Source organism: Limnohabitans sp. 15K (assembly GCF_002778285.1).
Lineage (GTDB): Bacteria > Pseudomonadota > Gammaproteobacteria > Burkholderiales > Burkholderiaceae_C > Limnohabitans_A.
Genome location: NZ_NESM01000001.1, coordinates 1,071,140 through 1,127,558, shown reverse-complemented (window position 1 = coordinate 1,127,558; position 56,419 = coordinate 1,071,140). Strand labels below are relative to the sequence as shown.

Here is a 56,419-nt window from a genome sequence, read left to right as displayed (position 1 = left end):
AATTTGATGTCAAAGGGAATATGCTTAGTTTTTAGGCAAAATAAAGAATATTGAGAGACATTCCGTGACAGGCGCAACATCAGCAGATAACACGCTCCACATCTACACCCGTGTGTCTACAACCGCACAGGCTGAGCAGGGCACATCACTTGAATCACAGCGGGACCTAGGGGTCAAGAAAGCTAAAGAGCTTGGATTTGACTTCAAGGTTTGGAACGAAGGTGGTCGCAGCTCCCATCATGAAAACATCGCTGATCGTCCTGAACTGAATGCGCTCTATGTGGCGATGAAGGCAGGGCAGGTCAAGCATCTGTGGGTTTATGACCAGTCTCGCTTGTCACGCAACGACCAAGTCGCTTCTGTCTTTCGGTATGAGTGCAACAAGCAGGGTGTCACGCTGTACACCAAGGATGGGCAGTTTGATCTGTCATCCCCGCAAGACAAGTTTTTGAAGCAATTGCTGGATGCTGTTGCTGAGTTTGACAACGTCACACGAGCTGAGCGAACACGGCTTGGCAAGATGAACCGTGTTCGTTCTGGCAGCTGGCACGGCGGACCTCCACCATTCGGCTACAAGCTCGAAAACAGAAAACTTGTTGTGGTCGATGAAGAAGCCAAGTGGGTCAAGCGTATCTTTCAAGAGATTGTGAAAGGTGGCGCCGCAACGTACATCAAACAAGTCTTGGATTCCAATGGTGTCAGCCCACGCCGCAAGAAAGGCTTGTGGACGATTGGATCAATCAATGCGCTATTGAAAAATACGCACTACTCTGGGCATTACATCTATACAGACAGCAAGTCTGGACAGACGATTGAAGTTCAATGCCCAAGCATCATTGACCAGATCACTTGGAATGCGGCTCAGCACAAGCGTACTAGCGAGGTGCTGAGGCAGTCTCAGAAAAACGCAACGTCAAAACACTTCTATCTTTTGCGTGATTTGATGTTCTGTGGGCATTGTGGTCGACCCATCAGTGGTCGGATCATCAAGTCCCGCGCTGAGTCTTCTTACTACTGTCCCAACAAAGAGCGTGAATGGGTTGAGAAGGGTGGATCAGAATCCCCGTGGAAGCGTGGCATGGGCTGTGGGTTTGCACGTGCCATGAACATTCCCCAGACTGATAAGTTGGTCTGGGAGCTGGTCACATCACTTCATGCGAAGTCGAGCACACTGAAGGAAGAAGTCAAAAATCGGGTGCTCAAAGAGAACGGTATCAAGATCCGCACTGATGCTGAGATCAAAGCGCTTCAAGCCAAAATTCGCAAACTCCAGAAAGATCATTCGAAGATGAATGAAACACTCGGCAATCTTGAGGCGAACAAATTGCTTGGTGCTGTCAGTGATCTCAGCTTTGCTGTCACGCTGGTTCGTATTCGTGAAGCACTAGGTAACATCGAAGCCGAGCTTGCTAATTCACGGCTTGAATTGGCTGGCACAGACGAATCACGGAAGTGGGTGAACTGGGTGAAAGAGTTTGGCGACGAAGTAGAGACGCTGGACGTTTTGACTGATGAGCAGAAGAAGGAGTACATCGGCGGTTTGGTAAAGCGGATCGATGTACGCTATGAAAGCGATAATCGAGAGCACGAATTAACGCTGACAATGCATCTGCCCATCGTCAATGACGGCATCAAAGTTGTACGAGATGGGCAGCAAGCTCGGGAATACGAAGTGACTCCAGGAACAGACACCGTCTCTCTGGTCTGCAAAAAAAAAGACGGTCGAGGATAGAAATTTATGAACACAAAAATTACTCACTACCTGAACCAGTCCGTCACTGTTGAGTAAGTAACGGGCCTGCTAAAGGCGGTCAACAGTTCAAGCCGCCTGAACCCGTCGCGCGTCTGGGACCGGTGTCGAGTCGTGCTGCTTGTTCTGAGCGATTCGGTTCGTTGGTTCACAGACGCCATCGACTTGAGTGATCAAAATGAATTGTCGAAATTTTTTGACAAGAACTCGCTTTGATCACTGCAAATGACGATACGTAATATTCAACGGGTAACTGTGCTTTTTCTGGTTTCCATCCTCACGGCTTGTGGGGGAGTTGCATCCAATGATTTGTCAGCACAATCCATCAAACTCGCCATTCAAAATGAAGCACCCTTGAGCGCTTGCGCCAGCGGAGGTGTTACGGTCAATTCGGGGGTGGATGCCAACCACGACCTCGTTTTGCAAAATACAGAGATCACGGGCACACAATACATATGCAATGGAACGAACGGCATACCCGGTTTAACTGGCTTCAATGGCTTAGCAGGCACAAGCGGTTTGAGTGCACTTGTTGTTGTCGCTGGTGAATTGCCTGGGATAAATTGTTCTACTGGCGGAACTCAAGTGAGTGCAGGGTTCGACTCGAATCAAGACAAAACACTCAATGCATCGGAGGTCACATCCTCAAATTACATATGCAACGGCAACAACGGGAACAACGGTTCCAGCGGCAATTCGGGCTTGAATGGAACGGCTGGACTCAACGGGACAAATGGTGCCACTGGCGCTACAGGAGCAAGCGGGTTAGCCGGTGCGACCGGTGCAACTGGTAATAATGGCGCAGCGGGTGCGACTGGCGCTGCTGGGGCTAACGGTTCAGCAGGTGCTACTGGTGCCACCGGCAATAACGGCGCAGCAGGTTCAACTGGCGCTTCTGGAGCTGCTGGCTCTAACGGCGCAACTGGGGCAAATGGTTTGAAGTCCTTGGTGACCATTGCTACCGAGTTGCCTGGCATTCATTGTTTGACCGGAGGGGTCGTCGCCAAGTCTGGCGTTGACAGCAATTCCAACAATTCACTGGACGCCTTGGAAGTCACTTCTACAACCTACATCTGCAACGGTGAAACAGGTGCAACGGGTGCAGCAGGTGCAGCGGGAGGGACAGGTGCACAGGGCGCAACGGGCGCTACCGGTGCCACCGGACCAGCAGGTGGTGGACTGTCGGCTTACGGTTACATCTATGCACTGATTCGACAAGATGTGGCCATTGATGCGGCCGTGTTGTTTGATGGTCAAAGTGGCTTGGTGAACATCGAAAACAAAGCGGGCTCTTCAGATATAAGCATTTTGGAAAATGGGAATTATCTTGTCAGTTTTTCAGTGTCCGGAACTCAGTCCAATCAGTTTGCCATCTTCGTCAATGGGAGAGTGGTTCCCGGATCCATTTATGGGTCTGGAGCCGGTACACAACAAAACAATGGACAAGTCATTGTGAGGTTGGAAAAAGGCGACACGGTCACCTTGGTCAATTACCATTCCGCCGCTGCAGTGGGCCTGCAAAGTCTCAGCGGAGGAACAGAAGAAAATGTGGTTGCATCGGTCACTCTTCTCAAACTCAACTGATTTGTCAGACAAGGCCTTCACTGAGGTGTGACCTGAGCCACATGCACCCCTGGCCTAAGCCCCTCGTTCCACTTTCCACCCAGCGCCCGTTCAATCTGCGCCGCCAGTTGCAGCAGCAGCCCATCGTTGGCTTGGCGTGCTTGGGCGTGAATGCCCAAAGGCAGGCCGTTTTCTTGCTTGGCCATGGGCAGTGAAATGCCAGGGATGCCGCACAGGTTAGACAGCGGGGTGTAGGCGAAGTTTTGCCAGAGGTTCTCAAACCAGCCGTAAACAGAAGGGTTGCTGCTGATCGTCAGGTATTCGGTCGTGCCCAGCTTGGGCGTGGGCAGCGCAGTGATGGGCGTGAGGATGATGTCCCATTGCTCAAAGAATTCGCCAAAGCCGCGTGAGGTGGTGTTGAACACGGCCTGCATGCGGGCGCGTTCGGCGTAGCTGGTTTTGAGGCCTTCTTCCCAGATCTTGATGTTGATCGGCTCCACCAAATCAGCAGGCGGGCGCTCTAGCCCCATGGGCTTGATCAGGTTGGTGATGGTCTGCGCAAAGTTGCTGATGTAGCAGGTGGTCTGCGCGGCAAACGCGGCTTCCAGGTCCACTTGGGGCAGGGCCCATTCAACGTGGTGGCCCAGACTCTCCAAAAAGCGCCCGGCCTTTTCGAGCTCGGCCACAAAGTGCGGCACGGCCCGGTAGTGGCCCCACTCGTGCGACAAGGCGATGCGCAAGCGCCCCGGGTCGCGTTGAATGAGCTGGCTGTAGGGCTCGGCGGGCGACCAATAGGGCATGAACTCGCCCGGTGCGCCGCCACGGCAATGGTCCACAAACGCGGCGGTGTCGCGCACGGTTCGGCTCTGACACCCCTGCGTCGACACAAAGCCGGTGATGTCGGAAGCGCCAGGTGCGATCGAGAACACGCCACGCGAGGCCTTCAGGCCAATGTTGCCGTTGAAGCCTGCCGGGATTCGGATCGAGCCACCGCCATCGGTGGCGTGCGACAGGGGCAGCACGCCTGCCGCCAGCGCCGCCGCCGTGCCCGCCGACGAGCCGCAGGTGGTGTATTCCAAATTCCAGGGGTTGCGCGTCACGTACACGGCCGGGTTTTCTGCCGAGCTGCACACGCCAAACTCGGGTGTGGTGGTGCGGCCGATCACGTTGAGCCCGGCGTGTTTGATGCGGCTCGCCAGGTAGCTGTCAGCGGTGGCGCGGTTGCCACGCATCAAGAGCGAGCCCATTTCCTGCAAGCGGCCCTTCAGCGTCGGGCCCAGGTCTTTCATCAGGTAGGGCACGCCCGCAAAGGGGCCGCCCGGGTTCATGCCGTCGCGGGTGGGGTCGGTCAGCAGGTCGTCAAACACTTCGACCACGGCGCTGAGCGTCGGGTTGACTTTGGCAATGCCGGCTGCCGCCTGCTGGGCCAGCTCAGTGGGTGTCACATCGCCAAGGCGCACCCGCTCGGCCAGCCCGACCGCATCGTGCTTGGCCCATTCTTCCCAACCCATGACGAGTGACATACCGGTCTGCCTTTGTGTTTGCTGCAATGTGAATAAATTAAAACAGAGTCAAGTTCGCAGGGCTGTCGCTGCCGTGATGCGGTGCAAAGTCTCTATAGTCAGGCCTCGCCTCACCGCCCTTCACCTCACCCTGTTGAACACCCACTTTGAGCCATACGAACGTTCTGAGCCCCATCCATGTGCATTCTTCTGACGTGCACGGCAAAGGTGTGTTCGCGACCCGCCACATCGCCGCAGGCGAGCGGGTGATTGAATACGTGGGGGAGGTCATCACCATGGCCGAGGCGATCCGCCGTCACCCGCACGACGCCAGCAACCCCGACCACACCTTTTACTTTCACTTGGACGATGGCCTGGTGATTGACGCGCTTTATGGCGGGAACGACTCCAAATGGATCAACCATTCTTGCCGACCCAATTGTGTGCCCGACGAGCGAAAAGGGCGCATTTTCATCATGACGCGCAGGCCTGTTTTCAAAGGCGAAGAGCTGACCTTTGACTATGGCTTGTTCAGTGATGAGCCGATGACCGAGGCCTTGAAGGCGCGTTATGTCTGCCGCTGTGGTGCCGCCAAATGCCGGGGCACGATGCTGTCGGACTGAGCGAGGTGCTCAGGCCCTGCACTTCAAAAGCCTTGTCTTTTTTGCTCGCGCAGCATGAACAAGTAAAGGCTTTCTACCTTTTCACGCGCCCAAGGCGTTTTACGTAAAAACTTGAGGCTGGAGCCCACACTGGGGTCGTGGGTGAAGCAACGGATCTGGATGCGTTGACCCAGATCGTCCCAGCCATAGAAATCGGCCAACTGGGTGACGATGGCCTCCAGGGTCAGGCCGTGCAGCGGGTTGCGCGCTTGGGGGTTGTCGGTCGGTGAAAGAGGCATGTGCCGATTTTACGCAGCGCAGGTGGGATCAATGGCGGGGTCAACGCCTAGATCAAACCCAATTCTTGAGCCCTGCTTTGGTTATGGGTTGGGGCTTAGATGGCCAGTGGATGGCATTGACCTGGAAGGAATCTTGCAAATCTAACGGTTATTGAGTAGTCGTTATCACCGATACAGAGGATCGTCATTCAGCGCTGGGCGTCCTATCCTCTAAAGCACAGGGACCCGCGCTTGAATGCTCAAAAAGCGCTCGCGGTCCGTGCCTTCATTGAAAGAAAACCTGATTCATGTGCATCGACCTTGTATTGGCTGACCCTTACCCCATGATGCTCGAAGGGCTGGCCCATGCGTTCCAGGGGGCAAATGACTTTGCGGTCAAGGCATGCGTGACCAACGGCGAGGATGCCTTGCAGGCGGTACAACGTTACCGTCCCCACATTCTGGTGATGGACTTGTCCTTGTCTCGGAGAACGGGTTTGGCTTTGTTGGCCGAGATCAAGACACAAAAATGGCCAACACGTCCCGTGGTGTTCACGGGCGCTCCGATTGGCGATGTGTTGTTGGCCTTGGATCTGGATGTGCAGGGGCTGGTGTCCAAAGACAAAACCAAAGATTTTTTGGCCCGCTGTATCCAGTTCGTCCACGCGGGCGGCAAATGGTTGGACCACGATCTTTCTGACAAGAGCATGGCCCTGCTGCTGGCGCAAAAACGCGAGAAAGCCCAAGCCGCCCAGTTATTGACCCCCCGAGAAATGACGGTGGCCCGCCTGGTGACCGAGGGCTTGCCGAACAAGAGAATCGCCAGCCAACTGTCCATCAGCGAGGGGACGGCCAAGCTGCATTTGCACCACATTTACCAAAAGCTCAGTTGTTCTGGACGGATGTCTTTGCAGCGCTGCATGCAAGAGCAGGGCGTGGCGTGAAGTGAACGGAAAATAGAAAGTAGGCTGTATTTCTCTGTATGTGGGCTAGCGCACACTGAGCGGCCGGGTATCTGCCTAGACTGGGGTCAACAGCATGGCGAAAAAGAGAGGCCCTTAGCAAAGGCGCTAAAAAACTCTATTTGCATGTCACAACAGGCACTGTACTGCAGCGCTACGGAGCCAGCCTCATGTGCATTCGCGTTTTACTTTCCTCTAAACACCAGGTGATTTCTGAAGGCATCGCCGCCATCTTGCGCACCCACCCAGACATGAACGTGGTGGGCGTTTCCAACAATGGCCAGCAGACCCATGCGCTGTGCAACACCGAAGACCCCGATGTGGTGTTGATCGGCACACAAGCCAACGATGCGCAAGGTTTGCAGTTGATGCAGCAAATGGCCCACGAGCAGCCATCCCGGTGCGTGGTCGCTTTTTCCAGCGATTCGGACCGGCACTCGGTCATGGAAATTTTGAATACAGGTGCCAAAGCCTACGTGTCGACCACCAGCAGCATCGACGAATTGATGTCAGCCGTCCGAGCTGCGGCATCAGGGCGTGAGTATTTGTGCCAATCGGCTGCGTCTGAAATGATCGACTGTTTCAGGAAAGTTCGCACAGGCGATGGCCCTGCAAAAAACCTTTTAGGCGGTCGGGAAGAGCAGGTATTGCGCCTGATTGCCGATGGGTATTCGTCCAAAGAGATTGCACGCAACCTCTCGATCGCGCCCAGCACAGTGGAAGTGCACCGCCGCAACATCATGCGCAAAATTGGGATGCACAAGGTGGCCGATTTGACACGTTACGCCATTCGCCACCACATGGTGTCGGTCTAAAAGGCGGGAGCCGTGAGGTCCCAAGCCAAAGATTCGGCCACTTTGATGCCGTCCACTCCCGCCGACAAAATGCCACCCGCATAACTGGCGCCTTCGCCCGCAGGGTAGATGCCTCGGGTGTTGGTGCTTTGGTGGTCCTCGCCACGCGGGATGCGCAGTGGCGATGAGGTGCGTGTTTCCACCCCGGTCATCACCGCATCGTGCATGTCGTAGCCCTTGATCTTGCGGCCGAACACCGGCAGCGCCTCGCGCATGGCGGCCACCGCGTAATCTGGCAACACATCGGCCAAGTCGACCAACTTGACACCCGGTTTGTAGGACGGCAACACGCTGCCCCAAGTGGTGGAGGGGCGCTGCGCCAAAAAGTCACCCACCAATTGGCCTGGCGCTTCGTAGTTGCTGCCGCCCACTTCAAAAGCACGCGTTTCCAGCTGGCGCTGCAGCACGATGCCAGCCAGTGGGTGTGGTGCAGGCGGCTGTTGTGTGGCCAGTTGCTGGGCCTCATTCGCCAGTTGTGCGCCGTCTTCGTCGCCAAACGCGGCTTGCCAAGCGACTGTGTCCAGCGGGTAGTCAGGCGGGTCAATGGCGACCACCATACCGGCATTGGCGTTGCGCTCGTTGCGCGAGTACTGGCTCATGCCGTTGGTCACCACGCGGCCCGGCTCGCTGGTGGCAGCCACCACGGTGCCGCCGGGGCACATGCAAAAGCTGTAGACCGCGCGGCCGTTTTGAGCATGGTGCACCAGCTTGTAATCGGCCGCGCCCAGCAGCGGGTGGCCCGCGTGGCGGCCCCAGCGGGCTTGGTCGATCACGCTTTGGGGGTGCTCAATGCGCACGCCAATCGAAAACGCCTTGGCCTGCATGGCCACGCCGCGGCGGTGCAGCATGACAAAGGTGTCGCGTGAACTGTGGCCCAGGGCCAGCACTGCGTGACGGGTGTGCAGGGTTTGGCTGCGACCTGTGCGCAGGTCTAGGACCTGCAAGCCGGTCAATTGGTGGCCGTTTGCAGCAGGGGACAGCAGCACATCGCTCACCCGTTGCTCAAAGCGGATCTCGCCACCCAAAGCGATGATTTGCTCGCGAATGTGCTCTACCACTTTGACCAGTTTGAAGGTGCCGATGTGCGGGTGGGCGGCATACAAAATATCGACGGGCGCCCCGGCCTTGACAAATTCGTCCATCACCTTGCGGCCCAAATGGCGTGGGTCTTTGATCTGGCTGTACAGCTTGCCGTCAGAGAAGGTGCCTGCGCCGCCTTCGCCAAATTGCACATTGCTCTCGGGGTTGAGCACCTTTTTGCGCCACAGGCCCCAGGTGTCTTTGGTGCGTTCACGCACGGGCTTGCCGCGCTCCAGCACGATGGGTTTGAAGCCCATTTGCGCGAGCGCCAGCGCTGCAAACATACCGCAAGGCCCAAAGCCCACCACCATGGGGCGTTGGCCTTCTTGCTCGCCAAAATGGGCTGGTGCTTGACAGGGCGCGTGCCAAACCATGTTGGGCGTGGGCTGGATGTGCGGGTTGGCCGTGTGCTGCTGCAGCAAGGCGCTTTCGGTGGCGGCATCAGCCAGCGTGAGGTCCACGATGTAGACCGCCAGCAAATCGGCCTTGCGGGCATCGAAGCTGCGTTTGAACACATTCAGCGCGGCAATGCATCCCGCATCAATGCCTAAGGCCTGCGCAGCCAATTGGCGCAGCGCCTGTTCGGGGTGCGGTGTGGGCAGGCGGTCTTCGTCGGTCTCGGACGGCGCATCGGCCGCGCGGCGCAGTTCAACCGGCAGGGCCGAAAGGGGGAGTTTGAGTTCGGAAATTCGGATCATGGACACCTCTGTGGCTTGTGGTTATCAAGCAAGAAGTGCTGATTATCGCTGTGTGCAGCTCAATTGGGCAGGAACCCCTCGACCGACAAATAACGCTCGCCCGTGTCGTAGTTGAAACCCAGCACCGTGGCCCCGACAGGCAATTCGGCCAGTTTTTGGGCAATGGCTGCCAGCGTTGCGCCGGACGAAATGCCCACCAACATGCCTTCTTCACGCGCCGAGCGGCGGGCGTATTCACGGGCCACTTCGGCATCAACTTGGATCACGCCGTCGAGCACGCTGGTGTCCAGGTTTTTCGGGATGAAACCCGCGCCAATGCCCTGGATGGGGTGGGGCGCAGGTGCGCCGCCCGAGATCACGGGCGATGCGGCGGGTTCCACCGCAAACACTTTGAGGTTCGGAAATTGGGCTTTGAGCACGCGGGCCGCGCCGGTCAAGTGGCCGCCTGTGCCCACGCCAGTGATGAGAGCGTCAATGCCCTCAGGAAAATCGGCCAGGATCTCTTGTGCGGTGGTGCGCACATGCACGTCGATGTTGGCGGGGTTTTCAAACTGCTGGGGCATCCAGGCACCAGGGGTGCTGGCCACCAGTTCTTCAGCGCGGGCAATCGCCCCCTTCATGCCTTTTTCGCGGGGCGTCAGGTCAAACGTCGCGCCATACGCCAGCATCAGTCGGCGGCGTTCAATGCTCATGCTGTCGGGCATGACCAGCACCAGCTTGTAGCCCTTGACGGCGGCCACCATGGCCAGGCCAATGCCGGTGTTGCCCGAGGTGGGCTCGATGATGGTGCCGCCAGCTTTCAGTGCGCCGCTTTTTTCGGCGTCTTCCACCATGGCCAGCGCGATGCGGTCTTTGATCGAGCCACCTGGATTGCTTCTCTCGGACTTGATCCACACGTTGGCATGGGCACCAAACAGGCGTTGGATGCGCACATGGGGTGTGTTGCCGATGGTGTCGAGGATGGTGTGGGCTTTCATGAGGGGTTCCTGTTTCGGTGGAGTGTCGGCGCCGCGCCCTCGCGGCGAATGTGGATGGAGTCAAAGCGCATTATCGCGACGAGGGCGTCGCTCCCACAAAAATTCAGGGCTCTATTGCGGTGTGAGTGGATACCTGCAGGCGATAATCACACGGTGAAGCTCGCTAGACCGTCGCTGGTGCAATTTCCGAAAGGAAGCACTGGAGGAACGTCCGGACTGCACAGGACAGCGTAGGAGGCAACGCCTCTCCACCGTGAGGTGAGGATCAGAGCAACAGAGACGAGCCGATTGAGTTCGGGTGAAACGGGCAATCTCTACGCGCAGCAATACCAAGTAGGCCTTCCTGAAGGGGTGCGGTTCGCCGCATGCCTTCTCCCTGTGGTTCCGCGGGGTGAGTTGGCGGGTAGGTAGCATCGAGCCGGGTGGGCGACCCCCGGCCCAGAGTAATGGCGGTCACGCAGCGGGCAACCGCTGTGCACAGAATCCGGCTTATCGGCGAGCTTCACACTTTTTCAGGCCACAAAAAACCCGCCGAAGCGGGTTTTTTGCTTTTGCTTGTAAAGATCAGCCGCGTGCTGTGTTTAATTAACCGCGCGAGGGCATCAAGCTTGCCCCCAAGGCAAACACCGAGTTGGGCGCGGTGATTTTCAAAGTGCTTTTGGGCTTGGCAAACACACCGCGCTTGACGGCTGGGGCGGGTGCAGGCTCGACGGTCACACCCTTGGTGCGCTGCTCGGCCACCAATTGGCGCAGGCTGATCGATTGCAGGTGTGTCAGCATTTTTTCGTTCAGGCTGGCCCACAACTCGCTGTTCATCCAGCCGCCTTCGGCTGCGGCTTCTTCGTCCGAGGGTGCATCTACAGCGCCCACAATGTCGGCCATGCTGATTTTTTCGGCATGGCGCGAGAGCGAATAACCGCCGCCAGGACCACGGGTGCTTTCAACCAAGCCGTGCTGGCGCAGTTTGCTGAACAGCTGTTCCAGATAGGACAGCGAAATTTGGTGGCGCACGCTGATGGCGGCCAGCGACACGGGGCCGCGGTCTTCGCGCAGCGCCACGTCGATCATCGCGGTGACGGCAAATCGGCTTTTGGTGCTCAAACGCATGGTGTGCTCCTTGATTCGTTGGACAAGCCCTCATGAACATTGCCCAAGTCACGTTCTGCGAGGTCGCAAATGTGACTATTCGGTAATTTTCTCAGACTCTTGACACAAATGGGGATTGCCCGTTCCATTTCAAGGGTAAATCCTGTGTGTTTTTGTCGGAAATCAACTAGAACCGTTCGTAACCTTCGAGTTGCCGCCACTGACCGGGCTCAAGAGGTGCCACGCTCAAGCGCCCCACGCGCTGGCGGCGCAGGTCTTGCAGCGGGCATTGTTCGTCCAGCCAGCGGCCCAAATCCAGACCGTCAATGTCTTTGCCAGCGATGCGCAGCACCGTGAGGGTGTCGGTCTGCCGGTTGATGCTGGTGCGAATGCCCGGGCCGTTCAGGGACTTGATCAGACCTTCGGGCACTTCGCCACCCACGGTCGCCATCCACTCTTGCTCCATCGGACTGCGGCGGTCCTCCAAATGGCGCAGCACCGCCACATCGTCCGTGAAAATGCACAGCCCACTGGCGGGTTTGGCCAGAGGCAGGGGCATTTGCATTTTGGCCAGGCGTTCAGGACCCCAAATGCCGGGTTGGGGGGCTTTGAGACCCACGGTATCTTGGAGCCAAGCCAAATTGGCCACCCGGTGGGCCGCCTTAAACAGCACCAAAGTCATGGGGGCCAAGGCGGCCATGGAGACCAAACGGTTGACTTGAACGGCTTGTTCGTCCCGCACGCGCCGGGCTGGGTCGGTGACCACTTTGCCTGCAACTTGCACGCCCCCGGCCACGATCAGGGCTTCGGCTTCGCGGCGCGAGCAGTTTTGCTCAGCGGCTACGCGTTTGGCCAGGCGAATGCCTTCTTCAGAAGAAATCATCAATGCTTTCAAAAAATCTCAAGGCGAATCAAGACAGGGCTTGCTCGCGGATGTGGTCCACATGCGCTTGCAAAGAGCGGGCCGCCACGGGCCAGAGGCGTGAAGGCACGTCGTCGTAGGCTTTTTCCACCCACTCTTGCAGGCTGCCTTGGGGAAGTGCCTGCATGGCGGCGGCGATTTTGGCCTCGCGTTTGAGGCGGTGCGCTTTCAGGTGCGTGATGGCCTGGTGGGCAAAGCCCAGCACATGACCGTGCGCGGGCAAGATGAATTCGATGCCACCGGCCTCGCAGGCTGCAGCTAATTTGTCCAGCGATTCCAAATAGTCACCCATGTGGCCATCGGGCGGGTCGATCACGGTGGTGCTGCCGTTGAGCACATGGTCGCCCGAGAACAGCAGGCCGTCTTCTTCGAGCACCAGACACAGGTGATTGGCCGCGTGTCCAGGCGTGTGCACCACACGCAGGGTGTGGGTGATTTCGCCATCCACGCCAATGCCTTGCAGCACCAGTTTTTCGCCATCGGCCAGTTCGCGCTCGGGGGTGAAGCGGCTGTTCACACGGGCGGTGGGGCGTGAGGAGAGGCCCAGTATGGGCGGCTTGTGGGTACACAGCGCCTGCAGCGGGGCCGCGCCAGGTGAATGGTCTGGGTGCGAGTGGGTGCACACAATCGCCTTGATTTGCCCACCCGCCGCACGCCACAGGCGCTGCAGGTGGTCGTTGTCGGCCGGGCCGGGGTCGATGGCGATGTAGCCGGTGTTCGGGTCGCCCACCAAATAGCTGTTGGTGCCGGGGCCGGTCATCACGCCGGGGTTGGGGGCGGTGAGGCGCTGCACGTTTTGGAGCAGGGGCACCGGCTGGTCGGTTTGCCAGTCCAGGTGGTGGTGAATTTGCCCGTCGGGTGTGACCAAGGCCAGCTCGCCAAATGGGGCTTCGTGCTCCATGTAGCGCGCTTCGTTGCCCGCCAGCCAGCCCGCACGGGGGCAGCTGGTCCACAGCGGTTCATCGTTCACCGCGCAGGCTTGCAGCACGTCGTCGACTTTGGCAAATGCTTTGAGGCGCTCCAGTGTGCGAACGGTGGGGAAGACCATGAAAAACTGGCCCTCTGCGTGGCGGGTCAGCGCATCGGCTGGGCGCACCCAGAGGGGTTCAAATTGCTCGGTTTCGTCGGCCACCGGGGTCTGGCCTTCGGGCATGCGGGCGACCAGAAAGGGCACGTCAAAGCGGCGCGGCAAGTCGCGGTCAGTGATCCAGTGGGCCAATACAAAAACCTGGTCGGCGGCGAGTGTCAGGCCTCGGGCTTGGCATTGGCTTGCAAACGGTGCTTTTCGGTCGATGGCCGCGATGTCGCTCTGATCGGCCCAGCGCCCATCGGCATGGCGGGCCAACAAAATGCCCAGCTCCTCAAAGCTCTCACGGATGGCTGCGATGGCTTGGGTCAGGTGCAGATCGCTTTGTGTGGTGCGACGCTTGGCCATGGTGTGGGCTTGGGTGTCGGCGGCATCAATGCCCCCGCCCGGGAACACATAAGCCCCAGGTGCAAAGCTGGCCGTCATCGAGCGACGTGTCATCAAGACTTCGATCCCGTCGGGTCCATCGCGCAGCAGCAGCACGGTGGCGGCTGGGCGCAGCGGGGCGGGTTCGCGTTGGAGGTGAAGGAGTTGAGATTGGCGTGCCATGGCCCATTATCTGTTGACTTTTCGGCTGACTGCTTGCCCTGGTGGGTGTGGGCTCGAGGCGATAATCCAGGCCATGCACATTCGCTTTACCAAGATGCAAGGGGCAGGCAACGATTTTGTCGTGCTCGACGAGACGCAGGGCCGTTTGGGCCTGAACGCGGCCCAGTACCGTTTTCTGGCCGACCGCCACTTTGGCGTGGGCGCCGATCAGATTTTGACGGTGCGCCCCTCGCCCGCGATGGGGCTGGATTTTGAATACGTGATCCACAACGCCGACGGCGGCGAGGTGGAGCACTGCGGCAACGGGGCCCGTTGTTTTGTGCGCTACGTGCGCGACAAGGGCCTGACCGACAAAACCACGGTGCGCGTGAAGGTGCAGCAAGGCGAGATCGATCTCACCATGAACCCCGATGGCCGCGTGACGGTGAACATGGGCGCGCCCATTTTTGATTGGGAGCGTGTGCCCTTCAACCCCATTGGCCTCATCAGTGACCAGGTCAACGGCTGGCCCGTGTTCGATTTGGCGCTGGGCGAGTTGGGCATGGCCCCTTCCATCGCACGCGTGGGCGTGGTCTCCATGGGCAACCCGCATGCCGTGCAGCGGGTGGACAACGTGGACACTTTCCCGGTGTTGGCCCAAGGTCCAAGGATTGAAAACCACCCGGCTTTCCCCAAGCGCGTGAACGCGGGCTTTATGCAGATTGTCTCGCGCAGCCAAATCAAATTGCGGGTTTTCGAGCGGGGCACGGGCGAAACCCTGGCTTGCGGCACGGGTGCGTGTGCAGCCGTGGTCGCCGGCATCCGCCAAGGCTGGCTGGACCCCCTTGTGGATGTCCAAACCCACGGCGGCACCCTCACCATTGAGTGGGCAGGACAGCCCGATAGCCCCGTGATGATGACGGGGCCCGCCACTTCTGTGTTTGAGGGCAGCATCGATGTGCCTGACTCACTTTGACCTTTTGAATTTCTGGAGCCTCCCATGACGAAGCCTGAACCCATGAGCCCGATCACCGAAGACGACATCGCCGATTATTTGGTGAACACACCGGACTTTTTTGAGCGCCACGCCTCGCTGTTGGCCACCGTGCAACTGACCCACCCCCAAAGTCACCGCACCGTGGGCTTGCAGGAGCGTCAAGCGCAAATGCTGCGCGACAAAATCAAGGGCCTGGAGCACCGCATCATGGACATGATGCGGCACGGCAACGAAAACATGGTGCTGACCGACAAGCTGCACCGCTGGTCGTGCGAGTTGCTCGTCACACCCCACGACCAATTGGCCGATTTGGCGGTGGACAACATCCGTGATCTGTTTCAGGTGCCGCAAGTGGCTTTGCGTTTGTGGTCGCTGCAGGGCGAGCACGCTCAGGCGGCGTATGCGCAGGGTGTGACCGAAGCGGTGCAAGTGTTGGCCACTTCATTGGACACGCCTTATGTGGGGCCGAACTCGGGTTATGAAGCCGTGCAGTGGTTGGCTGAACCCACGCAGGCGGCTTCTTTGGCGCTGCTCGCTTTGCGCCCGGCACCGGGTCAAGCTGCTTTTGGCCTGTTGGTGCTGGCCTCGCCTGACGCCCAGCGCTTCAACAGCCAAATGGGCACCGACCTGCTGGAGCGTCTGGCCGAGTTGGCGGGTGCAGCTTTGTCGGTGTTGCAAAAGCCGCAGGCTTGAACGGTGTCGGACGCGGCCATGGCGGACGCGGCGGCCACCGACCCGCTGGTGTCCCGGTATCTGGACCATGTGCGCTTTGAAAAGCGCTTGGCCGAACGCACCTGCACCCTGTACCAACTGGATTTGACGCGCCTGGCCGAGATGGCGGCGGCAACTCAAGTGCCCTTGTTGCAGGTGCAAAGCGGCCATGTGCGCCGCTGGGTGGCCCAGATGCACAGCGCCGGGCGCAGTGGGCGCGGCATTGCACTCATCTTGTCGGGCTGGCGCGGGTTTTACGCCTGGCTGGGGCGCGAGGGCCTGATCCCGCTCAACCCGGTGGCCGACGTGCGGGCCCCGCGTGTGGCCAAGCCCTTGCCCAAGGCGCTGGGCGTGGACGAAGCGGTGCAGTTGGCCGAGCACGAAGAGGACAACGACGACCCCTGGCTCGAAGCCCGAGACACGGCCATGGTCGAACTCCTTTACGGCTGCGGCCTGCGCATTGCCGAGTTGACCGGGCTGGACGTGGTGGCCAGCACCGACGCCAGTCGGGCAGGGCGCGGCTGGATCGACCTGCAAAACGCCGAGGTGCAGGTGCAGGGCAAAGGCAGCAAGCGCCGCACCGTGCCTTTGGGGCGGGCGGCCATCGAGGCGCTGAACCACTGGCTGGCCGTGCGCCCGCAATTGACGGGCATGTTGATGCAGCCCGTCAAAGGGGCATCTCCTTTGGCGCTGGCACTGTTTCCCGGGCGGCACGGCACGCGCCTGACGCCTCGCGGTGTGGCGCAGCGCCTCAAGCGCCGCAGCCTGCTGGCGGGTCTGGCCACCCCGGTGCACCCGCACATGCTGCGTCACTCGTTTGCCAGCCATGTGCTGCAGTCCAGCGGCGATCTGCGGGCGGTGCAAGAGTTGCTGGGCCACGCCAACATCAGCACCACCCAGGTTTACACGCGGCTGGATTTTCAGCACCTGGCCAAAACCTACGACGCAGCCCACCCCCGCGCCAAGCGCAAATGAAGCCCGCTTTGTCCCACTGGGCAGCGTTGTAAGGCCATGACCGCCGCGCACGCTTGGCGCTTGAATTCGTCGCTACACTCCCCAACTCGTGCTTTTTTGACCTGCAACGGAACCGTGCCATGTCCCTGATCCCCACCACCATCCTGACCGGCTTTTTGGGCTCGGGCAAAACCACCCTGCTCAAACGCGTGCTGACCGAGGCCCACGGCCAAAAGATCGCGGTGATCGAGAACGAGTTTGGTGAGGAAAACATCGACAACGACATCCTGGTGTCAGAAACCGATGAGCAGATCATCCAGATGAGCAATGGCTGCATCTGCTGCACCATCCGCGAAGACCTGCGCGTGACCTTGCAGCTCTTGGCCGCCAAGCGCCGCAAGGGCTTGCTGGACTTTGACCGCATCGTGATCGAGACCACGGGCTTGGCCGATCCCGGCCCGGTGGCACAGACTTTTTTCATGGACGACGAGATCGCCGAGACTTATTTGCTCGATTCCATCCTGACCCTGGTGGACGCCAAGCATGCGGCCCAGCAATTGAACGACCGCCAGGAAGCACGTCGCCAAGTCGGCTTTGCCGACCAGATTTTCATCAGCAAGGCCGATTTGGTCTCGGCCGAAGAACTCGACGCCTTGCTGCACCGCCTGAAACACATGAACCCGCGTGCCCCACAAAAAGTGGTGCATTTCGGTGAAGTGGCACTGTCTGAGGTGTTCGATCTGAAGGGCTTCAACCTGAACGCCAAGCTCGACATCGACCCGGACTTTCTCAAAGAGGACGACCATGATCATGTGCACGGCGAGCATTGCGACCACCCGTCACACCAACACGAGCAGGCCCATGACCACGAACATGGTGAGCATTGTGACCACCCTTCGCACCAACACGACGCGGCTCAAGGTCAGGGGCACCACCATCACCACGATGACGATGTGAAAAGCTTTGTTTTCCGCTCGGACAAAGCGTTTGATCCGGCCAAGCTGGAAGACTTTTTGGGCGCCATCGTCAACATTTACGGCCCCCGCATGCTGCGTTACAAAGGCGTGTTAAACATGCGCGGCACCGAGCGCAAGGTGATTTTCCAGGGCGTGCACCAGCTCATGGGCAGCGATTTGGGCCCCATGTGGGCCGATGGCGAGGTCAAAACGAGCAAGATGGTGTTCATTGGCATCGATTTGCCCAAAGACATCTTGTTGCAAGGCTTGGAACAGTGCTTGGTGTGACTTGGCACAGTCAACTCGACCTTTAATCTTGGCCGGGTCATTTTTGAACCGTTCTTATCGTTACAATCGCCCGCCTGAAGCCTCCCCCTTTTTGGGGAGGCTGTTGAACCCCATACAGTTTTAAAGGGGTTGAACTGCAAATCAACAGGTTTTTCCATCGAATGCTGCAGGGTGGCAAAAGGTGTGGGCCTGATTTTTCACACGGCTAGGAGACAAGACGTGACGACCCCGAAGAAAAAAGTGGCGGCCCCTGTGAAAACCACGTCGGCCAAAGCGGCACCCGCCAAAAAAGGGGTGCAAGCCAAACCGGCAGCCCCGGTTAAAAGTGAGGCCAAAGCCAAAACGCCAACCAAAGCGGTTGTGAAAGCGCCGGCCAAGGCTGTGACCAAAACGGTTGCAAAAGCGCCTGTCAAAGCGCCGGCTAAAACCTCGGCCAAGGCTTCCTCCAAACCGGTTGTGAAGGCCAAGGCCGCACCTGCCCCAGTCAAAACCAAAGCTGCCACACCTGTCGCCCCCAAAGCGCCTGTGACAGCCTCCAAGCCAACCGCTGCCCCCAAGGCAAAAGTGGCACCCGCAAAATCGTCTCCTCAGGCGATTCCAGTACCTAAAGCGAAATCTATGACAGTTCAAAAAGTGGCGACGACGACTCCCCCGGTCGCCCCAGTGGTCGAGGCGGTGGCCTCAGTGGCGGCTCCGGCAGCGCCCGAGCAATTGGTCCGTGCCACACGCCCTTCTGCACGTTTGGCCCAAATCACGGTGCCCTCTTTGCCCCCTGCAGTGGCTTCGACGGCCGCTAAATCCAGTTTCATGCCGACCACGCCCGTGTTGGCCGTTTCTGCGCCTTTTGCACCGATCAAAAAAGACCCCAAGCTGGCCAACAACTGGAAAAACAAGCCTGTAGAAGACTTGACCGATGCCGAAATCTTGGCCATGTCGGACGATGAGTACATGAACAGCGTGCAGATGGCCTACTTTCGCCGCAAGCTGTCCATCTTGAAGCAGGAGATCTTGTACAGCGCGGGTGCGACCACCGAGCATTTGCGTGAAGACACCGTGGTGGTGCCAGACCCGGCAGACCGCGCCACGATCGAGGAAGAGCACGCTCTGGAGCTGCGCACCCGCGACCGTGAGCGCAAGTTGCTCAAGAAGATCGAGCAATCCATTGTGTTGATCGATGGCGGAGAATACGGCTACTGCGATGAGACGGGCGAACCCATTGGTGTGGGCCGCTTGTTGGCACGTCCTACCGCGACCCTGTCCCTCGAAGCGCAGCAGCGCCGAGAGTTGAAGCAAAAAATGTTTGGTGATTGATCCACGCCTGCTTTGTGACAGCCGTAAAAAAACCCCTCTCGAGGGGTTTTTTTACGGCCAGAGACCCGGCAAGGTTTTGAAAAAATGCTTTTGGGTTTGATGCATTTGTTATTTTTCATTTTTTTTGATCCTTCACAGCTTACTTTCACTGCCTCTCGTAAGTGCCTAATTTACAAAGAAATTCTCCGCCTGGTTGGCTTCAATTCCAGCGCTAAGCCATTGATTTCATTGAAAAAAATGATCTAAACCCGTTGAGTTGGAGTGAATTCCTGATACAGTGCAAAAAAGTGCAATTAAGTGGGGGAAAGTGTTTCCACTGGTGCATTTCAACTGGAAAAGGTCTTCGCTGTGTTTCAAGGCGCTTCATCGCTGAGTCTGGATGCCAAAGGGCGGTTGTCTGTACCGACCCGGCATCGTGACGTCCTGAGCGCGACAGCCCAAGGCCAGCTGACCATCACCAAGCACCCGCATGGCTGCCTGATGGTGTTCCCCCGCCCCGAGTGGGAAAAGTTCCGCGAACGCATCGCCGCCTTGCCCATGTCGGCCCAATGGTGGAAGCGGATCTTTTTGGGCAACGCCATGGATGTCGAGATGGATGGTACCGGCCGTGTCTTGATCTCCCCAGAGTTGCGCCAAGCCGCAGGCATTTCCAAAGACACCATGCTTTTGGGCATGGGCAACCACTTTGAGTTGTGGGACAAAACCACCTACGACGCGCAAGAAGCGCAGGCCATGCAGGGCGACATGCCCGATGTGTTCAAGGACTTCTCGTTCTGAACGCCATGAGCACCTCTGCACTGACCCACATCACGGTCCTTTTGAATGAGGCCGTTGACGAATTACTGCAGGCTTCGGCCGGTGCTGACGGCCGCTATGTGGATGCCACATTCGGTCGAGGCGGACACTCCCGCTTGATTTTGTCGCGTTTGTCCGCGCAAGGCCGTTTGCAGGCTTTTGACAAAGACCTCGAGGCGATTGCAGAGGCTGGGCGCATCGCAGACAGCCGTTTCTCGATTCGCCATGAAGGCTTTTCGAACCTGGGTGAACTGCCTCCTGGCAGTGTCGACGGCGTCTTGATGGACCTGGGCATCAGCTCCCCCCAAATTGACAGCCCCGAGAGGGGTTTTTCTTTTCGTTTTGACGGCCCACTGGACATGCGCATGGACACCACGCGCGGACAAAGTGTGGCCGATTGGCTGGCCACTGCAGAGGTGGATCAAATCACGGAGGTGATACGTGACTATGGCGAAGAACGGTTTGCTTTTCAGATTGCAAAGGCGCTTGTGGCTCGCCGACAAGAGCGGGGCCCAATTTCAACCACCACCGATTTGGCCCAGCTCGTGGCTGACACGGTCAAAACTCGCGAGCCGGGCCAGAACCCTGCAACGCGGACATTTCAGGCTTTTCGGATTTTCATCAACGCAGAGCTTGCGGAGCTCGAACAAGCGTTAGAAGCCAGTCTGCAGGTCTTGGCCCCAGGCGGGCGTTTGGTGGTGATCAGCTTCCATTCGCTGGAAGACCGCATCGTCAAGCAATTCATGGCCAAGCACTCCAAAGAGGTGGTGGACCGCCGCGTGCCTTTTGCCGCGCCAGTGGCCATGCGCTTGAAGACCCATGGCCGCATTCGTCCCAGCGAAACGGAAGTGCGCGGCAACCCCCGTTCGCGCAGCGCCATCATGCGCATGGCTGAGCGCACCGAGGTGCCGGCATGACCCGCTTGAGCCTCTTTTTATTGATGGCTGTCTTGGCCAGTGCACTGGTGTTGGTGCATAGCCAATATGAAACGCGCCGTTTGTTCATGGCGCTGGAGTCGGCCAACAAAGAAGCCAAACGCCTGGAGGTGGACCACGACCGCCTGCAGGTCGAGCGACGCGCCCAGGCCACGCCTTTGCGTGTCGAGCAAATCGCACGGCAGCAATTGCAAATGCGCCCGGCTTCGCCTGGCATTACCCAATACGTGAGCAAGCCTGGTGCTGCCAATGCTGTGCAGGAGGCGCGTCCGTGAGCCGCAGCGTCCAGCTTTCTTCGAGCCCTTTGCTGGCCAGCAAAACGCCCGTCTGGCGCAGCAAGTTCATTGTGGCGGCCATTGCACTGGGTTTTACAGGTTTGATTGCCCGTGCTGCTTACGTTCAGGTCTATGCCAACGACTTTTTTCTGCGTCAAGGTGAAGTGCGTTTTGCCCGCACCCTGACCTTGCCTGCCAACCGGGGGCGTGTGCTCGACCGCAATGGCATGTTGTTGGCCTCTAGCGTCCCTGCGCCCAGCATTTGGGCCAACCCGGAAGACATCGACCGTGATCCCGCCAAGCTGCGTGAACTGGCCCGCTTGCTCGACATGTCAACCGCCGAGTTGGAAAAAAAACTCAAGGACGATGAAAAAACCTTTGTCTGGCTGCGCAGGCAGCTGGATGAGCCGGTGGTCAAGCAAATTTTGGCGCTGGGCATCAAGGGCGTGTACGACATCAAGGAGTACAAGCGTTTGTACCCTGAGGGCGAGGCGGCTGCGCACATTGTGGGCTTCACCAACGTAGAAGATCAGGGCCAAGAAGGCGTGGAGTTGGTGTTCCAAAAGCAGCTGTCCGGCAAGCCCGGCTCACGCCGTGTGATCAAGGACCGCTTGGGGCGTGTGGTTGAAGACGTGGGCGAGACCGTGCCGCCTGTGGATGGCGAAGACTTGCAGTTGAGCATCGACAGCAAGGTCCAGTTTTTTGCTTACCAAAAGTTGCGCGAAGCGGTGCTGGAGCACAAAGCCAAGGCGGGCAGTGTGGTCGTGCTCGACGCCCAATCTGGCGAGGTTTTGGCATTGGCCAATTACCCCAGTTACTCGCCCGACAAACGGGTCAACCTGAGTGGCGAGCAGCTGCGCAACCGCGCGTTGACCGACACCTTTGAGCCCGGCTCCACCATGAAGCCCTTTGCGGTGGGGCTGGCTTTGGAAAAAGGCCTGGTCAAGCCCGAGACGCCCATTCAGACGGCCCCAGGCCGCATCACCATCACCGGCTCGACCATCTCCGATGCCCACCCGCACGGCGTGTTGACGGTGAATGAAGTGATTCAGAAGTCGAGCAACGTGGGCACCGTGAAGATGGCCATGCAGTTGCAACCCCGCGAAATGTGGGAAATGTTTGCACAAGTGGGCTTTGGGCAAAAGCCCCAGCTGCCTTTTCCGGGTGTGGTCAGTGGGCGCCTGCGTCCTTACAAAACTTGGCGTCCGATTGAGCAAGCGACCATGAGTTACGGTTACGGCATTTCGGGCAGTTTGTTCCAAGTGGCTCGGGCTTACACCGTGTTTGCACGCGATGGTGAGGTGGTTCCGGCCACGCTCATGAAGACCGAGCAGCAGGTGCAAGGCGTGCGGGTGTTCAGTGTCGAAAACGCCAAAGCCATGCGCAAGATGCTGCAGATGGCCGCCGGCCCGGGTGGTACCGCGCCCAAAGCCCAGACCATGGGTTATTCGGTGGGTGGCAAAACAGGCACGGCCCACAAACAAGAAGGCAAAGGCTACGCCGGTAAAAAGTACCGGGGCTTCTTTGTCGGTATGGCGCCCATTGAGGCGCCGCGCATCGTGGTGGCGGTGATGATCGACGAGCCCAGCAATGGGCGGTATTTTGGTGGTGATGTCGCTGCGCCTGTGTTCAGTCAGACGGTGCAGCAAACCTTGCGCATGATGGGTGTACAGCCTGACATGGCGGTCAAGCCCCAGACCGTGGCCAAGTCGGTCGAGGAGTCGTTCTGATGCAGATGCTGCACAACGCCCCCGAAGCTGCCCGCTGGTTGCGCACGCGCGTGACCGGCGAGTTGCGCACCGACAGCCGTTTGGTGCAAGCAGGCGACGGCTTCATCGCTTGGCCAGGCGCTGCCACCGACGGTCGGCGTTATTTGGCGCAAGCTCTGGCACAAGGGGCTGCTGCTTGTCTGATGGAGTCAGCAGGGCATGAACCTTGGCTGCAGGTCTTGCAGGCCGATGCCTCCCATGCAGAAGCGCCACAAAAGTTGGCGGCCATGACCGAGCTCAAAGCGCAAACGGGCTGGGTCGCAGATGCTTATTACGAACAGCCCAGCCAAGCATTGAACGTGCTGGCGGTGACCGGTACCAACGGCAAAACCTCGACCGCTTGGTGGTTGGCGCAGGCGTTGTCTTCGCCTGAATTGCAACAAACCTGTGGTCTGGTGGGCACCTTGGGCGTGGGCCAGTTGCCTCACTTGGTGAGCACCGGCATGACGACCCCAGACCCCGTCTTGTTGCAGCGGCAATTTCGCGCCTTCGACGATGCGGGTGTGACCCACTGCGCCATTGAAGCTTCATCCATCGGTTTGGCAGAGCACCGTTTGGATGGCACGCAAATTCGCGTGGCCGTGTTCACCAACTTCACCCAAGACCACCTCGATTACCACGGCGACATGGCCTGTTATTGGTCGGCCAAAGCAGCCTTGTTTGGCTGGACGGGTTTGCAGGCCGCGGTGATCAATGTGGATGACGCCCAAGGGGCCTTGCTGGCCAAGGAGCTACAGGGCGCTTCGTTGGACATCTGGACCTGTTCGAAAGGCTTGAATGCCCATTCGCCCGCGCGTTTGCACGCTCGTGCACTGCCCAGTGCCGATGGCTTGGCGTTTGAGGTGATCGAGGGCGCGCAAGTGCAGACATTGCACACGGGCCTGATGGGCGATTACAACATCGACAACCTGTTGGGCGTGATCGGCAGTTTGCGTGCCTTGGGTTTTGATTTGGCTCAGGCTGTGCGCGCTTGTGCGCACCTGACCGCTGTACCGGGCCGCATGCAACGCGTGAGCGCTGAAGTGGGTGACATGACCTCACCCTCACCCCATGGCGATCAGAATTTGCCTTTGGTGGTGGTGGACTACGCCCACACGCCCGATGCCATCTCGCACGCATTGGCAGCGCTGCGCTCGCAGGCGACGCAGCGTGGTGGTCGTTTGTGGTGCGTGTTGGGTTGTGGTGGCGACCGTGATGCCAGCAAACGCCCTTTGATGGCAGCCGCTGCCGAGGCCGCAGCCGACCAAGTGGTGTTGACCAGCGACAACCCCCGTTCAGAATCGCCAGAGGCCATTTTGGCGGCCATGTCGCAAGGCCTGACGCAAGCGCACCAGGCGCTCGTCGAGACCGATCGTGCCGTGGCCATTGCCAGGGTGGTGGCCCAAGCAGCAGCGCAAGACGTGGTCTTGGTGGCTGGGAAAGGCCATGAAACCACGCAAGAAATTCAAGGCGTGCGCCATCCATTTTCGGATGTGGCGCAGGTCCGCATGGCTTTGCAGCAACGCGCTGCCCAAGGCCAAGGGGCGAACGCATGACCATCAAGACCACCATGCATTTGAAACTCGACTTGGCCTTGAGTTGGCTCAGCCAGGGGCGTGGTGTCCATGTTCAAGGTGTGGTGGCCGATCGCGTGCACACCGACAGCCGCAGCTTGTTGCCGGGCGACTTGTTTGTCGCTTTGCGTGGCGAGCGGTTTGACGGCAACCAGTTCATCGCCCAGGCCAAAGCCCAGGGTGCCGTCGCTGTGGTGTGTGAGGCCTCTGGCGAGGCCGCGGCTGCTGCGCATGGTTTGCCCGCTCTGGTGGTGCCCGATGCGCGCATCGCTTTGGGCGAATTGGCAGCAGGCTGGCGTGCGCAGTTCGATGTGCCCGTCATCGCCGTCACGGGCAGCAATGGCAAAACCACCGTGACGCAAATGATTGCGAGCATCTTGCGCGCCCATGCCGGTGACGATGCCTTGTCCACCGAGGGTAATCTCAACAACGACATTGGTGTGCCGTTGACCTTGTTCAACCTGCGTGCCCACCACCGCATCGCTGTGGTCGAGCTGGGCATGAACCACCCTGGTGAAATCGCTTACTTGTCCCAATTGGCCCAGCCAACCGTGGCCTTGGTCAACAACGCACAGCGCGAACACCAAGAGTTCATGGGGACGGTCGAGGCCGTGGCCCTCGAAAACGGTGCCGTGTTGCAAGCCTTGCCCGATTCAGGTGTGGCGGTTTTTCCATCTGACGATGACTTCACCGCTGTCTGGCAGGCCATGAGTGTGCAACGTGCACAGCGCACATTTGCCATGACCGGCGATGCCGCGGGACAGCCCGGCGATGTGCGTGCAGCCGTCGTGGTTTGGCAATCGGGCGCTTGGCAGTTCACCCTCAAAACACCTGAAGGCACAGCCCCGGTGCATTTGCACATTGCAGGTCGTCACAACGTGAAAAACGCCTTGGCCGCCAGTGCGTGTGCGCTGGCCGCTGGGGTGTCTTTGTCTGCTGTGGCGCAAGGCCTGATGGCTTTTGAGCCCGTTAAAGGCCGCTCGCGTGCCCTGGTGTTGCATGCTACGGGTGGTGACATCACTTTGGTGGACGACACCTACAACGCCAACCCCGATTCGGTGCGTGCCGCCATTGATGTGCTGGCCGAATTGCCTTCACCGCGTTTGTTGGTGTTGGGTGACATGGGTGAAGTGGGCAACCAAGGCCCAGAGTTCCATGCCGAAGTGGGTTCCTATGCCGCCGAAAGCGGCATCCAGGCGCTCTACACCCTGGGCGACTTGAGCGTGCACGCAGCCCAAGCTTTTGGTGCATCCCGTCATTTCGCCGACATGGACAGTTTGCTGGCTGTTGCCCAAGCCCAGGTGGGTCAATTTCAAAGTGTGGTCGTCAAAGGCTCGCGCTTCATGAAGATGGAACGCGTGGTGCAAGCCCTGCTGTCAGCAGGCGAAGACAAGAAAAACAACAACAAAAAAGGGGAGGCCCATGCTGCTTAGTCTGGCCCAGTGGTTGCAAAGTCTGTCGCCCGAGTGGGGCTTTTTGCGCGTTTTCCAATACATCACCTTCCGTGCCGTGATGGCCGCGATGACGGCGCTCTTGATCGGCTTGGCCGCAGGCCCCTTTGTGATCCGCCGTTTGACCTCACTCAAGATCGGCCAGCCGATCCGGGGCTACGGCATGGAGTCGCATTTGTCCAAAAGTGGGACACCCACCATGGGCGGCGTGCTCATTTTGTTGTCGATCGCGATCTCCACCTTGCTGTGGTTTGACCTGTCCAACCGTTTTGTCTGGATCGTACTGATCGTGACCCTGGGCTTTGGGGCCATTGGCTGGGTTGATGACTGGCGCAAAGTGGTCAACAAAGACCCTGAGGGCATGCGCTCACGCGAGAAGTATTTCTGGCAATCCGTGATTGGTTTGTTGGCCGCGCTTTATTTGGTGTTCAGCATTTCTGAAGTCTCCAACGCCAGGGTGCTGGACTTGTTCGGTCAGTGGGTGTTGTCGGGTTTTGACGTGAATTTACCGCCCAAGGCAGGCTTGCAAGTGCCTTTCTTCAAGGAAATCAACTACCCCTTGGGTGTGTTGGGCTTTGTGGTCTTGACTTACCTGGTCATTGTGGGTTCGAGCAACGCGGTCAACCTGACCGATGGGCTGGACGGTTTGGCCATCATGCCGGTGGTGATGGTGGGTTCGGCACTGGGCGTGTTTGCCTACGTGACGGGCAGCTCGGTGTATTCCAAATACCTGTTTTTCCCGCACATTCCTGGCTCTGGCGAATTGATGATTTTTTGCGCCGCCATGGCCGGTGCTGGCCTGGCGTTCTTGTGGTTCAACACCCACCCGGCGCAAGTGTTCATGGGCGATGTCGGCGCCTTGGCTTTGGGGGCCGCATTGGGCACGATCGCGGTCATTGTGCGCGCTGAGATCGTGTTGGCCATCATGGGTGGCATCTTTGTGGTCGAGGCCCTGTCGGTCATGGCCCAGGTGACCTACTTCAAGTACACCAAGAAGAAATACGGCGAAGGTCGTCGTATTCTGAAGATGGCCCCTTTGCACCACCACTTTGAGAAAAGTGGATGGAAAGAAACACAAGTGGTGGTCCGTTTCTGGATCATCACCATGTTGCTGTGTTTGGTCGGCTTGTCGACCCTGAAGCTGAGGTAAGCCATGCAGCTCCAAGGTCAACACGTTCTGATTCTCGGTTTGGGTGCTTCGGGCCTGGCGATGGCCCGTTGGTGCGCGCACGCTGGGGCCGACGTGACGGTGGCCGATACCCGTGATACGCCTCCCCAATTAAGAGTCTTGCAGTCCGAATGGCCTGAGGTGCGCTTTGTGTCGGGCCCATTTTCAGCCGATTTGGTCGAGGGCACTTCGGTGCGTGCCGTGTTCCGCAGCCCTGGCCTGAGCCCAGACACAGTGGCCCCTGTGGTCGATGCGGCCAAAGCCATGGGCTTGTGGCAAGGTGGCGAACTGAGCTTGTTTGCTGCAGGCCTGCAGGACCTGAAAACCCAATGGGGCTATGCCCCGCAGGTGCTGGCCATCACGGGCACCAATGGCAAAACCACGGTGACTTCGCTGACAGGACAATTGGTGGCGCGTGCCGGGAAAACTGTCAAGGTCGCAGGCAACATCGGCCCCACCTTGCTCGACACCTTGACCGAGGCCTTGGCGGAGGCTGAAGTACAGGTCAAGTTGCAGGAAGAAAATCAGGAAAAAAATCAGAAAGACAGCCAAGACGAACCAGCCGTGGCTGAGCTGGCAGCCGTGCAAGAGACAGAACAGACGCCCGTTTTGGTCACTGTTGTGCCAGAGCCTTTGGACGATGATGAGCCATCCACACCTGTGATGGCCTCTGTGGCGCAGGTGCTTGTGCACCCCATGGCACAAGCCTTGCCACAGGTCTGGGTTTTGGAGTTGTCCAGCTTTCAACTCGACAGCAGTGAGGGCTTTGAGCCTACAGCCGCCACGGTGCTCAACTTGTCGCAAGACCACCTCGATTGGCACGGCAACATGGCGGCGTATGGCCAAGCCAAAGCCCGCATTTTTGGTGAGCAAGCCTTGATGGTGCTGAACCGCGATGACACACAAGTCATGAACATGCGGCCAGCGCCCATCAAGGTGAAATTGCAAAAACCGATTGAACGTGCTTGTTTGACCTTTGGCGGCGACATGCCCCAACGCCCCGGCGATTTCGGCATCGAGGTGACCCACGGCATGACGTGGCTGGTACGCGCTTTGGAGGCCGATGAAACACGTCGCCGCCGCAAAGATGAAGCCGAAGAATTGCACTTTCAGCGGCTCATCCCTGCTGACGCTTTGCGCATTCGCGGCCGCCACAACGCGGTCAACGCCCTCGCCTCCTTGGCCTTGGCCAGCAGCGCCGGTTGCGCACTCGGCCCCATGTTGTATGGCCTGCGCGAATACCGCGGGGAGCCACATCGCGTCGAACCTGTGGCCATCGTGGGCGAAGTGGAATATTTCGACGACAGCAAAGGCACCAATGTGGGTGCCACCGTGGCTGCTTTGCAAGGCTTGGGTGCAGAGCGCCGTGTGGTGGTGATTTTGGGTGGCGATGGCAAGGGCCAAGACTTCGCACCCCTGGCCGACCCAGTGAAGCGCTTCACACGCGCCGTGGTGTTGATCGGCCGAGACGCGCCCAGCATCCGCTCGGTGTTGGAGGACGCAGGCGTGCCCCTGCACGACGCCCAAGACATGGCCGATGCCGTGGCGCAAGCAGCCCGCTTGGCGCAAAGTGGCGACGCGGTGTTGATGTCGCCTGCTTGCGCCAGCTTTGACATGTTTGACAACTATGGCCATCGGGCCGAGGTGTTTTGCCAGGCGGTGGCCGTGCTGGCCGAAGCTGCAGGTGTGGCCATGGAGGGTGCGCTGTGAACGACGCGCTCAACTTCTCGCAACGTCTTCAAGCGGGTTTAACCCGCATGGGACACATGCTGTCAGGCGAAGGGTGGCGCACCGCCCAATCCGGCCATGGCAGCTTGCCGGTCAATTTGGGTGCTTATGACGCCAACCGGCAAGGCATGGGTGCCGCAGCCCGTTTGCAAAGCATCGACCAAGCCTTGGTGTGGGTGGTGGTGGCCTTGATGATGTGGGGCATGGTCATGGTGTATTCCGCGTCGATTGCCATGCCGGACAACCCCCGTTTTTCGCGTTATGCCCAAACCCATTTCCTGACCCGGCATGTGATCTCGATGGCCGTGGGCGGCATCATGGCCTTGCTGGCCTTCCAAGTGCCCACAGAGACATGGGAAAAACTGGCCCGGCCTTTGTTTGTGGCGTCGCTTGTGATGTTGGCTTTGGTTCTGATCCCCTTCATTGGCAAAGGGGTCAATGGTGCGCGGCGCTGGATTTCCTTTGGCATCATGAACTTCCAACCGTCTGAGTTGGCCAAATTCGCCACCATCATTTATGCGGCCGATTACATGGTGCGCAAGATGGACGTCAAAGAGCGTTTCTTCCGTGCGGTATTGCCCATGGGTGCTGCCGTGGCGCTGGCCGGTGTGTTTTTGTTGGCTGAGCCCGACATGGGTGCGTTCATGGTGATCGCGATCATCGCCATGGGCATTTTGTTTTTGGGTGGCGTGAACGCCCGCATGTTCTTTTTGATCTTTGCCGTCTTGGTGGGGGCCTTCGTGGCGATGATTGCGGCTTCGCCATGGCGGCGTGACCGCATTTTTGCCTACCTCGATCCTTTCAGCGCCGAACATGCTTTGGGCAAGGGTTACCAGTTGTCGCACTCCTTGATCGCCATTGGCCGTGGCGAGGTCTGGGGTGTGGGTTTGGGTGGCAGTGTGGAGAAGTTGCACTGGTTGCCTGAGGCGCACACCGACTTTTTGTTGGCGGTGATCGGCGAAGAATTCGGTTTGGTCGGTGTGACTTTGGTAATCTGTCTGTTTTTGTGGCTCAGCCGCCGCATCATGGTGATCGGTCGCCAAGCCATCGCTTTGGACAAAGTTTTTTCTGGCTTGGTCGCCCAAGGCGTGGGCATTTGGATCGGTTTCCAAGCATTCATCAACATGGGCGTGAACCTGGGCGCTTTGCCGACCAAAGGCTTGACCCTGCCTTTGATGAGCTACGGTGGCTCGGCCATCATGATGAATTTGATCGCCATTGCGGTGGTGCTGCGCATCGATGCCGAAAACAAACAGATGATGCGCGGAGGTCGGTCATGAGCACCAAATGCGCACTGGTCATGGCGGGCGGCACAGGGGGGCACATCTTCCCAGGCTTGGCGGTGGCCGAAGCTTTGCGTGAGGCCGGTTGGCGCGTGCACTGGTTGGGTGCGCCAAACAGCATGGAAAGCCAGCTGGTACCACCGCGTGGGTTCACCTTCGAGGCCGTGTCCTTTGGGGGCGTGCGTGGCAAAGGCTTGAAAACACTGCTGGTCTTGCCTTTGAAACTGCTGCGCGCCTTTTGGCAGAGTTGGCAAGTGGTGCGGCGTGTTCAACCCGACGTGGTTTTGGGTTTGGGGGGGTACATCACCTTCCCCGGCGGCATGATGGCCACCCTTTACGGCAAACCCGTGGTCTTGCACGAACAAAACTCGGTGGCCGGAATGGCCAACAAAGTGCTGTCCCAAGTGGCAGACCGGGTGTTCACCGCCTTTCCGGGTGTCTTCAAGCAAGGCCATTGGGTGGGCAATCCCCTGCGCCGAGCCTTCACCGAGCAAGCGGCTCCGGCAGAACGGTTTGCAGGTCGCACGGGTCCTTTGCGCGTGCTGGTGGTGGGGGGCAGTTTGGGTGCCAAAGCCTTGAATGACACGGTGCCCCAAGCCCTGGCCTTGATGCCCTTGGCGTCACGCCCGGTGGTGGTTCACCAAAGTGGCGCCACACAGATTGACGCCCTGCGTGCGAACTATCAAGCAGCGGGTGTGCAGGCCGAAATGACCCCTTTCATCGACGACACGGCCACCGCTTTTGCGCAAGCCGATCTGGTGATTTGCCGGGCGGGTGCCAGCACCGTGACCGAATTGGCTGCGGTGGGTGTGGCCGCCCTTTACGTGCCGTTTCCTTTTGCGGTGGACGACCACCAAAGCACCAACGCACAGTTTTTGGTGACGCAGGGCGGGGGCTGGCTCATGCCGCAAGCAGATCTGTCAGCCCAAGCGCTGGCTGACTTTTTGGCGGGCCTGACACGCGAGCGCTTGCTCGCTGCTGCCGAAAAGGCAAACGCTCAGAAAAAAACAAATGCGACTCGGGAGGTCGTGATGGCTTGTGAGGAGTTGGCTGCATGAAACACGCCATCCGAAAAATTCACTTCATTGGTGTCGGCGGCTCGGGCATGAGCGGCATTGCCGAAGTCTTGCTCAACTTGGGTTACCAAATTTCGGGTTCCGACTTGTCTGACAGCGCCACGCTGCGGCGTTTGGCTGCTTTGGGCATCGTCACCCATGTGGGACATTCGGCCGATAACGTGAAAGCAGCCGATGCGGTGGTCACCTCGACTGCCGTGAAATCGGACAACCCAGAGGTGATCGCGGCCCGTGAGCGCCACATCCCCATCGTGCCCCGCGCCGTGATGCTGGCCGAGTTGATGCGCATGAAGCAAGGTGTGGCGATTGCGGGCACCCACGGTAAAACGACGACCACCAGCTTGGTGGCCAGTGTGCTGGCCGAGGCCGGGTTGGACCCGACGTTTGTGATTGGCGGTCGCTTGAACAGCGCGGGTGCCAACGCCAAGTTGGGCACGGGCGATTACATCGTGGTCGAGGCCGATGAGTCAGACGCGTCGTTCTTGAACCTGCTGCCGGTGATGGCGGTTGTGACCAACATCGACGCAGACCACATGGAAACCTATGGCCATGACTTGGGCAAACTCAAGGGCGCATTTGTCGAGTTTCTGCACCGCATGCCTTTCTACGGCACGGCCATCGTGTGCGCGGACGATCCGGGTGTGCAGTCCATTCTGAACGACATTGCCAGGCCCGTGACCACTTACGGTTTGAACGAAGGTGCACAAGTGCGGGCCGTCGATGTGCAAGCCGCACAAGGCCAAATGCGTTTCACCGTGCAACGCCGCAACGGCGTGACCCTGCCTGATTTGCCTTTGGTGCTGAATTTGCCTGGCCACCACAATGTGCTCAATGCTTTGGCCGCGGTGGCCGTGGCGGTGGAGTTGGGTGTGGAAGACGCCGCGGTGCAACGTGCCTTGGCCAACTTCAAAGGCGTGGGACGCCGCTTTCAGCGTTATGGTGAAGTGACTGTGCCAGGCGGTGCAGGCCAATTCACGGTGATTGACGATTACGGTCATCACCCAGTTGAAATGGCCGCCACTTTGGCCGCGGCCCGTGGGGCGTTTCCAGGCCGCCGTTTGGTCTTGGCCTTTCAGCCGCACCGCTACAGCCGCACCCGCGATTGCTTTGAAGATTTTGTAAAAGTGATTGGCCAAGGCTGCGACAGCGTCTTGTTGGCCGAGGTGTATGCCGCAGGCGAAGCCCCGATCGTGGCCGCCGATGGCCGTTCGCTGGCACGCGCACTTCGGGTAGCGGGCAAGGTGGAGCCGATTTTTGTCGATGCGATCAGCGACATGCCACAAGCGGTGCTCAGCAATGCACGCGACGGCGATGTGCTCATTTGCATGGGCGCCGGCTCCATCGGGGCTGTACCTGCCCAAGTGGTTGAACTGGGGGGTGCCGCATGAGTGCCTTGCATCTGGGCAAAGTGGCCGTCCTCATGGGCGGGCAATCGGCCGAGCGCGAAGTGTCTTTGATGTCGGGGCAGGGCGTTTTGCAGGCTTTGCGCACTGGGGACGTCGACGCACACGCGTTCGACCCAGCCGATCGTGATTTGGGTGATTTGAAGCGCGAGGGCTTTGATCGGTGTTTCATTGCCTTGCATGGCCGTTATGGCGAAGACGGCACCGTGCAAGGGGCTTTGGAGCTCATGGGCCTGCCTTACACCGGCTCGGGTGTGATGGCCTCCAGCATCGCCATGGACAAAACCATGACCAAGCGGGTATGGCTTGCAGAAGGCTTGCCCACACCCCGCTACGAGTTGGTGCGCCGTGAACATTTGGGTGGTGTGTCCTTGGACGCCTTGGTGGCGAAATTGGGATTGCCCATGATCGTGAAACCGGCCCGCGAAGGCTCGTCGATTGGCGTGACCAAGGTCCTTCAACTGCAAGACTTGCCTGCCGCCTTGGCCGCAGCGGCCCTCTGCGATGCAGACATTCTGTGCGAGCAATGCATCGTGGGCGACGAGGTGACTTGCCCTGTGTTGGGTGAGGGCGACGCAGCCCGAGCCCTGCCGGTCATTCGGATCGTGGCCCCCGAAGGCAACTACGACTACCAAAACAAGTACTTCACCAACGACACGCAATACCTGGTACCCAGTGGCTTGCCTGCTGGCGAAGAAGCCGCCATCGAGGCGCTGGTCGTGAAGGCCTACCAAGTTTTGGGTTGCCGGGGCTGGGGGCGCATTGACGTGATGATCGATGCGGCCACGCGTCAGCCCTATTTGCTGGAAATCAACACCTCGCCCGGCATGACCGGTCACTCCTTGGTGCCCATGTCGGCCAAAGCCGCAGGCATCAGCTACGAAGACTTGTGCTGCCAGTTGTTGGCTTCGGCCACGCTGGACCATGTGCAGGAGGCTCAAGGGTGAAATCCACCATGCCGTTGCCGCTGGACATTCGACTCATGAACATGGCTGCTGCCTCCTTGTTTGTGGTGTTCGTTTTGCTGCTGCTGGGCGGCACGGCTTGGTGGTTGTTGCGCCATCCTGTCTTCGCGATTCAGGCCATCACCGTGCAAGGTGAAGTCACACGCAACAACGCCATCACTTTGCGGGCCAATGTGGTGCCGCAATTGCAAGGCAATTTTTTCACCATCGATTTGAACCAGACCAAATTGGCTTTTGAAGCCGTGCCCTGGGTCAGAGGCGCGGTGGTGCACCGAGATTTCCCCAACCGTTTGCGCACGGTGTTGGTCGAACATGAACCCATGGCTTTGTGGGGCGACGAGAGTGCCAACAAGATGGTGAACCAGCAAAGCCGCGTGTTCGAGGCCAATGTGGAGGATGTCGACATTGACAAGCTCCCACGCTTGAAGGGCCCCGATGCCCAGTCTGCGGCGGTGGTGCAGATGTACCGTCATTTGCTGCCCATTTTTGGCGCGGTGGACATGGGCATCGACCAGTTGGAGTTGACGCCTCGGGGCAGTTGGCGCGTGTTGACCGACCGTGGCGCTTTGTTGGAGTTGGGCCGGGGAACCGAAGCAGAAATGACAGCGCAGTTGCAGGTATTTTTCAAGACGCTTTCGCAAGTGACGGCCCGTTATGGTCGGACACCTAACGCGTTGGCGGGTGCAGATTTGCGACACAAAGACGGTTATGCCTTGCGCTTGCGGGGTGTCACCACGCTGGACACAGATGGCAAGAAAAAGCTTTGAGTGATCAGAGCAAAAGAATGAAACGGAAACGGTGATTCAAATGGCAAAAGAGTACAAAGATCTGGTGGTGGGCTTGGACATTGGCACCTCCAAAGTCATGGCGGTGGTGGCCGAGGTGATGCCCGATGGCGAACTCAAAATCGCCGGTCTGGGCATCGCACCTGGCAACGGACTCAAACGGGGCGTGGTGGTCAACATCGACGCCACGGTGCAAAGCATCCAGCAGGCTTTGAAAGAAGCCGAGTTGATGGCCGATTGCAAAATCACCCGCGTCAATGTCGGCATCACCGGCAGCCACATCCGGGGCATCAACTCCAGCGGCATGGTCGCCATCAAGGACAAGGAAGTCACCCAGGCCGATCTGGCCCGTGTGATGGAAACGGCCCGCGCCATCAACATCTCGACCGATCAGCGTTTGCTGCTCGTGGCGCCGCAAGAGTTCGTGATCGACGGCCAAGAAGTCAAAGAACCCATCGGGATGAGCGGCATGCGCCTCGAAGCCAAGGTGCACATCGTGACCGGGGCACAAAGTGCGGCCGAAAACATCATCAAGTGCGTGCGCCGTTGCGGCTTGGAGGTTGACCAACTGTTGCTCAACCCTCAGTCGTCCAGCTTGGCGGTGCTGTCCGAAGACGAGCGCGAACTGGGTGTGGTGTGTGTGGACATTGGTGCGGGCACGACCGACGTGGCCATTTTTGCCAATGGCTCGATTCGCCACACTGCCGTCATCCCGATCGCAGGTGACCTGATCACCAGCGACATCGCCATGGCATTGCGCACCCCCACCAAGGATGCCGAAGACATCAAGGTGGAAAGCGGTTATGCCAAACAACTGTTGGCCGATCCAGACGCGCAAGTGGAAGTGCCCGGTTTGGGCGACCGTGGCCCACGCATGCTCAGCCGCCAAGCTTTGGCGGGTGTGATCGAGCCGCGCATCGAAGAGATCTTCTCGCTGGTGCACCAAGTCATCCGCGAGTCGGGTTACGAAGAAGTGCTGTCGTCCGGCATCGTGCTCACTGGCGGCAGTGCGGTCATGCCCGGCATGGTCGAGTTGGGCGAAGACATCTTCCTTAAGCCTGTTCGCCGTGGCTTGCCCAAATATTCGGGTGGTTTGGCCGATATGGTCAGCCAGCCCCGCGCTGCAACGGTGATGGGCCTTTTGGAAGAAGCCCGCATGGCCCGTCTGCGGGGATACAAAGTGACGCAAAAGAAGAGTTCGGTGAACAACGCTTTTGGGCGCTTCAAAGACTTCATCGTGGGGAACTTCTGATGAATTGGCAAAAAAGATATCTGGCCAGGGGCAGTCCACCGACTTCACGACCGTGTCGATGTTGACACCCCTTTTCCCCCAAAATGAATTTAGATAAAAAACCTCGGCAACTGCAAACAAATTTAGGAGTATCACCATGACCATCGAAATGATCCAGACAGAAGAATTCAACCAAGGCACGCAAATCAAAGTGATCGGTGTCGGCGGTGGCGGCGGCAACGCCGTGGAGCACATGATCGAGCGCCAAGTTCAAGGCGTTGAATTCGTCTGCGCCAACACCGACGCGCAGGCATTGGCCCGCAGCGCAGCGCACCGATTCATCCAGCTGGGTCAAACCGGTCTGGGCGCTGGCAGCAAGCCAGAAAAAGGCCGTGAAGCCGCCGAAAGCGCCGAAGCCGACATCCGCGCCGCCATCGAAGGCGCACACATGTTGTTCATCACCGCCGGCATGGGCGGCGGCACGGGCACGGGCGCAGCGCCTGTGATTGCGCGCATTGCCAAAGAAATGGGCATTCTGACGGTGGGTGTGGTGACCAAGCCGTTCGAGTTTGAAGGCGGCCGCCGCATGTCCAATGCTGACCTGGGTATGCAGGAACTCGAAGCCAACGTGGATTCGCTGATCGTGGTGTTGAACGAAAAGCTGTTGGAATTGCCCGGTGGCGAAGACATGACCCAAGACGAGGCTTTTGCCCACGCCAACGACGTGCTGAAAAACGCCGTGGGTGGCATTGCCGAGATCATCAATGTGCCCGGCCATGTGAACGTCGACTTTGAAGACGTGCGCACGGTGATGGGCGAGCCTGGCAAAGCCATGATGGGCACCGCCGCTGCCAGCGGCCCAGACCGCGCCCGCATCGCAGCCGAGCAAGCCGTGGCTTGCCCGCTGCTTGAAGGCGTTGACCTGTCGGGTGCCAAGGGCGTGCTGGTGTTGATCAGCGCTGCCAAGGGTTCGCTGAAATTGTCCGAGTCCAAGCAAGCGATGAACACCATCCGTGCTTACGCCTCTGAAAACGCCCATGTGATTTACGGTACGGCCTACGACGAAAGCCTCGGCGACGAGATCCGCGTGACGGTGGTCGCCACTGGTTTGTCCAAAGCCGGTGCACGCCGCACCGCGCCTCCGCTGCAGGTGCTGCGCACCGGCACCGACAACGTGCCTTTCACCATGGGTGGTCAGGATGCGGTTGCTACCGCCGGTAACGCTGCCGCTCCGATGAACAACAGCGGTTTGAATGTGCCCGCTTACTGGCGCAGCAACCGCACGCATGCGGCAGCGCGTGTGGACGGCATGGCCAACGCAGGCATGGACGACATCGAGATCCCTGCGTTCTTGCGCAAGCAAGCCGACTGATCTGCTGATCTGACGGTTATTTCTGGTGCTTTGGGGTCAGACGGGTGAAGGCCTGTCTGGCCCCTTTTTGTGTGTGGCCATGACCGGTTGGGTCACTGAAGAGGGCCGTTGACGTTTGGCCGTCTCGGCGTGTCCCCCGGTGCCGTCGGGCTCGTCGTCGCTTCGCGCCTCAATATCGCCCGCCAGCACCGGGCAACCCACCGAGACTGCGTACCTGTCGTGGCGGTCCTTGTTGACTGCACGCCTAATCCTTTCCCACACTCCCAAATCTCTCGCCAACTAAAATACACGCATGCTCGCTCAACGCACCCTCAAAACCTTGACCAAAGCCGTCGGCGTGGGTTTGCACAGCGGTCAGCGCGTCGAGCTGACCCTGCGCCCCGCAGCGCCGGATACCGGCATTGTGTTTCGCCGGATCGACCTGGCCGAGCCGGTGGACATTCCGGTCAACGCCGAGGCGGTGACCGACACCCGTTTGGCTTCTACCATCTCCGCGGGCCAAGCCAAAGTGCTGACGGTCGAGCACCTGATGTCGGCTTGTGCGGGTTTGGGGATTGACAACTTGTACGTGGACATCACGGCCGAAGAGGTGCCCATCCTGGATGGTTCAGCCTCATCTTTTGTGTTTTTGCTACAAAGCGCGGGCGTGGTGGAGCAGTCTGTGCCCAAGCGTTTTGTGCGCGTGCTCAAACCTGTTGAGGTGTCGGAAGGTGAGGGCGAGAACATCAAGTGGGCGCGTTTGACGCCTTACCACGGCTACAAGCTGAGCTTTGAGATCGATTTTCGGCACCCCGCGGTGGATTCGACCGGGCAGCAGGTGGTGTTTGACATGTCGGACGGCGTGTATGCCCGCGACATCGCCCGCGCCCGCACCTTTGGCTTCACCAAAGACGTGGAGATGCTGCGGGCCAATGGCTTGGCTTTAGGTGGCGGCTTGGACAACGCCATCGTGATGGACGATTACAAAGTCTTGAACACCGATGGTCTTCGATACGACGACGAGTTCGTCAAACACAAGATTCTCGACGCCATGGGCGATTTGTACATTCTGGGCAAACCGCTGTTGGCCGCTTACAGCGCGTTCCGCTCGGGCCACGCCATGAACAACCGCTTGCTGCGCGAGTTGTTGTCCCAGCCCGATGCCTACGAGGTGGTGACTTTCGAGAAGGCCGCGCAAGCGCCCCGCGGCTTTGCCGCCCTGCAACCGGCTTGGTGATGCCGCGCACCACACACCTGCTGTACCTGCACGGTTTTCGGTCTTCGCCCGGTTCGGTCAAGGCCCGCAAAATGGCCGACATCGTGCAACAACAGTACCCGGGCGTGACTTGGTGTTGCCCCCAATTGCCCGCATCTCCCCAGCAGGCCATGGCCTTGTTGCAATCTGGCGCAGCCCATTGGCCGCTTGATCGCATCGCCATCGTCGGCTCTTCTTTGGGGGGCTTTTACGCCGCGTGGCTCGCGCGTGATTGGGGCTGCCCTGCGGTCCTGCTCAACCCGGCGGTGCACCCGGCGCGGGATTTGGCCCAGCACATTGGCGAACACCCGGCCTGGCACGACCCTTCGCAAAAAGTCTTTTTTGATGCGTCGTTTGTGCAAGAGCTGCTCGAGTTGGAGGCGCAGCCTCCAACCCCAAGCCCAGAAGCCCGAACCCTGGCGGTGATCGCCCAAGGTGATGAGGTACTCGATTGGCGAGAAATGCTGGCCCGCCACGGTGGCGGTCAAGTGCGCTTGATCGAGGGCAGCGACCACGCCCTGAGTGATTTCGACCTGTACCTGCCCGAAATACTGGAATTTCTTCGCTTGGCCTGATGGGCTGAGCCTTTCAGCGCGGCGGGGCGTGGGAAAATCACCCGATGTACGCATTATTTGAAGAAGCCGGTAAATTCATGGCCGGTCGCATCTTGTCCGAAGCCGAGGCGTCCGCGCAGGTCGAGCTCGATTCGGGCAAGCGGGTCAAAGTCAAAGCCGCAGCCCTGCTGCTCAAATTTGACAAACCCACCCCAGCCGCTTTGTTGGCCGAGGCCACAGCACTCAGCCAAAGCATCGAGCTGGAGCTGGCTTACGAATTCGCACCCGAGGAAGAATTTGGCTTTGCCGATTTGGCGCAAGACTATTTCAACTCGGCCAGCACGTTGCAGCAAGTCGCTGCCTTGCTGCGCCTGCACGAAGCCCCACATTACTTCCGTCGCGCCGGCAAAGGGCGTTTTCGAAAAGCGCCGGCCGAGATCGTGCAGCAGGCTCTTTTGGCCATCGAGAAAAAGAAACAGGTTCAGGCCCAAATCGAGGCGTGGTCGGCCGAATTGGTGGCGGGCACTTGCCCCGTGCCGATTCGCGAGCAACTGTACAAAATCCTGTTCCGTCCTGACAAAAACACCCCCGAGTACAAGGCTGTGGTCGAGGCCAGCAAGGCCAGCCAAAGGGCGCCTTTGGACTTGCTGCAAAACGCCGGGGCCATCGCTTCGGCTTGGGATTTCCATTGGCAGCGTTTCTTGTTCGATCTGTTCCCCAAAGGCACGGGCTTTCCGGCTTTGCAGGCGCCGGCCATCTTGAACGACTTGCCACTGGCCCCGGTGCAAGCCTTTTCGATTGACGATTCACACACCACCGAAATCGACGATGCCTTGTCGCTGCAAGGCCTGGGCAGCGGCACCGTCACGGTGGGCATCCACATCGCCGCGCCCGGCTTGGCACTCACGCCAGGCAGCGCCATCGACCAACTGGGCCGTACCCGTTTGTCCACCGTTTACATGCCCGGCTACAAAATCACCATGCTGCCCGACAGCGTGGTGCAGGCCTACACCCTGATCGAGGGGCGCGACTGCCCGGCGGTGTCGCTTTACGTCACCTTCAGCGAAGACACTTTGGAAGTGCAAAGTGCCGTCACCCGTTTGGAGCGGGTGCCGATTTTGGTCAACTTGCGCCATGACCAGCTGGACGATCGCATCACACGCGAGTGGTTGGAAGGCGAAGACGGCAGCGACCATGCCGATGTGCCCGTGAGCCGCGCGACGCTAGGGTTCTTCTGGCGTTTGGCGCAAACCCTCAAGGCCCGCCGTGAAGTGGTGCGGGGCAAACCCGAAAACTTCAACCGTCCCGATTACAGCTTCAAGCTCGAACGTGAAAGCAACGAAGCCCCGCCCACGGGCGAAGAGACCGTGGTCATTGGCACCCGCAAACGGGGTGCGCCGCTCGACTTGATGGTGGCCGAGGCCATGATTTTGGCCAACAGCACTTGGGGCCAATGGATGGCCCAACTGGGTGTGCCCGGCATTTACCGCAGCCAAGCCAGCATGGCGCCCGGTGTGAAGGTGCGCATGGGCACCAAGGCGCTGCCGCACGCCGGCATTGGCGTGCCCAGCTACGCCTGGAGCACATCGCCCTTGCGCCGTTACACCGACTTGGTCAACCAGTGGCAAATCATCGCGTGTGCTCAGCATGGCGCGACCGCTGCCTTGGCCGCGCCCTTCAAGCCCAAAGACGCCGAGTTGTTTTCCATCATCAGTGGCTTTGATGCGGCTTATAGCGCCTACAACAGCGTGCAGTCGAGCATGGAACGTTACTGGACACTGCGCCATGTGCAGCAGCAAGGCATTGAAGAGATCGAAGCCAGTTTGGTCAAGGAGATGGGTGGCGGCAGCTGGTTGGTGCGGGCCGACACCTTGCCCTTGATGTTCAGTGTGATGGGCGCACAAGGCCTGATGCGCGGTGCGCGGGTGCGCGTCAAACTGGGTGAGGTGGACCTGATGGCACTCGATGTGCACGGTACGGTGACCGCGCACTTGGATGCCCCGAGCGATGCGGATGCTGTGGCCGCTGATGCGGAAAGCCAAGAGGCCGATGACGACGAGGTCATGGCCGCAGGGCCGCTCACCATCGCCCTTGATTTGTCCGACAGCACACAAAGCGATGGGTCTTGAGGGCGCTTTGTCACCTTTTGGGCTGAAGCAGGCGCTTCAACGCCACACGCTGGTCTGGACCTTGGTCTTTTCCTTAGGGGTGCATGTCGCTTTGATCGCTTGGCGTTTTGCCGACCCCGAGGGCTTTCAGCGGGTTTTTGAAGACACCGCTTTGGAGGTGGTGTTGGTCAATGCCCGCAGTGACACACCGCCTGAGCGTGCACAGGCCATCGCCCAAGTTGATTTGGCAGGGGGCGGTTCAGTGCCGGGCCAGCAACGCGCCAGCTCCCCTTTGCCCCCTTCGGCGGTCCAGGAGCCGGGCACCGACATCGGGGCCATGCAACGTCAAATCGAAGCGCTCAAACTGCAACAAATGCGCTTGCTCACCCAGCTCAAGCAGGAACTGTCCGCCCTGAGCACAGACCCTTCCGGCGAAACCGCCGATGCCCCCGAACGCCAAGCCCGGCAAGAGCGACAGCAGCAATTGGCCCGCCAGTTGGCCCAAATTGAGCCCCAACTCCAGAAAGCCCAAGCCGGTCCGCGCAAACGTTTCATCGGCCCCGCCACTAGGCAAGCGGTCTATGCGCTTTATTACGACAAGCTGAGGCGCACCATTGAGACCCGTGGCACGCTCAATTTTCCGCAGGTGGGTGGGCAAAAGCTGTATGGGCAGTTGACCATGGTGATCACCGTGGACGCGCGCGGGCGCTTGCTTCAAACCGAGGTGGCCAAACCCTCCGGGCAGCCTTTGCTGGACCAGCGGGCGGTGGCGATTGTGCGCAGTGCTGCGCCTTTTGATGGGTTCAGCGCTAACATGCGGCGGCAGGCCGACCAAATTGTGGTGGTCACCCGTTTTCAGTTTTCCAAAGAGGGTACGCTGGACATGCGCATGTTGACCCCAGGCGAGCGCAACCCTGAGGGGCGAAGCAGCCCTTGAAACCCAGAAACAAAGGATGTTGATGCGTGCTTTTGGCCGTTGGTGTGTGCTGGTCTTGTTGGCGGGATTGTGCTTGCAGTTGTTCTTTGCCTTGCGCATCGCCAGCATGGCCGTGTTGGCACCGCAATCCACCAGTTTTGAGCGCTCGCAGATCTGGCAAATTGTGTCCCGACAAGGCCAGTTGCCTTGGCGGCAAGAATGGGTTGATTTGCCCAGCATCTCGCCCAAATTGCAGCGGGCGGTGATCGCTTCAGAGGACGGCTTGTTTGCGCAGCACGGCGGCGTGTGGTGGGAGTCTTTGGAAAAAGCTTGGGAGAAAAACGCCAAAGCCAAAGCCCTGGCCGAGCAACGCGCCCAGCGCCGCCCGGATGGCAAAACCCCACCTGTGAAAATTGTGGGGGGCTCCACCATCACCCAGCAGTTGGCCAAGAACCTGTTTTTGTCGGGCGAACGCACCTTGCTGCGCAAGGGGCAAGAAATGCTGATCACCTTGGCCTTGGAGACTTGCCTGTCCAAACGGCGAATTTTGGAGATTTACCTCAACAGCGTCGAATGGGGGGAGGGTGTTTTTGGGGCTGAAGCGGCGGCGCAACACTATTTCAAAAAGAATGCGGCCCGTTTGAACGACTGGGAGGCGGCGCGTTTGGCCGTCATGCTGCCACGCCCCCGGTATTTTGAGCAGCGGGCCCAATCGGCCTACTTGGCCAGCCAGGCCGAAAAGATCGTGGCCCGCATGGGCGATGTGGTGTTGCCATGAGTTCATTGACCACGGCCACGCCCCAAACTGTGCGCATCCTGGGCATTGATCCGGGTCTGCAGACCACGGGCTTTGGTGTGCTGGACATGACCGGCTCGCGCCTGCAATACGTGGCCAGCGGCGTGATCGAGACCACCCGGGGCGACATGGGTAACTTGCCTGCCCGCTTGAAGGTGATTTACGACGGTATCCGCGAAATCAATGCCCGCTACCAACCCGATGTGGCCTCGGTCGAGATTGTTTTTGTCAACGTCAACCCGCAAGCGACGCTGCTCTTGGGGCAGGCCCGGGGCTGTTGTGTGACGGCGCTGGTGTCTTGCGACTTGCCTGTGGCCGAGTACACCGCCTTGCAGATGAAACAGTCGGTGACCGGCTCCGGTCGTGCCGCGAAGTCGCAAGTCCAAGAGATGGTCAAGCGTTTGCTGCAATTGCCCGTGGTGCCGCGTCAAGATGCGGCCGATGCTTTGGGCATGGCCATCACCCACGCACATGCCAGCCCGTCCATGAACAAACTGGCTGCACAAGGCGTCCTCAACCGCAAAACCCACGGCATGTTCCGCAGCGGACGAAGCCATTGATGCGCTGTCACCGCCGCGGGCTCTAACGCGCCCTGAGATAATCCCACCATGGGTCCCGTCATTCAAACACCGACGCTGCTGCAGCGCATGCGGCATCTGCTCAAGGGCTTCGACGGCCCTTTGGCCTTTGCCGTGTTCATGCTCGCTTGCGCGGGTTTGCTGATCATGTTTTCGTCCGGCTACGACCACGGTACCCGTTTTGTAGACCATGGCCGCAACATGTTGTTGGCTGCCTTCATCATGTTTGTGGTGGCCCAAGTGCCGCCTCAAAAGCTCGTGGCTTGGGCGGTTCCGATCTACACCGTTGGGGTCATTTTGCTGGTGGCGGTGGCGATTTTTGGCGTCACCAAAAAAGGGGCCAGACGCTGGATCAACTTGGGTGTGGTGATTCAGCCCAGCGAAATCTTGAAGATTGCACTGCCCTTGATGTTGGCCGCCTGGTTTCAAAAGCGCGAAGGGCAACTCAGGCCCTTTGACTTTGCCGTGGCGTTGCTGATTTTGGGCATCCCGGTGGGCTTGATCATGAAACAACCCGATTTGGGCACGGCCTTGCTGGTGTTGGCGGCTGGATTGGCGGTGATTTTCTTTGCCGGCCTCAAGTGGCGCTGGATTTTGCCGCCCATCTTTTTGGCCCTGGTGGGCATCGTGGTGCTGGTGCTCATGGAGCCCACCTTGTGCCAACCCGATGTGGATTGGCGCGTGTTGCACGAATACCAACGCCAAAGGGTGTGCACCTTGCTGGACCCCGCGCGTGACCCGCTGGGCAAGGGTTTTCACATCATCCAGGGCATGATCGCCATCGGCTCGGGCGGCTTTTGGGGCAAAGGGTTTATGCAAGGCACCCAAACCCACCTTGAATTCATTCCCGAGCGGACCACCGACTTTATTTTTGCCGCCTACGGCGAAGAGTTTGGATTTGTCGGCGGCTTGTTCCTGATCTTCTGGTTTTTCTTTTTGGTCTACCGGGCTTTGGTCATTGCAAGCAACGCGCCCACCCTCTTCAGCCGCTTGTTGGCGGGCAGCATGGCCATGATTTTCTTCACCTACGCCTTTGTGAACATGGGCATGGTCAGCGGCATTTTGCCGGTGGTGGGGGTGCCCTTGCCCTTCGTCAGCTACGGGGGGACCGCCATGGTCACCTTGGGCCTGGCCTTGGGCATCTTGATGTCGATCGCCCGTTCCAAGCAATGGGTACAAACATGAACAAGTCTGTGTCAGTGGCGGTGGTCGGGGCCGGCAACATGGGTGGCGGCATGTTGGCCCGTTTGCGCATTTTGGGCTGGTCGGTGGGAGTGCATGACAAGGACCCGCAGGCCCAAGCGCAGGCGGTTGCTTTGGGCGCTGTGCCCTTTGACTCGGCCATGCAAGCGGCGCAATCGCTTGCGCCCCATGGGGTGCTTTTGCTGGCCGTGGTCGATGCCGCCCAAACCGACGCCGTGCTGTGGGGAAATGGCGGCCAAGGTGTGGAGGGCGGTGCAGGTCCGCATTTGCAGCCAGGCCAAGCCGTGTTGCTGTGCCCGACCTTAGGACCCGACACCGTGCAGTTGCAAGCCGAGCGGCTGGCGCAGCGCGGTGTGGATTGCATTGACGCCCCCATGTCTGGCGGCCCTGTGAGGGCCCGCGACGGCAGCATGAGCTTGATGGTGGCCTGTTCGGAAGCCGCCTGGCAGCGGCACCAGCATTTGTTGAATGCCTTGAGTGGGCAGGTTTTTCGGGTGGGCACAAGGGCAGGCGATGGTGCCCGCACCAAGTTGGTCAACAACTTGTTGGCTGCGGTGAATTTGGCGGGGGCAGCAGAGGCCATGGCCTTGGCCGAGCGTTTGGGTTTGGACCCGGCGGCCACTTTGTCGGTGGTAGAGGCTTCCAGCGGACAAAGCTGGATCGGCTCAGACCGGATGCGCAGGGCTTTGGCGGGTGACTTTGAGCCTCGCGCGCACGTCAGCCTGTTGGCCAAAGACACGGGTTTGGCATTGCAGGCGGCCGAGGCCGTGGCTTTTGAGCCCGCTTTGGGCCGTTTGGCGCGAGATGTGTTTGCACAGGCCATGGCAGAGGGTTTGCAAGCCCAAGACGACGCGGCCCTCCTCAAATGGACGCGCCAAGCGCGCAGCTGAAACCGCTGGTGTGTTTTGGCCACTGTCCAAATCGGGCAAGGGTCTTGAAGCCTGCCTACAATGTGACCATGATTTCACGCGAACCCACCATCGAACGCTTGGCCACGGCCCGGTCCCTCTTGCTCGAACCCTTTGGTTTGGACGAAACCCACCTGAGCCGGGCGCTGTCCGCCATTCAGGCCCACCAAGTTGACGACGCTGACCTGTATTTTCAGTACACCCGCTCAGAGGGCTGGAGCCTGGAAGAAGGCATCGTGAAGACTGGCAGTTTCAGCATCGACCAAGGCGTGGGCGTGCGGGCCGTGTCGGGTGAGAAAACCGCCTTTGCCTACTCGGACGACATCTCTGAAGCCTCCTTGATGGACGCGGCCATGACAGTGCGCACCATCGCGCAGGCGACTCAAAACAAGCGCATCAAGGTGCCTGCCCGCAAAATTTCGGCCAGCCGCTCGCTTTATCCCTCACTCGACCCGATGTCCACTTTGGACAGCACGGCCAAAGTCAATTTGCTGGGCCGCGTCGAGACCATCGCCCGCGCCAAAGACCCGCGTGTGGTTCAGGTCATGGCCGGATTGGCCACCGAGTACGACGTGGTGATGGTCGCGCGTGCCGACGGCACCTTAGCGGCCGATGTGCGCCCCTTGATTCGTTTGTCGGTCACGGTGATCGCTGAGCAAAATGGCCGCCGTGAGGTGGGCAGTGCGGGCGGCGGTGGTCGCTTTGGCCTGGCCTATTTTGACGACGGCATGGTCGAGAGCTATGTGCAAGAAGCGGTGTCGGCCGCGCTCATCAACCTCGAAGCCCGTCCTGCGCCCGCAGGCGAGATGACGGTGGTGCTGGGCAATGGCTGGCCCGGCGTGCTCTTGCACGAGGCTGTGGGCCACGGCCTGGAAGGCGACTTCAACCGCAAGGGCTCGAGTGCCTTCAGTGGCCGCATCGGCCAGCGCGTAGCGGCCAAGGGCGTCACGGTGCTGGACGACGGCACCATGGCCGACCGCCGTGGCTCGCTGAATGTGGATGACGAAGGCCACGCCAGCCAAAAGAACGTGCTGATCGAAGACGGCATCTTGCGCGGCTACATTCAGGATTCGATGAACGCCCGCCTCATGGGCGTCAAACCCACGGGCAACGGCCGCCGCGAGAGCTATGCGCATGTGCCCATGCCGCGCATGACCAACACCTACATGCTGGGTGGCGACAAGAGCGCCGAAGAAATCGTGGCCAGCATCAAGAAGGGCCTGTACGCCACCAACTTTGCGGGCGGCCAGGTCGACATTACCAGTGGCAAATTCGTGTTCTCGGCCAGTCAGGCGTACTGGGTGGAAAACGGCAAGATCCAATACCCCGTCAAGGGCGCGACCCTGATTGGCAGCGGCCCCGAGTCGCTCAAGAAGATCAGCATGATCGGCAACGACATGAAGCTGGACTCTGGGGTGGGCACCTGCGGCAAGGAAGGCCAGAGCGTGCCGGTGGGCGTGGGTCAACCCACGCTGCGCATCGACGGCCTGACCGTTGGGGGCACGGCCTGAACCTTTTGGATTGGGGCTGCGGGTTTGTCCCCGGTGCGCCCTGTCAGGAACTGTCAACAAGCTGTGCTACATTGAACCCATGTCTTTGCGCTTTGCCTTTTACTTTTTTTATTTTGGATTCTCAGTCCCCGGCGGACGAGAGGCGAGCGCATAAGCACCCGAACATCTCGATACAAACCGCCGGAGCCCCAAAGCCCGGCGGTTTTTTTATGTTTTTTTAAATCCAAGGAGTCCACGATGAATGCCAAAACCACTGCCCCAGAGAGCTGGTATCCCAATGCTGCCGATCGAACAGGCCAGACCGACGACGAACGCATCAAGGACATCACCGTGCTTCCGCCCCCAGAACATTTGATTCGCTTCTTTCCGATTGCCGGCACGGCAACGGAAACACTGATCGCCCAAACCCGCCAATCGATCGCCAAGATCGTGCACGGCAAGGACGACCGCTTGCTGGTCATCATCGGCCCTTGCTCGATTCATGACCCCGCTGCGGCCCTCGATTACGCCCGCCGCCTGAAGCCACTGCGCGACCAATACGCGGACACGCTGGAAATTGTGATGCGTGTGTACTTCGAAAAACCCCGAACCACTGTGGGCTGGAAAGGCCTGATCAACGACCCTTACCTGGATGAAAGCTTTCGCATCGACGAAGGTCTGCGCATCGCACGCCAGCTGCTGATCGAGATCAACCGCCAGGGCCTGCCCGCAGGCAGCGAGTTTTTGGACGTGATTTCGCCCCAATACATCGGCGACCTGATCAGTTGGGGAGCGATTGGCGCACGGACCACCGAAAGCCAAGTGCACCGCGAGCTGGCCTCGGGCTTGTCAGCGCCCATCGGTTTCAAGAACGGCACGGATGGCAACATCAAGATCGCGACCGACGCGATCCAGGCGGCCGCCCGTGGCCACCACTTTTTGTCGGTGCACAAAAACGGCCAGGTCGCCATCGTCCAGACCCAAGGCAACAAGGACTGCCACGTGATTCTGCGCGGTGGCAAAGCCCCCAACTATGACGCCGAGAGTGTGGCCGCGGCCTGCAAAGAACTGGAAGCCGCCAAGCTGCCCGCCACCTTGATGGTGGACTGCAGCCACGCCAACAGCAGCAAAAAGCACGAACGCCAGATCGACGTGGCCAAAGACATTGCCGCCCAAATCAGCGGTGGTTCACGCCAAGTGTTCGGCATCATGGTCGAGAGCCATTTGGTGGACGGCGCCCAGAAGTTCACGCCAGGACAGCACGATGTGGCAAAACTGACCTACGGCCAGAGCATCACGGACGCTTGTATCGGATGGGACGACAGCGAAGGCGTGTTGCAGGTGCTGTCGGATGCGGTGAAGGCGCGCCGCGCCCTCAGCCGTTGATGGCGGCCAACAATTTGGCGTGAATCCCGCCAAAGCCGCCATTGCTCATGCACAGCAGGTGATCACCCGGTTGAACTTGCGCCAAAACCTGCGCAATCACCTCGTCAATGTTGGCACCCACTTGCGCTTTGGTGCCCATGGGCGCAAGCGCGGTGGCGGCATCCCAGTCCAACCCACCTGAGTGGCAAAAGGCCAGATCGGCTTCTTCGAGGCTCCAAGGCAACTGCGCCTTCATAGTGCCCAGCTTCATGGTGTTGCTGCGCGGCTCAAAAATGGCCAAGATGCGCGCCTTGCCCACTTGGCGGCGCAGGCCGTTGACGGTGGTGCGGATCGCGGTGGGGTGGTGGGCAAAGTCGTCGTAGACGGTGATGCCGTTCACCCTGCCGCGCACTTCCATGCGGCGTTTCACGTTCTCAAAGGTGGCCAAGGCATTGGCGGCCGCGGCGGGTGCCACGCCCACATGCTCGGCGGCGGCGATAGCGGCCAAGGCGTTGAGCTGGTTGTGCACGCCGCCAATGGCCCACTGCAATTCGGCCACGGGCTTTCCGGCTTGCAGCACTTTGAAGTGTGAGGGCTCGCCTTCGGCGACAAAGTCACTGACGGTGCTGCCAAAGCTGCGCACTTCGCTCCAACAGCCTTGACCCAACACGCGGGTGAGGCTCTCTTCCAGTCCGTTGACGACCACGCGGCCCGAGCCGGGTACAGTGCGCACCAGGTGGTGGAACTGCCGCTCAATGGCAGCCAAGTCGTCAAAGATGTCGGCGTGGTCGAATTCCAGGTTGTTCAGGATCGCTGTTCGTGGGCGGTAATGCACGAACTTGCTGCGCTTGTCAAAAAAAGCCGTGTCGTATTCGTCGGCTTCGATCACGAAATACTTTCCACCACCCAGCCGGGCCGACACACCAAAGTTGAGCGGCACGCCCCCGACCAGAAAGCCCGGTTGCAAACCGGCTTGCTCCAGCACCCAAGCCAGCATCGAGGTGGTGGTGGTTTTGCCGTGTGTTCCTGCCACGGCCAGAACATGGCGACCTTGCAAGACGTGTTCAGACAGCCATTGGGGGCCGCTGGTGTAGGGCGTGCCAGAGTCCAAAATGGCTTCCATCAAGGGGAACTTGGGGCTGCCGTCGGCCAAACGCGCACGGCTGACCACATTGCCGATCACATACATGTCGGGCTTCAATGCCATCTGATCGGTGCCAAATCCCTCGATCAGATCAATCCCCAAAGCCCGCAGTTGGTCGCTCATGGGGGGGTAAACGCCCGCATCGCAGCCGGTGACCCGGTGCCCGGCTTCGCGGGCCAACGCGGCCAAGCCGCCCATGAAGGTGCCACAAATGCCCAAGATATGTATATGCATGGGGTGAGATTTTAGAGGGGCGCAGAAGCCGTTTTTTGCAGCATGGGCCTCAGGTGTTTTCAGGGGTCCGGCACAATCGTTCACCATGAACAATCTTGCGCTTGAAATTGCTGCCACGGCTGCTCGCTTGGTGGTTGAAGAAGGTTTGTCCTTTGGTCCAGCCAAACACCGCGCCCTCAAAGAGCTGGGCTTGCCCGCTCGAACCGCCTTGCCCACCAATGACGTGGTGGAGAGTGAGGTGCGTGACTACATCGACTTGTTTTGCGCCGACACACAGCCAGGTGAATTGCGGGCCTTGCGCGAATTGGCGCAGCTGTGGATGCAGCGCTTGGCCGAATTTCGCCCGCATTTGGGGGGTGCGGTTTGGCAAGGTTGGGCCACCCGCCTGTGTGATGTGGACTTGGCTTTGTTCTGCGACGATCCCAAATCGGCCGAAATCGCCCTGATCAACCAGAACCAGCACTATGAAGTCCAAACCGTGCGCGGCCTGCACGGGGACGATGTCGATGTGCTGAGTTTGCACAGTTTTTGCCAGCCTTTGAACGAGGATGTGGGCGTGCACCTGCGCATTTACGACTTGGACGATTTGCGCGGTGCGCTTTTGCCCGATACCCAAGGCCGTTCGCCACGAGGCGATTTGGCGGCCCTTGAGCGTTTGCTGGCGGCATGAAAGACAATCTCAATATGAACAATCCAAGCTCTGGCGCTTCTCGGCGCAATTTGGTTTTAGGGGTGGGCGCTGCAGCGGCCGTGGCGGGTGTGGGCATGGCCTTGCGGCGTTTTGAGCCCCAGGCGGTGGCCAAAGCCGAAAGCCACCCGGTTTGGGATCAACAATTTGAGACCCCTGCAGGCACAGGTCTGACGATGGGCAGTTTCAAGGGCAAGCCATTGCTGCTCAACTTTTGGGCGACGTGGTGCCCACCTTGCATCGAAGAGTTGCCCATGATCCAAGCCTTCTGGCGTGAAAATGCTGCCAACGGTCATCAAGTGGTGGCCTTGGCCATTGACCAGCCCAGTGTTGTTCGCCGATTTTTAGAGCGGCAACCCTTGGGCTTTCCGGTGGGTTTGGCCGGTTTGGAGGGGACGAATTTGGCCAAGTCGCTGGGCAATGCCGCCGGCGGCTTGCCGTTTACGGTGTTTTTCAAGGCAGATGGCAGCATTTGGCGTCAAAAGATGGGGCAACTGACGCTGGACGATTTGTTGCAATGGCGTACTGCCACGGCTTGAAGGCATTGGCCACTTCAAGGGTGCTGGATCAGCGCTGTGGGGGTGTGGTGCACCCTTAAAAAGTCGTGCCATGTGACTTCGGTGGGGACGCGTAAAGTCAATTTTGGGGGTGTTTGCTGAAATTTGGTGTAAATTAGCCGCATTACATGTGCTCTAAGCCTCGGAGGATTTATGGATTTGCGCAAACTCAAAACACTGATTGACTTGGTGTCCGATTCGAACGTTTCGGAACTGGAAATCACCGAAGCCGAAGGCAAAGTTCGCATTGTCAAAAGCATGGGTGTTGCCGCGCCGGTGGTGATGCAGCAAGCTGCTCCTGTGGCGATGGTCGCCTCACCCGTGCCCGCAGCGGTGGTGTCTGATGTGCCCGCCGCGCCTGTGGTGCCCGCTGGGCATGCCGTCAAATCCCCCATGGTGGGCACCTTCTACCGTTCGTCCAGCCCGGGTGCTGCGCCTTTCATCCAAATTGGCTCGGTCGTCAAAGAGGGCGTCACCTTGTGCATCATCGAAGCGATGAAGATCCTCAACGAGATCGAGTCCGACAAGGCCGGAACCGTGACACAGATCTTGTGTGAAAACGGTCAGGCCGTGGAATACGGTCAGCCTTTGTTCATCGTCGAATAAGCCAACGGGGATTTCATGTTCAAGAAAATCCTGGTGGCCAACCGCGGTGAGATCGCTTTGCGTATCCAACGTGCGTGCCGAGAGTTGGGCATCAAAGCCGTGATGGTTTACTCCGAGGCCGATAAAGAAGCCAAATACGTGAAATTGGCCGAAGAAGCCGTGTGTATCGGTCCTGCGGCCTCGTCGCTCAGCTACCTCAACATGCCGGCCATCATTTCGGCAGCCGAGGTGACCGACGCCGAAGCCATTCACCCCGGTTATGGCTTTTTGAGTGAAAACGCCGACTTTGCCGAGCGCGTCGAAAAAAGCGGTTTTCAGTTCATCGGTCCGACCCCAGAGTCGATCCGCATCATGGGTGACAAGGTCTCGGCCAAGCAAGCCATGATTCGAGCGGGTGTGCCTTGTGTTCCCGGTTCTGAGGGTGAGTTGCCCGACGACCCGGTTCAGATTCGCCGCATTGCAAAATCGGTGGGTTACCCCGTGATCATCAAGGCCGCGGGCGGTGGTGGTGGTCGCGGCATGCGTGTGGTGCACACCGAAGCCGCTTTGGTCAATGCGGTGCAAATGACCAAAGCCGAAGCCGGCGCTGCCTTTGGCAATCCTGCGGTCTACATGGAAAAATTCCTGCAGAACCCGCGCCACATCGAGATCCAGATTCTGGCCGACAAGTTCAAGAACGCGGTCTATCTGGGGGAGCGCGATTGTTCGATGCAACGCCGTCACCAAAAAGTGATCGAAGAAGCGCCGGCACCCGGCATCCCCCGCAAACTGATCGAAAAGATTGGCGAGCGCTGCGTGGCCGCTTGCAAAAAAATCGGTTACCGCGGTGCGGGCACCTTTGAATTCTTGTTTGAAAACGGTGAGTTTTATTTCATCGAAATGAACACCCGCGTCCAGGTGGAGCACCCGGTGACCGAATGGGTCACAGGCGTCGACATCGTCAAAACCCAGATCATGGTGGCGGCAGGCGAAAGACTGCCCTTCACCCAGCGGCAAATTCAAATTCGAGGCCATGCCATCGAGTGCCGCATCAACGCCGAAGACCCGTTCAAATTCACGCCTTCGCCCGGTCGTGTCACGTCGTGGCACATGCCCGGGGGGCCTGGTGTGCGTGTGGACTCGCATGTGTACAACAACTATTTTGTGCCACCGAATTACGACTCGATGATCGGCAAATTGATTGTGCATGGGGACACCCGCGAGCAGGCCTTGGCCCGCATGCAAACGGCCTTGAACGAGACCGTGATCGAGGGCATCAACACCAATGTGCCTTTGCACCGTGAGTTGATGGTGGACGCCAAGTTCATGCAAGGCGGCACCAACATCCATTATCTGGAACACTGGCTGAGCCAGCACAAGCGTTAAACCCCTATGTTTGAACTGAGCTTGCTGTGTCCCGAAGACCGGGTTGACCTTCTGAGCGATGCGCTCGACGCCTTGGATGCTTTGAGTGTCTCGGTGGAAGATGCCGATGCACAAACACCTGCTGAGCAAGCCTTGTTTGGTGAGCCCGGCATGCCGCCGCCCAAAGACGGTTGGCAGCGTTCGCGCATGGTCGCTTTGTTTGCCCAAGAGGCCCAAGCCCAAGAAGCGGTCGCCTTGTTGTCCGCGCAAGACTTCTTTGAGGGTTGCCAAATACTGGGTGTGCAAGTGCTGGCTGACCAGGATTGGGTGCGTTTGACCCAGTCGCAGTTCGCCCCAGTTGAGATCACCCCTGATTTTTGGATTGTGCCCACTTGGCATGAGCCGCCTGCGCAAGCGCGGCAAATCATCCGACTGGACCCCGGTTTGGCTTTTGGTACCGGCACACACCCCACCACACGCATGTGCTTGCGTTGGATTGCGCGGCATGGGGTCCAAGACCAGCGGGTGTTGGACTACGGATGTGGCTCGGGCATTTTGGCCATTGGGGCTGCCAAGTATGGTGCCACGCAAATCGATGCGGTGGACATTGACGATGCGGCCGTGACCTCCACCGAGTTGAACGCACAAGCCAACAACGTGCGTTTGCAAGCCGGTCTGCCCGACAAAGCGCAAGGCCTGTACCAAACGGTTTTGGCCAACATTTTGGCCACACCACTCAAGGTTTTGGCCCCCCTGCTGTGCGCCCATGTGGCGCCCACCGGGTCCTTGGTGCTGGCCGGCATTTTGGAGCGACAGGCCGACGAACTCAAGGCCGCTTATGCGCCTTGGCTTGCACTTGAAGTGGCTGACAGCGAAGATGGCTGGATTTTGATGACCTCCACATCGCCAGTGGCTTCGTCCATTTCGTCCTGATCATTGGCAACCCCCCTTTGATGTGGGCCACTGCACCATGACTTGGATAACCCGCTGCCCCGTTTGCGCTGTGACTTACAGGGTGGTGCCTGATCAGCTGAAAGTGGCGCAAGGCTGGTTGCGATGTGGGCAATGCCAAGAGGTCTTTGACAGCAAAGGTTTGGTCGTGGATTGGCCATTGGAGTCTCACAAAACCGAGCCCATCGCTGAACCTGAAGTTCCTGCAGACCGCTTGGACATTGACGATTTTCTCAAGCAAGAAGACAAGTCCGCGCTGCAAACTCCGGTGTCTGCTTTTGAAGAAGCCTTGTCGACCTTCAAACCCTTGCCTTTGATGCCGACCACGACGGCGGCTGCGCCCGAAGTCTTTGGGGTTCCCTTGGGTGCCTTGATCGCACACGATCAAGTCCCTGAGGATCAGGCGCCAGCTTTGCCACCCTCTGCACCGCCTTGGTGGCCGAAGGTCTTGGTTTTGAGTTTGGTACTGATGCTTGCATTGCAATGGATGGTGGCTGGGCGTTACCTGTTGGTCGCGGCTGAGCCGGCTTTGGCTCAGCCATTGCAGATCTTCTGTCGCCTGATGGGCTGCGAGATGGAGCCACCGCCTGTGCGCAACGGGGTTGTGATTGAGAGCTCCAGCATGACGCCACAAGAGGGGGGTCTGTTGCTGCTCTGGTCGGTGCGCAATGTGACCACCCAGGCTTTAGAAATGCCCGCATTGGAGTTGACGTGGCTGGATGCGCAGGACAAATCCCTGGTTCGTCGGGTTTTGCGGCCTACTGAACAAGCTGCGCCTTCTGCTTTGGCCGCAGGTCAAATTTGGAGTGGCCAGTTGCAACTGCTGCCCGCTGAAGGCTTGCAACCATTGGGTTACCGACTGGTGAGCTTTTACCCCTGATTTTTGAGGTACCAACCCGGTACCGAGCTGAGCAACTTGCACAAAAAAGCCCAACACTGTTGCCAGTGTTGGGCTTTGCGCTACGTGCGTCGAACGATGTTGAATCAGGGCTTGGCGGCCGAAGGAAACGGCCACGCAGCTTGGGGATTCAGCGTTGTTTGTGCAGCGGGGGCAGCGGGTGCTTTGGATGCCTTCTTTGCAGCAGGCTTTTTGGCTGGAGCTGCTTTTTTAGCTGGAGCGGCTTTTTTGGCTGCTGGCTTTTTAGCGGCTGCTGCTTTAGGAGCGGCTTTTTTAGCTGGAGCTGCTTTTTTAGCTGGAGCGGCTTTTTTGGCTGCTGGCTTTTTAACGGCTACTTTTTTAGCTGCTGGCTTTTTGGCTGCAACAGCTTTTTTGGCTGGAGCGGCTTTTTTAGCAGCAGGCTTCTTGGCTGCAGCTACTTTTTTAGCGACAGGTTTCTTGGCCGCGACGGCCTTCTTTGCGGGAGCAGCTTTTTTTGCCGCTACTTTTTTTGCAGTTGCCATGATTTTCTCCTTGATCAAGTTGAGAACTCAACGGAAAGGGAACGCTTGGTGCTTGTTGGATTGCACAAAGCGATCCATGGTGCTGAGGAAGCCCTCAACACCATGAACGCGGGAAAGCCACAACTCACAATACCCGAAGGCATTGCAAACTGTGGCTTGAAGAGGGGTTGCATTGAAGGGGTGTTCAGAAGATCAGTCCCAGGACAAAGCCCCGCCAGTTTGGTACTCGATGACCCGGGTTTCAAAGAAATTGCGTTCTTTCTTCAGGTCAATCATTTCGCTCATCCAGGGGAAAGGATTTTCTTCGTTGGGGAAGAGGGCCTCTAAACCAATCTGGGTGGCACGGCGGTTGGCGATGTAACGCAAATAGCCTTTGAACATGGACGCATTCATGCCCAGCACGCCACGCGGCATGGTGTCTTCGGCATAACGGTATTCCAACTCCACGGCGTGCAGGAAGAGTTCTTTGATTTCTGCTTTGAATTCGGCGGTCCACAACTGGGGGTTTTCGTGCTTGATCGTGTTGATCATGTCAATGCCGAAGTTGCAGTGCATGGATTCGTCGCGCAGGATGTACTGGTACTGCTCAGCGGCACCGGTCATCTTGTTTTGACGGCCCAGGGCCAAAATTTGTGTGAAGCCGACGTAGAAGAAAAGACCTTCCATCAAGCAAGCAAACACGATCAAGGACTTGAGCAGCGTTTGATCGGCTTCGAGCGTGCCTGTCTTGAAGTTGGGCTCCATGATCACGTTGATGAACGGGATCAGGAACTCGTCCTTGTCACGGATGGATTTGACTTCGTTGTAGGCGTTGAAAATCTCACTCTCGTCCAAGCCCAATGACTCTGTGATGTATTGGTAAGCGTGGGTGTGGATCGCTTCTTCGAAGGCTTGGCGCAACAAAAACTGACGGCACTCGGGTGCCGTGATGTGGCGGTAAGTGCCCAAGGTGATGTTGTTGGCCGCCAAAGAGTCTGCGGTCACAAAGAAGCCCAAGTTGCGCTTGACCATCCGGCGCTCATCTTCGGTCAGACCGTTGGGGTCTTTCCACAAGGCAATGTCACGGGTCATGTTGACTTCTTGCGGCATCCAGTGGTTGGCGCAAGTGGCGAGGTATTTTTCCCAAGCCCATTTGTACTTGAATGGCACCAGTTGGTTGACGTCGGTCTGGCCATTGATGATGCGTTTGTCTGCCGCATTCATGCGACGGGGAGCGGCTGTAGCTGATGCGGCAGCCGGCGCTGCGGTGGCATCAGCGCCAGTGAATGAAGGCATCACTGAAGGTGATGCGGGTTTGACTTGATCGTCCCAGGACAACATAAAAAATTCCAGTTCTCAAATTATGAAAGCAAGCGTGAGAAATTCAAAGAAACGATGCACTATTTCGATGTGTAAACACACGAAGTGTTGTGCAATTGCATCGCACTTGGCTTGTCACAGCAAAGTG

General features: G+C 59.0%; 52 protein-coding genes and 1 other RNA gene. 42 read left to right on the top strand and 11 right to left on the bottom strand.

Going from position 1 to position 56,419, the window contains the following annotated elements:
- The first annotated feature begins 112 nt into the window (after window positions 1-112).
- Window positions 113-1,732: a recombinase family protein gene (locus B9Z40_RS05325; RefSeq protein ID WP_233204793.1), complete on the top strand. Its 1,620-nt coding sequence runs from the start codon at window positions 113-115 to the stop codon at window positions 1,730-1,732.
- 243 nt (window positions 1,733-1,975) lie between these two features.
- Window positions 1,976-3,334, top strand: coding sequence for a collagen-like protein (locus B9Z40_RS05320; protein WP_100172210.1), 1,359 nt, complete (start codon window positions 1,976-1,978; stop codon window positions 3,332-3,334).
- Between the two features lie 17 nt (window positions 3,335-3,351).
- Here B9Z40_RS05320 and B9Z40_RS05315 read toward each other — a convergent pair whose 3' ends face one another.
- Window positions 3,352-4,836 (bottom strand): amidase, encoded by a 1,485-nt coding sequence (locus B9Z40_RS05315; RefSeq protein ID WP_100172209.1) that lies wholly within the window; start codon window positions 4,834-4,836, stop codon window positions 3,352-3,354.
- Window positions 4,837-4,982: 146 nt separating this feature from the next.
- On the opposite strand from B9Z40_RS05315, the gene B9Z40_RS05310 reads away from it, so the two are divergent.
- Window positions 4,983-5,438: an SET domain-containing protein gene (locus tag B9Z40_RS05310; protein WP_233204792.1), complete on the top strand. Its 456-nt coding sequence runs from the start codon at window positions 4,983-4,985 to the stop codon at window positions 5,436-5,438.
- A 23-nt stretch (window positions 5,439-5,461) separates the two neighbouring features.
- On the opposite strand, the gene B9Z40_RS05305 is transcribed toward B9Z40_RS05310, so the two are convergent.
- A complete protein-coding gene (locus B9Z40_RS05305) occupies window positions 5,462-5,716 on the bottom strand; it encodes a VF530 family DNA-binding protein (RefSeq protein WP_100172207.1) in 255 nt (84 codons plus the stop codon).
- Between the two features lie 287 nt (window positions 5,717-6,003).
- On the opposite strand from B9Z40_RS05305, the gene B9Z40_RS05300 reads away from it, so the two are divergent.
- Window positions 6,004-6,639, top strand: a complete 636-nt coding sequence (locus B9Z40_RS05300) for a response regulator transcription factor (RefSeq protein WP_100172206.1) — start codon at window positions 6,004-6,006, stop codon at window positions 6,637-6,639.
- 188 nt (window positions 6,640-6,827) lie between these two features.
- The gene (locus tag B9Z40_RS05295) at window positions 6,828-7,472 is read left to right on the top strand and encodes a response regulator transcription factor (RefSeq protein ID WP_100172205.1); all 645 of its coding nucleotides are present in this window, start codon (window positions 6,828-6,830) and stop codon (window positions 7,470-7,472) included.
- Here B9Z40_RS05295 and B9Z40_RS05290 read toward each other — a convergent pair.
- Complete coding sequence (locus B9Z40_RS05290) at window positions 7,469-9,289, bottom strand: NAD(P)/FAD-dependent oxidoreductase (RefSeq protein WP_100172204.1); 1,821 nt, start codon at window positions 9,287-9,289, stop codon at window positions 7,469-7,471. The two genes, B9Z40_RS05295 and B9Z40_RS05290, sit on opposite strands and share 4 nt — an antisense overlap.
- A 59-nt stretch (window positions 9,290-9,348) precedes the next feature.
- On the bottom strand, window positions 9,349-10,266 hold the full coding sequence (gene cysK / locus B9Z40_RS05285) for a cysteine synthase A (protein WP_100172203.1): 918 nt from the start codon (window positions 10,264-10,266) through the stop codon (window positions 9,349-9,351).
- Between the two features lie 155 nt (window positions 10,267-10,421).
- Here cysK and rnpB point away from each other — a divergent pair.
- Window positions 10,422-10,774, top strand: an RNA gene (gene rnpB / locus B9Z40_RS05280) — RNase P RNA component class A.
- Between the two features lie 77 nt (window positions 10,775-10,851).
- Here rnpB and B9Z40_RS05275 read toward each other — a convergent pair.
- The 3 genes from B9Z40_RS05275 to B9Z40_RS05265 all read right to left on the bottom strand — a co-directional run bounded on the left by B9Z40_RS05275 (window position 10,852) and on the right by B9Z40_RS05265 (window position 13,910).
- Window positions 10,852-11,373, bottom strand: coding sequence for an Rrf2 family transcriptional regulator (locus B9Z40_RS05275; protein ID WP_100172202.1), 522 nt, complete (start codon window positions 11,371-11,373; stop codon window positions 10,852-10,854).
- A 166-nt stretch (window positions 11,374-11,539) separates the two neighbouring features.
- On the bottom strand, window positions 11,540-12,235 hold the full coding sequence (locus tag B9Z40_RS05270; protein WP_100172201.1) for a S4 domain-containing protein: 696 nt from the start codon (window positions 12,233-12,235) through the stop codon (window positions 11,540-11,542).
- Window positions 12,236-12,263: 28 nt separating this feature from the next.
- Complete coding sequence (locus B9Z40_RS05265) at window positions 12,264-13,910, bottom strand: MBL fold metallo-hydrolase (RefSeq protein WP_100172200.1); 1,647 nt, start codon at window positions 13,908-13,910, stop codon at window positions 12,264-12,266.
- Window positions 13,911-13,983: 73 nt separating this feature from the next.
- On the opposite strand from B9Z40_RS05265, the gene dapF reads away from it, so the two are divergent.
- The 4 genes from dapF to B9Z40_RS05245 all read left to right on the top strand — a co-directional run bounded on the left by dapF (window position 13,984) and on the right by B9Z40_RS05245 (window position 17,795).
- Window positions 13,984-14,865, top strand: a complete 882-nt coding sequence (dapF, locus tag B9Z40_RS05260; RefSeq protein ID WP_100172199.1) for a diaminopimelate epimerase — start codon at window positions 13,984-13,986, stop codon at window positions 14,863-14,865.
- Between the two features lie 24 nt (window positions 14,866-14,889).
- A complete protein-coding gene (locus tag B9Z40_RS05255) occupies window positions 14,890-15,579 on the top strand; it encodes a DUF484 family protein (protein ID WP_100172198.1) in 690 nt (229 codons plus the stop codon).
- Window positions 15,580-15,597: 18 nt separating this feature from the next.
- The gene (locus tag B9Z40_RS05250) at window positions 15,598-16,572 is read left to right on the top strand and encodes a tyrosine recombinase XerC (protein WP_100172197.1); all 975 of its coding nucleotides are present in this window, start codon (window positions 15,598-15,600) and stop codon (window positions 16,570-16,572) included.
- Between the two features lie 119 nt (window positions 16,573-16,691).
- Window positions 16,692-17,795 (top strand): GTP-binding protein, encoded by a 1,104-nt coding sequence (locus tag B9Z40_RS05245; RefSeq protein WP_100172196.1) that lies wholly within the window; start codon window positions 16,692-16,694, stop codon window positions 17,793-17,795.
- A 197-nt stretch (window positions 17,796-17,992) separates the two neighbouring features.
- Here the strand turns inward: B9Z40_RS05245 and B9Z40_RS05240 are convergent, their stop codons facing one another.
- Window positions 17,993-18,334 (bottom strand): hypothetical protein, encoded by a 342-nt coding sequence (locus B9Z40_RS05240; protein ID WP_143473924.1) that lies wholly within the window; start codon window positions 18,332-18,334, stop codon window positions 17,993-17,995.
- A 79-nt stretch (window positions 18,335-18,413) separates the two neighbouring features.
- On the opposite strand from B9Z40_RS05240, the gene dksA reads away from it, so the two are divergent.
- The 26 genes from dksA (at window position 18,414) to B9Z40_RS05110 (ending at window position 48,068) form a co-directional block, all read left to right on the top strand.
- A complete protein-coding gene (gene dksA, locus B9Z40_RS05235) occupies window positions 18,414-19,106 on the top strand; it encodes an RNA polymerase-binding protein DksA (RefSeq protein ID WP_369823407.1) in 693 nt (230 codons plus the stop codon).
- A 348-nt stretch (window positions 19,107-19,454) separates the two neighbouring features.
- A complete protein-coding gene (gene mraZ, locus B9Z40_RS05230) occupies window positions 19,455-19,883 on the top strand; it encodes a division/cell wall cluster transcriptional repressor MraZ (protein ID WP_100172194.1) in 429 nt (142 codons plus the stop codon).
- 5 nt (window positions 19,884-19,888) lie between these two features.
- The gene (gene rsmH / locus B9Z40_RS05225; protein WP_100172193.1) at window positions 19,889-20,818 is read left to right on the top strand and encodes a 16S rRNA (cytosine(1402)-N(4))-methyltransferase RsmH; all 930 of its coding nucleotides are present in this window, start codon (window positions 19,889-19,891) and stop codon (window positions 20,816-20,818) included.
- Window positions 20,815-21,111, top strand: a complete 297-nt coding sequence (gene ftsL / locus B9Z40_RS05220; protein WP_100172192.1) for a cell division protein FtsL — start codon at window positions 20,815-20,817, stop codon at window positions 21,109-21,111. The genes rsmH and ftsL overlap by 4 nt, the downstream gene beginning before the upstream one ends.
- Window positions 21,108-22,841, top strand: a complete 1,734-nt coding sequence (locus tag B9Z40_RS05215) for a penicillin-binding protein 2 (protein ID WP_100172191.1) — start codon at window positions 21,108-21,110, stop codon at window positions 22,839-22,841. Before ftsL ends, B9Z40_RS05215 begins: the two co-directional genes overlap by 4 nt.
- Window positions 22,841-24,415 carry a UDP-N-acetylmuramoyl-L-alanyl-D-glutamate--2,6-diaminopimelate ligase gene (locus tag B9Z40_RS05210; protein ID WP_100172190.1) on the top strand — a complete coding sequence of 525 codons (1,575 nt, stop codon included), beginning with the start codon at window positions 22,841-22,843 and terminating at the stop codon, window positions 24,413-24,415. Before B9Z40_RS05215 ends, B9Z40_RS05210 begins: the two co-directional genes overlap by 1 nt.
- The gene (murF, locus tag B9Z40_RS05205) at window positions 24,412-25,866 is read left to right on the top strand and encodes a UDP-N-acetylmuramoyl-tripeptide--D-alanyl-D-alanine ligase (RefSeq protein WP_199172495.1); all 1,455 of its coding nucleotides are present in this window, start codon (window positions 24,412-24,414) and stop codon (window positions 25,864-25,866) included. Before B9Z40_RS05210 ends, murF begins: the two co-directional genes overlap by 4 nt.
- Entirely contained in the window at window positions 25,856-27,034 is a 1,179-nt protein-coding gene (gene mraY / locus B9Z40_RS05200; RefSeq protein WP_100172189.1) for a phospho-N-acetylmuramoyl-pentapeptide-transferase, read from the top strand. Before murF ends, mraY begins: the two co-directional genes overlap by 11 nt.
- 3 nt (window positions 27,035-27,037) lie before the next feature.
- Window positions 27,038-28,762, top strand: a complete 1,725-nt coding sequence (gene murD, locus B9Z40_RS05195) for a UDP-N-acetylmuramoyl-L-alanine--D-glutamate ligase (RefSeq protein ID WP_100172188.1) — start codon at window positions 27,038-27,040, stop codon at window positions 28,760-28,762.
- A 47-nt stretch (window positions 28,763-28,809) separates the two neighbouring features.
- A complete protein-coding gene (gene ftsW, locus B9Z40_RS05190) occupies window positions 28,810-30,060 on the top strand; it encodes a putative lipid II flippase FtsW (RefSeq protein ID WP_100172187.1) in 1,251 nt (416 codons plus the stop codon).
- Entirely contained in the window at window positions 30,057-31,121 is a 1,065-nt protein-coding gene (gene murG, locus B9Z40_RS05185) for an undecaprenyldiphospho-muramoylpentapeptide beta-N-acetylglucosaminyltransferase (RefSeq protein ID WP_100172186.1), read from the top strand. Before ftsW ends, murG begins: the two co-directional genes overlap by 4 nt.
- Window positions 31,118-32,527 (top strand): UDP-N-acetylmuramate--L-alanine ligase, encoded by a 1,410-nt coding sequence (murC, locus tag B9Z40_RS05180; RefSeq protein ID WP_100172185.1) that lies wholly within the window; start codon window positions 31,118-31,120, stop codon window positions 32,525-32,527. The genes murG and murC overlap by 4 nt, the downstream gene beginning before the upstream one ends.
- A complete protein-coding gene (locus B9Z40_RS05175) occupies window positions 32,524-33,489 on the top strand; it encodes a D-alanine--D-alanine ligase (protein WP_100172184.1) in 966 nt (321 codons plus the stop codon). Before murC ends, B9Z40_RS05175 begins: the two co-directional genes overlap by 4 nt.
- The gene (locus B9Z40_RS05170) at window positions 33,486-34,274 is read left to right on the top strand and encodes a cell division protein FtsQ/DivIB (protein WP_100172183.1); all 789 of its coding nucleotides are present in this window, start codon (window positions 33,486-33,488) and stop codon (window positions 34,272-34,274) included. The genes B9Z40_RS05175 and B9Z40_RS05170 overlap by 4 nt, the downstream gene beginning before the upstream one ends.
- Before the next feature lie 40 nt (window positions 34,275-34,314).
- Window positions 34,315-35,544 carry a cell division protein FtsA gene (ftsA, locus tag B9Z40_RS05165; RefSeq protein WP_100172941.1) on the top strand — a complete coding sequence of 410 codons (1,230 nt, stop codon included), beginning with the start codon at window positions 34,315-34,317 and terminating at the stop codon, window positions 35,542-35,544.
- Between the two features lie 136 nt (window positions 35,545-35,680).
- Complete coding sequence (ftsZ, locus tag B9Z40_RS05160) at window positions 35,681-36,895, top strand: cell division protein FtsZ (RefSeq protein WP_100172182.1); 1,215 nt, start codon at window positions 35,681-35,683, stop codon at window positions 36,893-36,895.
- Between the two features lie 292 nt (window positions 36,896-37,187).
- Complete coding sequence (gene lpxC / locus B9Z40_RS05155) at window positions 37,188-38,111, top strand: UDP-3-O-acyl-N-acetylglucosamine deacetylase (protein ID WP_100172181.1); 924 nt, start codon at window positions 37,188-37,190, stop codon at window positions 38,109-38,111.
- Window positions 38,111-38,704: a YqiA/YcfP family alpha/beta fold hydrolase gene (locus B9Z40_RS05150; RefSeq protein WP_100172180.1), complete on the top strand. Its 594-nt coding sequence runs from the start codon at window positions 38,111-38,113 to the stop codon at window positions 38,702-38,704. The genes lpxC and B9Z40_RS05150 overlap by 1 nt, the downstream gene beginning before the upstream one ends.
- A gap of 44 nt (window positions 38,705-38,748) precedes the next feature.
- Complete coding sequence (locus B9Z40_RS05145; RefSeq protein WP_100172179.1) at window positions 38,749-40,812, top strand: ribonuclease catalytic domain-containing protein; 2,064 nt, start codon at window positions 38,749-38,751, stop codon at window positions 40,810-40,812.
- Window positions 40,802-41,728 carry an energy transducer TonB gene (locus tag B9Z40_RS05140; protein ID WP_100172178.1) on the top strand — a complete coding sequence of 309 codons (927 nt, stop codon included), beginning with the start codon at window positions 40,802-40,804 and terminating at the stop codon, window positions 41,726-41,728. Before B9Z40_RS05145 ends, B9Z40_RS05140 begins: the two co-directional genes overlap by 11 nt.
- Before the next feature lie 22 nt (window positions 41,729-41,750).
- Window positions 41,751-42,485 (top strand): monofunctional biosynthetic peptidoglycan transglycosylase, encoded by a 735-nt coding sequence (gene mtgA, locus B9Z40_RS05135; RefSeq protein WP_100172940.1) that lies wholly within the window; start codon window positions 41,751-41,753, stop codon window positions 42,483-42,485.
- Window positions 42,486-42,514: 29 nt separating this feature from the next.
- Window positions 42,515-43,063: a crossover junction endodeoxyribonuclease RuvC gene (ruvC, locus tag B9Z40_RS05130; RefSeq protein WP_100172939.1), complete on the top strand. Its 549-nt coding sequence runs from the start codon at window positions 42,515-42,517 to the stop codon at window positions 43,061-43,063.
- A 48-nt stretch (window positions 43,064-43,111) separates the two neighbouring features.
- Entirely contained in the window at window positions 43,112-44,266 is a 1,155-nt protein-coding gene (gene rodA, locus B9Z40_RS05125) for a rod shape-determining protein RodA (protein WP_100172177.1), read from the top strand.
- Window positions 44,263-45,174, top strand: a complete 912-nt coding sequence (locus tag B9Z40_RS05120; protein WP_100172176.1) for an NAD(P)-dependent oxidoreductase — start codon at window positions 44,263-44,265, stop codon at window positions 45,172-45,174. Before rodA ends, B9Z40_RS05120 begins: the two co-directional genes overlap by 4 nt.
- A 68-nt stretch (window positions 45,175-45,242) precedes the next feature.
- Window positions 45,243-46,703, top strand: coding sequence for a metalloprotease TldD (tldD, locus tag B9Z40_RS05115; protein ID WP_100172938.1), 1,461 nt, complete (start codon window positions 45,243-45,245; stop codon window positions 46,701-46,703).
- A 237-nt stretch (window positions 46,704-46,940) separates the two neighbouring features.
- On the top strand, window positions 46,941-48,068 hold the full coding sequence (locus tag B9Z40_RS05110; RefSeq protein ID WP_100172175.1) for a 3-deoxy-7-phosphoheptulonate synthase: 1,128 nt from the start codon (window positions 46,941-46,943) through the stop codon (window positions 48,066-48,068).
- Here the strand turns inward: B9Z40_RS05110 and mpl are convergent.
- Complete coding sequence (gene mpl / locus B9Z40_RS05105) at window positions 48,058-49,425, bottom strand: UDP-N-acetylmuramate:L-alanyl-gamma-D-glutamyl-meso-diaminopimelate ligase (RefSeq protein WP_100172937.1); 1,368 nt, start codon at window positions 49,423-49,425, stop codon at window positions 48,058-48,060. The genes B9Z40_RS05110 and mpl overlap by 11 nt on opposite strands.
- A gap of 85 nt (window positions 49,426-49,510) precedes the next feature.
- Here mpl and B9Z40_RS05100 point away from each other — a divergent pair, with 85 nt between their 5' ends.
- From B9Z40_RS05100 to B9Z40_RS17330, 6 genes are all read left to right on the top strand, one after another.
- Window positions 49,511-50,095: a hypothetical protein gene (locus B9Z40_RS05100; protein WP_100172174.1), complete on the top strand. Its 585-nt coding sequence runs from the start codon at window positions 49,511-49,513 to the stop codon at window positions 50,093-50,095.
- A gap of 14 nt (window positions 50,096-50,109) precedes the next feature.
- Window positions 50,110-50,652, top strand: a complete 543-nt coding sequence (locus B9Z40_RS05095; protein ID WP_100172936.1) for a TlpA disulfide reductase family protein — start codon at window positions 50,110-50,112, stop codon at window positions 50,650-50,652.
- Window positions 50,653-50,823: 171 nt separating this feature from the next.
- Complete coding sequence (accB, locus tag B9Z40_RS05090) at window positions 50,824-51,276, top strand: acetyl-CoA carboxylase biotin carboxyl carrier protein (RefSeq protein WP_100172173.1); 453 nt, start codon at window positions 50,824-50,826, stop codon at window positions 51,274-51,276.
- Window positions 51,277-51,291: 15 nt separating this feature from the next.
- The gene (gene accC, locus B9Z40_RS05085; RefSeq protein WP_100172172.1) at window positions 51,292-52,641 is read left to right on the top strand and encodes an acetyl-CoA carboxylase biotin carboxylase subunit; all 1,350 of its coding nucleotides are present in this window, start codon (window positions 51,292-51,294) and stop codon (window positions 52,639-52,641) included.
- Window positions 52,642-52,647: 6 nt separating this feature from the next.
- Window positions 52,648-53,553, top strand: a complete 906-nt coding sequence (gene prmA, locus B9Z40_RS05080; protein WP_100172171.1) for a 50S ribosomal protein L11 methyltransferase — start codon at window positions 52,648-52,650, stop codon at window positions 53,551-53,553.
- 37 nt (window positions 53,554-53,590) lie between these two features.
- Window positions 53,591-54,451 (top strand): zinc-ribbon and DUF3426 domain-containing protein, encoded by an 861-nt coding sequence (locus tag B9Z40_RS17330; RefSeq protein ID WP_100172170.1) that lies wholly within the window; start codon window positions 53,591-53,593, stop codon window positions 54,449-54,451.
- 104 nt (window positions 54,452-54,555) lie between these two features.
- Here B9Z40_RS17330 and B9Z40_RS05070 read toward each other — a convergent pair whose 3' ends face one another.
- Window positions 54,556-54,972, bottom strand: coding sequence for a histone (locus tag B9Z40_RS05070; RefSeq protein ID WP_100172935.1), 417 nt, complete (start codon window positions 54,970-54,972; stop codon window positions 54,556-54,558).
- A 192-nt stretch (window positions 54,973-55,164) separates the two neighbouring features.
- Window positions 55,165-56,247 carry a ribonucleotide-diphosphate reductase subunit beta gene (locus B9Z40_RS05065; protein ID WP_369823429.1) on the bottom strand — a complete coding sequence of 361 codons (1,083 nt, stop codon included), beginning with the start codon at window positions 56,245-56,247 and terminating at the stop codon, window positions 55,165-55,167.
- Between the last annotated feature and the right edge of the window lie 172 nt (window positions 56,248-56,419).

What these genes read in the sequence shown, in the direction of transcription:
- B9Z40_RS05175 (WP_100172184.1), top strand. Translation starts at nt 32,524, where the DNA reads ATGAGTGCCTTGCATCTGGGCAAAGTGGCCGTCCTCATGGGCGGGCAA.
- B9Z40_RS05100 (WP_100172174.1), top strand. Translation starts at nt 49,511, where the DNA reads ATGAACAATCTTGCGCTTGAAATTGCTGCCACGGCTGCTCGCTTGGTG.
- B9Z40_RS05290 (WP_100172204.1), bottom strand. Translation starts at nt 9,289, where the DNA reads ATGATCCGAATTTCCGAACTCAAACTCCCCCTTTCGGCCCTGCCGGTT.
- ftsA (WP_100172941.1), top strand. Translation starts at nt 34,315, where the DNA reads ATGGCAAAAGAGTACAAAGATCTGGTGGTGGGCTTGGACATTGGCACC.
- prmA (WP_100172171.1), top strand. Translation starts at nt 52,648, where the DNA reads ATGTTTGAACTGAGCTTGCTGTGTCCCGAAGACCGGGTTGACCTTCTG.
- B9Z40_RS05120 (WP_100172176.1), top strand. Translation starts at nt 44,263, where the DNA reads ATGAACAAGTCTGTGTCAGTGGCGGTGGTCGGGGCCGGCAACATGGGT.
- B9Z40_RS05140 (WP_100172178.1), top strand. Translation starts at nt 40,802, where the DNA reads ATGGGTCTTGAGGGCGCTTTGTCACCTTTTGGGCTGAAGCAGGCGCTT.
- B9Z40_RS05315 (WP_100172209.1), bottom strand. Translation starts at nt 4,836, where the DNA reads ATGTCACTCGTCATGGGTTGGGAAGAATGGGCCAAGCACGATGCGGTC.
- dksA (WP_369823407.1), top strand. Translation starts at nt 18,414, where the DNA reads ATGACAGTTCAAAAAGTGGCGACGACGACTCCCCCGGTCGCCCCAGTG.
- B9Z40_RS05320 (WP_100172210.1), top strand. Translation starts at nt 1,976, where the DNA reads ATGACGATACGTAATATTCAACGGGTAACTGTGCTTTTTCTGGTTTCC.
- mtgA (WP_100172940.1), top strand. Translation starts at nt 41,751, where the DNA reads ATGCGTGCTTTTGGCCGTTGGTGTGTGCTGGTCTTGTTGGCGGGATTG.
- B9Z40_RS05150 (WP_100172180.1), top strand. Translation starts at nt 38,111, where the DNA reads ATGCCGCGCACCACACACCTGCTGTACCTGCACGGTTTTCGGTCTTCG.
- B9Z40_RS05245 (WP_100172196.1), top strand. Translation starts at nt 16,692, where the DNA reads ATGTCCCTGATCCCCACCACCATCCTGACCGGCTTTTTGGGCTCGGGC.
- B9Z40_RS17330 (WP_100172170.1), top strand. Translation starts at nt 53,591, where the DNA reads ATGACTTGGATAACCCGCTGCCCCGTTTGCGCTGTGACTTACAGGGTG.
- B9Z40_RS05305 (WP_100172207.1), bottom strand. Translation starts at nt 5,716, where the DNA reads ATGCCTCTTTCACCGACCGACAACCCCCAAGCGCGCAACCCGCTGCAC.
- murG (WP_100172186.1), top strand. Translation starts at nt 30,057, where the DNA reads ATGAGCACCAAATGCGCACTGGTCATGGCGGGCGGCACAGGGGGGCAC.
- B9Z40_RS05250 (WP_100172197.1), top strand. Translation starts at nt 15,598, where the DNA reads ATGGCGGACGCGGCGGCCACCGACCCGCTGGTGTCCCGGTATCTGGAC.
- murC (WP_100172185.1), top strand. Translation starts at nt 31,118, where the DNA reads ATGAAACACGCCATCCGAAAAATTCACTTCATTGGTGTCGGCGGCTCG.
- B9Z40_RS05300 (WP_100172206.1), top strand. Translation starts at nt 6,004, where the DNA reads ATGTGCATCGACCTTGTATTGGCTGACCCTTACCCCATGATGCTCGAA.
- B9Z40_RS05110 (WP_100172175.1), top strand. Translation starts at nt 46,941, where the DNA reads ATGAATGCCAAAACCACTGCCCCAGAGAGCTGGTATCCCAATGCTGCC.
- rsmH (WP_100172193.1), top strand. Translation starts at nt 19,889, where the DNA reads ATGAGCACCTCTGCACTGACCCACATCACGGTCCTTTTGAATGAGGCC.
- tldD (WP_100172938.1), top strand. Translation starts at nt 45,243, where the DNA reads ATGATTTCACGCGAACCCACCATCGAACGCTTGGCCACGGCCCGGTCC.
- B9Z40_RS05270 (WP_100172201.1), bottom strand. Translation starts at nt 12,235, where the DNA reads ATGATTTCTTCTGAAGAAGGCATTCGCCTGGCCAAACGCGTAGCCGCT.
- B9Z40_RS05145 (WP_100172179.1), top strand. Translation starts at nt 38,749, where the DNA reads ATGTACGCATTATTTGAAGAAGCCGGTAAATTCATGGCCGGTCGCATC.
- cysK (WP_100172203.1), bottom strand. Translation starts at nt 10,266, where the DNA reads ATGAAAGCCCACACCATCCTCGACACCATCGGCAACACACCCCATGTG.
- rodA (WP_100172177.1), top strand. Translation starts at nt 43,112, where the DNA reads ATGGGTCCCGTCATTCAAACACCGACGCTGCTGCAGCGCATGCGGCAT.
- mraY (WP_100172189.1), top strand. Translation starts at nt 25,856, where the DNA reads ATGCTGCTTAGTCTGGCCCAGTGGTTGCAAAGTCTGTCGCCCGAGTGG.
- B9Z40_RS05255 (WP_100172198.1), top strand. Translation starts at nt 14,890, where the DNA reads ATGACGAAGCCTGAACCCATGAGCCCGATCACCGAAGACGACATCGCC.
- mpl (WP_100172937.1), bottom strand. Translation starts at nt 49,425, where the DNA reads ATGCATATACATATCTTGGGCATTTGTGGCACCTTCATGGGCGGCTTG.
- murD (WP_100172188.1), top strand. Translation starts at nt 27,038, where the DNA reads ATGCAGCTCCAAGGTCAACACGTTCTGATTCTCGGTTTGGGTGCTTCG.
- murF (WP_199172495.1), top strand. Translation starts at nt 24,412, where the DNA reads ATGACCATCAAGACCACCATGCATTTGAAACTCGACTTGGCCTTGAGT.
- B9Z40_RS05070 (WP_100172935.1), bottom strand. Translation starts at nt 54,972, where the DNA reads ATGGCAACTGCAAAAAAAGTAGCGGCAAAAAAAGCTGCTCCCGCAAAG.
- accB (WP_100172173.1), top strand. Translation starts at nt 50,824, where the DNA reads ATGGATTTGCGCAAACTCAAAACACTGATTGACTTGGTGTCCGATTCG.
- B9Z40_RS05265 (WP_100172200.1), bottom strand. Translation starts at nt 13,910, where the DNA reads ATGGCACGCCAATCTCAACTCCTTCACCTCCAACGCGAACCCGCCCCG.
- B9Z40_RS05065 (WP_369823429.1), bottom strand. Translation starts at nt 56,247, where the DNA reads ATGCCTTCATTCACTGGCGCTGATGCCACCGCAGCGCCGGCTGCCGCA.
- ftsZ (WP_100172182.1), top strand. Translation starts at nt 35,681, where the DNA reads ATGACCATCGAAATGATCCAGACAGAAGAATTCAACCAAGGCACGCAA.
- B9Z40_RS05095 (WP_100172936.1), top strand. Translation starts at nt 50,110, where the DNA reads ATGAACAATCCAAGCTCTGGCGCTTCTCGGCGCAATTTGGTTTTAGGG.
- ftsL (WP_100172192.1), top strand. Translation starts at nt 20,815, where the DNA reads ATGACCCGCTTGAGCCTCTTTTTATTGATGGCTGTCTTGGCCAGTGCA.
- B9Z40_RS05210 (WP_100172190.1), top strand. Translation starts at nt 22,841, where the DNA reads ATGCAGATGCTGCACAACGCCCCCGAAGCTGCCCGCTGGTTGCGCACG.
- ftsW (WP_100172187.1), top strand. Translation starts at nt 28,810, where the DNA reads ATGGGACACATGCTGTCAGGCGAAGGGTGGCGCACCGCCCAATCCGGC.
- B9Z40_RS05275 (WP_100172202.1), bottom strand. Translation starts at nt 11,373, where the DNA reads ATGCGTTTGAGCACCAAAAGCCGATTTGCCGTCACCGCGATGATCGAC.
- B9Z40_RS05295 (WP_100172205.1), top strand. Translation starts at nt 6,828, where the DNA reads ATGTGCATTCGCGTTTTACTTTCCTCTAAACACCAGGTGATTTCTGAA.
- lpxC (WP_100172181.1), top strand. Translation starts at nt 37,188, where the DNA reads ATGCTCGCTCAACGCACCCTCAAAACCTTGACCAAAGCCGTCGGCGTG.
- accC (WP_100172172.1), top strand. Translation starts at nt 51,292, where the DNA reads ATGTTCAAGAAAATCCTGGTGGCCAACCGCGGTGAGATCGCTTTGCGT.
- dapF (WP_100172199.1), top strand. Translation starts at nt 13,984, where the DNA reads ATGCACATTCGCTTTACCAAGATGCAAGGGGCAGGCAACGATTTTGTC.